Annotated in this window: 49 protein-coding genes; 23 read left to right on the top strand and 26 right to left on the bottom strand. The window is 52.4% G+C overall.

Annotated elements, in window-relative coordinates:
• Positions 1-226 precede the first annotated feature (226 nt).
• The 7 genes from CAG65_RS13565 to CAG65_RS22090 all read left to right on the top strand — a co-directional run bounded on the left by CAG65_RS13565 (position 227) and on the right by CAG65_RS22090 (position 7,652).
• The gene (locus tag CAG65_RS13565; RefSeq protein WP_161453983.1) at positions 227-1,534 is read left to right on the top strand and encodes an isochorismate synthase; all 1,308 of its coding nucleotides are present in this window, start codon (positions 227-229) and stop codon (positions 1,532-1,534) included.
• On the top strand, positions 1,531-3,243 hold the full coding sequence (gene menD, locus CAG65_RS13560; RefSeq protein ID WP_161453982.1) for a 2-succinyl-5-enolpyruvyl-6-hydroxy-3-cyclohexene-1-carboxylic-acid synthase: 1,713 nt from the start codon (positions 1,531-1,533) through the stop codon (positions 3,241-3,243). Before CAG65_RS13565 ends, menD begins: the two co-directional genes overlap by 4 nt.
• Positions 3,233-4,018 (top strand): 2-succinyl-6-hydroxy-2,4-cyclohexadiene-1-carboxylate synthase, encoded by a 786-nt coding sequence (gene menH / locus CAG65_RS13555; protein ID WP_161453981.1) that lies wholly within the window; start codon positions 3,233-3,235, stop codon positions 4,016-4,018. Before menD ends, menH begins: the two co-directional genes overlap by 11 nt.
• A 31-nt stretch (positions 4,019-4,049) precedes the next feature.
• Positions 4,050-4,916: a 1,4-dihydroxy-2-naphthoyl-CoA synthase gene (gene menB, locus CAG65_RS13550; protein WP_021704256.1), complete on the top strand. Its 867-nt coding sequence runs from the start codon at positions 4,050-4,052 to the stop codon at positions 4,914-4,916.
• 103 nt (positions 4,917-5,019) lie between these two features.
• Positions 5,020-6,006, top strand: a complete 987-nt coding sequence (menC, locus tag CAG65_RS13545) for an o-succinylbenzoate synthase (protein WP_161453980.1) — start codon at positions 5,020-5,022, stop codon at positions 6,004-6,006.
• Positions 6,003-7,415, top strand: coding sequence for an o-succinylbenzoate--CoA ligase (menE, locus tag CAG65_RS13540; protein WP_161453979.1), 1,413 nt, complete (start codon positions 6,003-6,005; stop codon positions 7,413-7,415). The genes menC and menE overlap by 4 nt, the downstream gene beginning before the upstream one ends.
• 78 nt (positions 7,416-7,493) lie before the next feature.
• Positions 7,494-7,652: a hypothetical protein gene (locus CAG65_RS22090; protein WP_202599388.1), complete on the top strand. Its 159-nt coding sequence runs from the start codon at positions 7,494-7,496 to the stop codon at positions 7,650-7,652.
• Here CAG65_RS22090 and CAG65_RS13535 read toward each other — a convergent pair.
• From CAG65_RS13535 to CAG65_RS13525, 3 genes are all read right to left on the bottom strand, one after another.
• Positions 7,649-8,572, bottom strand: coding sequence for a YeiH family protein (locus CAG65_RS13535; protein WP_161453978.1), 924 nt, complete (start codon positions 8,570-8,572; stop codon positions 7,649-7,651). The genes CAG65_RS22090 and CAG65_RS13535 overlap by 4 nt on opposite strands.
• A gap of 111 nt (positions 8,573-8,683) precedes the next feature.
• Complete coding sequence (locus tag CAG65_RS13530) at positions 8,684-10,558, bottom strand: MFS transporter (RefSeq protein WP_021704251.1); 1,875 nt, start codon at positions 10,556-10,558, stop codon at positions 8,684-8,686.
• A gap of 15 nt (positions 10,559-10,573) precedes the next feature.
• Complete coding sequence (locus CAG65_RS13525) at positions 10,574-11,164, bottom strand: TetR/AcrR family transcriptional regulator (RefSeq protein ID WP_021704250.1); 591 nt, start codon at positions 11,162-11,164, stop codon at positions 10,574-10,576.
• Positions 11,165-11,340: 176 nt separating this feature from the next.
• On the opposite strand from CAG65_RS13525, the gene CAG65_RS13520 reads away from it, so the two are divergent.
• Positions 11,341-12,213: a Tim44 domain-containing protein gene (locus CAG65_RS13520; protein WP_161453977.1), complete on the top strand. Its 873-nt coding sequence runs from the start codon at positions 11,341-11,343 to the stop codon at positions 12,211-12,213.
• A gap of 116 nt (positions 12,214-12,329) precedes the next feature.
• Entirely contained in the window at positions 12,330-12,650 is a 321-nt protein-coding gene (locus CAG65_RS13515) for a DUF1244 domain-containing protein (RefSeq protein WP_021704248.1), read from the top strand.
• A 40-nt stretch (positions 12,651-12,690) separates the two neighbouring features.
• Here CAG65_RS13515 and CAG65_RS13510 read toward each other — a convergent pair whose 3' ends face one another.
• From CAG65_RS13510 to flgA, 4 genes are all read right to left on the bottom strand, one after another.
• Positions 12,691-13,341: a lytic transglycosylase domain-containing protein gene (locus CAG65_RS13510; protein WP_161453984.1), complete on the bottom strand. Its 651-nt coding sequence runs from the start codon at positions 13,339-13,341 to the stop codon at positions 12,691-12,693.
• Positions 13,342-13,418: 77 nt separating this feature from the next.
• The gene (gene flgN / locus CAG65_RS13505; protein WP_021704246.1) at positions 13,419-13,865 is read right to left on the bottom strand and encodes a flagellar protein FlgN; all 447 of its coding nucleotides are present in this window, start codon (positions 13,863-13,865) and stop codon (positions 13,419-13,421) included.
• Between the two features lie 35 nt (positions 13,866-13,900).
• Positions 13,901-14,182 carry a flagellar biosynthesis anti-sigma factor FlgM gene (gene flgM, locus CAG65_RS13500; protein WP_021704245.1) on the bottom strand — a complete coding sequence of 94 codons (282 nt, stop codon included), beginning with the start codon at positions 14,180-14,182 and terminating at the stop codon, positions 13,901-13,903.
• A 173-nt stretch (positions 14,183-14,355) separates the two neighbouring features.
• On the bottom strand, positions 14,356-15,147 hold the full coding sequence (gene flgA, locus CAG65_RS13495; RefSeq protein ID WP_161453976.1) for a flagellar basal body P-ring formation chaperone FlgA: 792 nt from the start codon (positions 15,145-15,147) through the stop codon (positions 14,356-14,358).
• A gap of 78 nt (positions 15,148-15,225) precedes the next feature.
• Here flgA and flgB point away from each other — a divergent pair, with 78 nt between their 5' ends.
• From flgB to CAG65_RS13435, 12 genes are read left to right on the top strand one after another with little or no spacing between them, the layout of a single operon-like run.
• Positions 15,226-15,588 carry a flagellar basal body rod protein FlgB gene (gene flgB / locus CAG65_RS13490; RefSeq protein WP_021704243.1) on the top strand — a complete coding sequence of 121 codons (363 nt, stop codon included), beginning with the start codon at positions 15,226-15,228 and terminating at the stop codon, positions 15,586-15,588.
• Between the two features lie 2 nt (positions 15,589-15,590).
• Positions 15,591-16,025: a flagellar basal body rod protein FlgC gene (gene flgC / locus CAG65_RS13485; protein ID WP_021704242.1), complete on the top strand. Its 435-nt coding sequence runs from the start codon at positions 15,591-15,593 to the stop codon at positions 16,023-16,025.
• Positions 16,025-16,705 (top strand): flagellar hook assembly protein FlgD, encoded by a 681-nt coding sequence (gene flgD / locus CAG65_RS13480; protein WP_021704241.1) that lies wholly within the window; start codon positions 16,025-16,027, stop codon positions 16,703-16,705. Before flgC ends, flgD begins: the two co-directional genes overlap by 1 nt.
• A gap of 27 nt (positions 16,706-16,732) precedes the next feature.
• Positions 16,733-17,929, top strand: coding sequence for a flagellar hook protein FlgE (gene flgE / locus CAG65_RS13475; protein ID WP_161453975.1), 1,197 nt, complete (start codon positions 16,733-16,735; stop codon positions 17,927-17,929).
• 11 nt (positions 17,930-17,940) lie between these two features.
• Positions 17,941-18,672 (top strand): flagellar basal body rod protein FlgF, encoded by a 732-nt coding sequence (locus CAG65_RS13470; protein ID WP_021704239.1) that lies wholly within the window; start codon positions 17,941-17,943, stop codon positions 18,670-18,672.
• Positions 18,673-18,699: 27 nt separating this feature from the next.
• Complete coding sequence (flgG, locus tag CAG65_RS13465; RefSeq protein WP_021704238.1) at positions 18,700-19,485, top strand: flagellar basal-body rod protein FlgG; 786 nt, start codon at positions 18,700-18,702, stop codon at positions 19,483-19,485.
• Between the two features lie 29 nt (positions 19,486-19,514).
• Positions 19,515-20,186, top strand: a complete 672-nt coding sequence (gene flgH, locus CAG65_RS13460) for a flagellar basal body L-ring protein FlgH (protein ID WP_021704237.1) — start codon at positions 19,515-19,517, stop codon at positions 20,184-20,186.
• The gene (locus CAG65_RS13455) at positions 20,186-21,307 is read left to right on the top strand and encodes a flagellar basal body P-ring protein FlgI (protein WP_021704236.1); all 1,122 of its coding nucleotides are present in this window, start codon (positions 20,186-20,188) and stop codon (positions 21,305-21,307) included. The genes flgH and CAG65_RS13455 overlap by 1 nt, the downstream gene beginning before the upstream one ends.
• 9 nt (positions 21,308-21,316) lie before the next feature.
• The gene (locus tag CAG65_RS13450; RefSeq protein WP_161453974.1) at positions 21,317-21,865 is read left to right on the top strand and encodes a rod-binding protein; all 549 of its coding nucleotides are present in this window, start codon (positions 21,317-21,319) and stop codon (positions 21,863-21,865) included.
• Complete coding sequence (flgK, locus tag CAG65_RS13445; protein ID WP_021704234.1) at positions 21,866-23,239, top strand: flagellar hook-associated protein FlgK; 1,374 nt, start codon at positions 21,866-21,868, stop codon at positions 23,237-23,239. It begins immediately after the preceding gene.
• A gap of 16 nt (positions 23,240-23,255) precedes the next feature.
• Positions 23,256-24,155: a flagellar hook-associated protein FlgL gene (gene flgL, locus CAG65_RS13440; protein WP_021704233.1), complete on the top strand. Its 900-nt coding sequence runs from the start codon at positions 23,256-23,258 to the stop codon at positions 24,153-24,155.
• A 17-nt stretch (positions 24,156-24,172) separates the two neighbouring features.
• Positions 24,173-25,216: a flagellin gene (locus tag CAG65_RS13435; protein ID WP_161453973.1), complete on the top strand. Its 1,044-nt coding sequence runs from the start codon at positions 24,173-24,175 to the stop codon at positions 25,214-25,216.
• Positions 25,217-25,303: 87 nt separating this feature from the next.
• Here CAG65_RS13435 and CAG65_RS13430 read toward each other — a convergent pair whose 3' ends face one another.
• Positions 25,304-26,209, bottom strand: coding sequence for a LysR family transcriptional regulator (locus CAG65_RS13430; RefSeq protein ID WP_161453972.1), 906 nt, complete (start codon positions 26,207-26,209; stop codon positions 25,304-25,306).
• A gap of 367 nt (positions 26,210-26,576) precedes the next feature.
• On the opposite strand from CAG65_RS13430, the gene ycaC reads away from it, so the two are divergent.
• Both ycaC and CAG65_RS13420 read left to right on the top strand, forming a co-directional pair.
• Complete coding sequence (gene ycaC, locus CAG65_RS13425) at positions 26,577-27,200, top strand: isochorismate family cysteine hydrolase YcaC (protein WP_021704230.1); 624 nt, start codon at positions 26,577-26,579, stop codon at positions 27,198-27,200.
• Between the two features lie 66 nt (positions 27,201-27,266).
• A complete protein-coding gene (locus CAG65_RS13420) occupies positions 27,267-28,184 on the top strand; it encodes a pirin family protein (RefSeq protein WP_021704229.1) in 918 nt (305 codons plus the stop codon).
• Between the two features lie 244 nt (positions 28,185-28,428).
• Here the strand turns inward: CAG65_RS13420 and CAG65_RS13415 are convergent, their stop codons facing one another.
• The 18 genes from CAG65_RS13415 to CAG65_RS13330 all read right to left on the bottom strand — a co-directional run bounded on the left by CAG65_RS13415 (position 28,429) and on the right by CAG65_RS13330 (position 43,434).
• Positions 28,429-28,716, bottom strand: a complete 288-nt coding sequence (locus CAG65_RS13415) for a hypothetical protein (protein WP_021704228.1) — start codon at positions 28,714-28,716, stop codon at positions 28,429-28,431.
• A gap of 90 nt (positions 28,717-28,806) precedes the next feature.
• Entirely contained in the window at positions 28,807-29,799 is a 993-nt protein-coding gene (locus CAG65_RS13410; protein WP_161453971.1) for a flagellar motor protein MotB, read from the bottom strand.
• On the bottom strand, positions 29,799-30,656 hold the full coding sequence (motA, locus tag CAG65_RS13405; protein ID WP_021704226.1) for a flagellar motor stator protein MotA: 858 nt from the start codon (positions 30,654-30,656) through the stop codon (positions 29,799-29,801). The genes CAG65_RS13410 and motA overlap by 1 nt, the downstream gene beginning before the upstream one ends.
• A gap of 9 nt (positions 30,657-30,665) precedes the next feature.
• The gene (locus tag CAG65_RS13400) at positions 30,666-31,394 is read right to left on the bottom strand and encodes a FliA/WhiG family RNA polymerase sigma factor (RefSeq protein WP_161453970.1); all 729 of its coding nucleotides are present in this window, start codon (positions 31,392-31,394) and stop codon (positions 30,666-30,668) included.
• A gap of 12 nt (positions 31,395-31,406) precedes the next feature.
• Entirely contained in the window at positions 31,407-31,901 is a 495-nt protein-coding gene (locus CAG65_RS13395) for a flagellar basal body-associated FliL family protein (protein WP_161453969.1), read from the bottom strand.
• Positions 31,902-31,921: 20 nt separating this feature from the next.
• Complete coding sequence (locus tag CAG65_RS13390; protein WP_161453968.1) at positions 31,922-32,941, bottom strand: flagellar hook-length control protein FliK; 1,020 nt, start codon at positions 32,939-32,941, stop codon at positions 31,922-31,924.
• 4 nt (positions 32,942-32,945) lie between these two features.
• Positions 32,946-33,257 (bottom strand): hypothetical protein, encoded by a 312-nt coding sequence (locus CAG65_RS13385; RefSeq protein ID WP_021704222.1) that lies wholly within the window; start codon positions 33,255-33,257, stop codon positions 32,946-32,948.
• Positions 33,241-33,627, bottom strand: coding sequence for a flagellar export chaperone FliS (gene fliS, locus CAG65_RS13380; RefSeq protein WP_161453967.1), 387 nt, complete (start codon positions 33,625-33,627; stop codon positions 33,241-33,243). The genes CAG65_RS13385 and fliS overlap by 17 nt, the downstream gene beginning before the upstream one ends.
• A gap of 21 nt (positions 33,628-33,648) precedes the next feature.
• On the bottom strand, positions 33,649-34,986 hold the full coding sequence (gene fliD / locus CAG65_RS13375; protein WP_021704220.1) for a flagellar filament capping protein FliD: 1,338 nt from the start codon (positions 34,984-34,986) through the stop codon (positions 33,649-33,651).
• A gap of 338 nt (positions 34,987-35,324) precedes the next feature.
• Positions 35,325-36,191, bottom strand: coding sequence for a lateral flagellin LafA (gene lafA, locus CAG65_RS13370; protein ID WP_161453966.1), 867 nt, complete (start codon positions 36,189-36,191; stop codon positions 35,325-35,327).
• 176 nt (positions 36,192-36,367) lie between these two features.
• A complete protein-coding gene (locus tag CAG65_RS13365) occupies positions 36,368-37,183 on the bottom strand; it encodes a diguanylate phosphodiesterase (protein ID WP_161453965.1) in 816 nt (271 codons plus the stop codon).
• Positions 37,176-39,266: a flagellar biosynthesis protein FlhA gene (flhA, locus tag CAG65_RS13360; protein ID WP_021704217.1), complete on the bottom strand. Its 2,091-nt coding sequence runs from the start codon at positions 39,264-39,266 to the stop codon at positions 37,176-37,178. The genes CAG65_RS13365 and flhA overlap by 8 nt, the downstream gene beginning before the upstream one ends.
• Before the next feature lie 31 nt (positions 39,267-39,297).
• Positions 39,298-40,425 carry a flagellar biosynthesis protein FlhB gene (gene flhB / locus CAG65_RS13355; protein WP_161453964.1) on the bottom strand — a complete coding sequence of 376 codons (1,128 nt, stop codon included), beginning with the start codon at positions 40,423-40,425 and terminating at the stop codon, positions 39,298-39,300.
• Positions 40,422-41,198, bottom strand: a complete 777-nt coding sequence (gene fliR, locus CAG65_RS13350; protein ID WP_021704215.1) for a flagellar biosynthetic protein FliR — start codon at positions 41,196-41,198, stop codon at positions 40,422-40,424. The genes flhB and fliR overlap by 4 nt, the downstream gene beginning before the upstream one ends.
• Positions 41,198-41,467 carry a flagellar biosynthesis protein FliQ gene (gene fliQ / locus CAG65_RS13345; RefSeq protein WP_021704214.1) on the bottom strand — a complete coding sequence of 90 codons (270 nt, stop codon included), beginning with the start codon at positions 41,465-41,467 and terminating at the stop codon, positions 41,198-41,200. Before fliQ ends, fliR begins: the two co-directional genes overlap by 1 nt.
• Positions 41,468-41,479: 12 nt before the next feature.
• Positions 41,480-42,238: a flagellar type III secretion system pore protein FliP gene (gene fliP, locus CAG65_RS13340; protein ID WP_161453963.1), complete on the bottom strand. Its 759-nt coding sequence runs from the start codon at positions 42,236-42,238 to the stop codon at positions 41,480-41,482.
• A 12-nt stretch (positions 42,239-42,250) separates the two neighbouring features.
• On the bottom strand, positions 42,251-42,619 hold the full coding sequence (gene fliN, locus CAG65_RS13335; RefSeq protein ID WP_021704212.1) for a flagellar motor switch protein FliN: 369 nt from the start codon (positions 42,617-42,619) through the stop codon (positions 42,251-42,253).
• The gene (locus CAG65_RS13330) at positions 42,616-43,434 is read right to left on the bottom strand and encodes a FliM/FliN family flagellar motor switch protein (RefSeq protein WP_161453962.1); all 819 of its coding nucleotides are present in this window, start codon (positions 43,432-43,434) and stop codon (positions 42,616-42,618) included. Before CAG65_RS13330 ends, fliN begins: the two co-directional genes overlap by 4 nt.
• Positions 43,435-43,605 lie beyond the last annotated feature (171 nt).

Genomic DNA, 43,605 nt, shown 5'->3' with positions numbered 1-43,605 from the left:
ATTTTGCATTGTATAATTCCTGAAAATTGTTAATTTACTTTATTAAACTACATCAAAATGATTTTTTTTAGAATATAAATCTGAAATAAGTGGTGGTTTTAGAGAGCGTTACAGAGGGACCTATCACAGGATTCTGCAAAAGATAGGGTATACCCTTGATCTCTATAAGGTCAGCCAATAGAGTAGCTTTCTAGTAATCCCCAAGCTTTCTGGCGTCGAGGTCGATTTGTCACATTTTCATCAAGCCTTAACTGAACTCATTGAACGCGTAAAGGATGCGAAAGACGGCCAGAACCGTCTCGTTCAAGTTTTGCAGGAGAAACCCAACTTCGCGTTTATTGACTGGCTTGACGCTCAGCCGATTTTTCCTAAATTTTTCTGGCAATCCCGAGATACCCGGGAAGAAGTGGTGGCGCTGGGGCAATTGCACACGTTTTCTGATCCGGCACCTGCTTATTCGATTTTGGGGCAAGATCAGCGTGTTTGGGGTGGACGTTCGTTTGACGGCCAGACCCCCAAAAACCGGCGTTGCATGTCATCGTTTTTCTTTCTGCCTCAGATAGAGTTGATTCGCTTTGATGAACAGTGGTCGTTGGCGGTCAATCTGTCTCATGAACCACACCGTACTTTGGCCAGCCTGCGTAAACTTCAGCTTGATGTCGCGCCTTTGCCACCTATTTCTACTCATATCGACTCGATCACGCACACGCCTGATCAATCCGGCTGGACCACACTGGTGGAGAAAGTGTTACAGGGGATTGAGGAAGACGCGTTCAAAAAAGTCGTGTTGGCACGCCAGACGTGCGTGGCTCTCGATACTCCGATACACGCAGCTCAACTGTTGAAAGCCAGCCAAGCCGAAAATCATCACAGTTTCCACTTCATGCTGGCACTGGATGCCCAGCACTGCTTTATCGGCTCGACGCCCGAGCGGCTTTACGCCCGTACGGGGCAGGAGTTACAGACCGAAGCATTAGCGGGCACGATTGGCCGGGGTATCAATGCGGCTCAGGATATGGAGCTGGCGAACTGGTTGACTCAAGACGCTAAAAACATCAACGAAAACCAGTACGTGGTGGATGACATCATTGAACGCCTGGCTCCTCACTCGCAAGACGTCCACGTTGAGCAGGAAGCGCGTCTGGTGCGTTTGCGTAAGGTGCAACATCTTAAGCGCAGCATCCACGCGCACCTGAATCCTGGGGTTAATGGCGTGCAATTGCTGGCGGCGCTGCAACCGACGGCCGCCGTCGCCGGGTTACCACGTAAGCAGGCTATGGATTTTATTCAGCAGCATGAGCCGTTTGCCCGTGGTTGGTATGCCGGATCTATGGGCTATATCAGTCATCAGCAAGCGGAATTTTGCGTGGCGATTCGCAGTGCGCTGGTGCTGAAAAATCACATTCAGCTGTTTGCTGGTGCGGGGATTGTCCCGGGTTCGGTGGCCGAGCATGAATGGCAGGAGCTGGATAAGAAAATGTCGACGTTGTTGTCTCTGCTATCGGACAACCCACCGCTGGGAGTCGCGTCATGAGTATCGATCAGGCGGTCATCAACCGCATTTGGTGTGAGACGCTATTAGAAGAGTTGGTGCGTTTTGGGGTACAGGACGTTTGTGTCGCGCCGGGTTCACGCTCAACCCCTCTCACTCTTGAAGCGCAAGCGCATCCACAGCTGCGCTTGCATACCCACTTTGACGAACGCGGGCTGGGTTTTCTTGCACTCGGGCTGGCGAAAGCCAGTGACCAGCCAGTGGCCGTGATCGTCACCTCAGGTACGGCGGTGGCAAACCTGCTGCCGGCGATCGCTGAGTCCGGACTGACCGGTGAGAAGCTGGTACTGCTGACGGCGGATCGCCCGCAGGAGCTGGTCGGTTGCGGGGCGAATCAGGCGATAGAGCAGCCGGGGATTTATTCTTCTCATGTCACGGCAGCCCTGAATTTACCCAGTCCAACTCTCAATACCTCGCTCAACTGGCTGCTGAGTTCCGTGGATCAGGTCATGCATCAGCAAGCTGGCAGTGAAGGGGCGGTTCACATTAACTGCCCGTTTCCTGAGCCGCTCTATTCGCAAGGGGATAAACGCGACTATCAGGCGTATTGCGCATCCGTCTCTAGTTGGCGCGTCAGTCAGCAAACCTATACGCAGCAACATCGATATTTACCAGAGTCGGTAGCGGTGTCTGATCTGCCACAGCGTAAAGGTGTGGTGGTGGTGGGCAAGCTGACGGCAGCGCAAGCAGAAAAAGCGGCACAGTTTGCCCATCAGTTGGGGTGGCCAATACTGTGTGACCCACAGTCGGGGATCAGCAGCGCTTGGGCGCATTATGACTTGTGGTTACAAAATGATAAGTTTGCAGCGAAAATCAGTGAATGTGACACTATTGTCCAGTTTGGGGCAAGAATTATATCAAAACGCCTGAATCACTGGATTCGCCATCAGGTGACGAACACTACGTGCTCTTATCTGTATGTTTCTCCCAGTGCGCAGCGCAATAATCAGGACCATTTGCCACAACAACAGTTTGTTTGCCAGATTGACGACTGGATCGACACCCAACTCGCGCAATGCCATCCGCTGAACGCGGCTCACGCGGGGTGGGCAGATGAGTTGCACAGCACTTCGGAGGCGTTGAGCTCGTTAGCTCAGTTACACCTCAGTGGTGAACACAGTTTGAGTGAGATCGCACTGGCACTGGATATCGCTGAACGCAGTTGTTTCCGACAGCTGTTTTTGGGTAACAGTTTATTCGTGCGTTTAGTGGATATGTTTGCCACGCTGGATGGTCGTCAGGTCTGGACCAATCGTGGCGCATCCGGTATCGATGGGCTGGTGGCCACGGCGGCCGGAGTGCAACGTGCGACCCGATCTCCACAGCTGATGTTTATTGGTGATACGTCACTGCTGTACGATCTGAATTCACTGGCATTACTGACCCATAACCCAACCCCGCAAGTGATGGTGGTGACCAACAATGACGGAGGGGCTATCTTTGACTTGTTGCCTGTCCCTGCGGCCCAAAAGCGTGAGCTGTATCAAATGCCACACGGGTATCAGTTTGAATTTGCCGCGAAGCAGTTTGGCCTGAACTATCACCGGGCGCAAACGCTGGCCGATTATCGTCAGGCGGTGGAACAACACTTCGCCAGCGGCGAAGGCACATTGCTTATTGAAGTTCAGACACCGCCTGATCAAGCATCGGCTCAACTAAAACAGTTTGTCCAGCAAGTCCATGCTCTATAGCCAGTTTCATCACCGCGTCGGCCAGCCCCAGGTTCCCGTTCTGGTGTTCCTGCACGGCTTGCTTGGCAGCGGTGAGGACTGGGCAGCCTGTTTGCCACATCTTCATTATTCTTGTTTAACGGTTGACTTACCGGGTCATGGTCAAAGCCGCACGCGTATCTGCGAGGGGTTTGATGACTGCTGCGCGCAGATCGTAGCGACACTCACCGCCACTTTACCGCTAGGTACCCCCATCGTGATGGTTGGGTATTCGCTTGGTGGCCGCGTCGCCATGTACGGCGTTGCAAGTGGTGCTTTTCACGCCCTTAATTTGAAAGGGCTGCTCATTGAAGGCGGAAATTTTGGTCTCCTTAATGACGATGAGCGGCGAGCGCGCTGGGACTGCGATCAACGCTGGGCACGACGATTTGAGCAAGAACCGATTGCGCAGGTATTGGCCGATTGGTACCAACAAGCCGTATTTAGTTCACTAAATTATGAGCAAAGACAAATTTTGATCACTCGACGTAGTGCTAATCTTGGTGGGGCGATAGCGGGAATGTTACGTGCTACTTCGCTGGCTAGGCAGCCATACCTGTTGGATGCATTACGACGATTGACACTCCCCATCCATTACATTTGTGGTGAGAAAGATGAGAAATTCAGCGCGTTAGCGCTCAACAGTCAGCTCTCTTTCTGCCAGATTGCCGGAGTCGGCCATAATGTGCATCAGGAAGCTCCGCACGCCTTTGCGCAGGCGATAAGTGCGCAACTGAATTCAATTGTGCTCACTTGATGTGAGCCATCACAGAACAATGGGAATCACCATGGCTAAAACAGTAGGCATCACCGAAGAAGAACTCTACGCACCGGTTAACTGGCATGATTGCAGCGGTCATTATGAAGACATTCATTATCACAAATCTGAGGATGGCATCGCTAAAATCACCATTGCCCGACCTCAGGTACGCAATGCTTTTCGCCCTCAGACAGTGCAGGAGATGATTCATGCTTTGGCGGACGCGCGCTATGATTCGGGCGTTGGGGTGATCATTCTGACTGGCCTTGGTGAAGACGCGTTTTGCTCGGGAGGCGATCAGAAGATCCGTGGTGACTACGGCGGCTACAAAGACGAGTCGGGCACTCATCACCTCAATGTACTCGATTTCCAGCGTCAGATCCGCACGTGTCCGAAACCTGTGATTGCCGCCGTTGCTGGCTGGGCTGTGGGCGGTGGTCATGTTCTGCATATGATGTGTGACCTGACGATTGCGGCCGACAACGCACAGTTTGGTCAGACCGGTCCGAAGGTCGGCTCGTTCGACGGCGGTTGGGGGGCCTCCTACATGGCGCGCATCGTGGGGCAGAAGAAAGCGCGTGAGATCTGGTTCCTGTGTCGTTTTTACGATGCTCAGGAAGCGCTGGATATGGGCTTGGTGAATACCGTGGTGCCACTAGCAGAACTGGAGCGGGAGACCGTACGCTGGTGCCGTGAAACACTGCAACACAGCCCGATGGCACTGCGCTGTCTGAAAGCAGCCCTGAATGCTGACTGTGATGGTCAGGCAGGTCTGCAGGAGCTGGCGGGCAATGCGACCATGATGTTTTACATGACGGATGAAGGTCAGGAAGGGCGCAATGCCTTCAACGAAAAACGCCGTCCGGATTTCAATAAGTACCCTCGCAATCCTTAATCGTGCTGCATACGTAGCAATAAATGGCTGGAACAAACGGTCATATAACGAAAATGCCCCTCCGGCTGTAGCCGGTGGGCCAACGTAAGGATTGGGAAGGGATATGAGATCAGCCAAACTGTATCGTTATCAACTGCCGATGGATAGCGGGGTTATTCTGCGGGATAACAAATTAACGCAACGCATCGGATACATTGTCGAGTTGACAGAAAATGGCGTCACCGGCCGAGGGGAGGTGGCACCACTGCCAGGCTTTAGCCATGAAACCCTTGAACAGGCGGGTTTAGACGTTCAGGCTATGGCCGAACTTTGGGTGCGCGGTGAATCGTTTGACTGCGATCAGCATTGCCCGTCAGCGGCACTGGGTTTTTCCATGGCAGAGCTCGAGTTAAACGGGGTGTTGCCTCGCGAGGGTAATTATCTGGCGGCACCGTTGTGTACCGGGGACCCGGATGAGCTACTGCCCGTTCTAGAGCGAATGCCGGGTAAGAAAGTCGCCAAAATTAAAGTAGGCCTTTACGAAGCCATTCGTGACGGCATGTTGGTGAATCTGTTTCTGGAATCCATTCCGGATCTCACCCTACGTTTGGATGCCAACCGGGCATGGACACCGGAAAAAGCACACCAGTTTGCCAGCTATATCGCTCCGTCGTTGCGTCAGCGGATTGCGTTTCTGGAAGAGCCTTGCCTGCAACCTGGTGACAGTCTCTCTTTCGCTATCGATACGGGGATTGCTATTGCCTGGGATGAAACACTCCAGCATGCGGTGCAACAAAGTGACTTCCGTTTGGAAGATCTCACCGGTGTGAAAGCGATGGTGATCAAGCCGACTTTGATTGGGTCGGTTCAGCGGTGTATCCGCTTGATTGAACGTGCGCGAGAATTGGGCATTCAGGCTGTTATCAGCTCGAGTATTGAGTCGAGCCTTGGTCTCACCCAACTTGCGCGTCTGGCGAAGTGGCAACTCCCGGATGAAGTACCAGGGCTTGATACTGTTCGTCTGTTTCAGACTCAGTTGGAACAAGGCTGGCCGGGGTGCGATTTGCCGGTGGTGTCATTACACGAACAAGCCTTGTTGTGGCAGTCATGACACTGTCCTCTCTGGTCTCTCAGTGGGCTCAAAAGAGCCCGCTTTCTATTGCATTGCAAACGCCCGAGCGCAATTACACCTGGCAGCAACTGAGTGACACCGTCCAGGGCTATGGCGCCGGTTTGGCGGCGCAGGGTGTGAAGAGCGGTGATGTGGTGACGCTGGTGGGCAAAAATAGTGCCGCCATGCTGCTGTTGTTTCTGGCTTGTCTTGAACGTGGCGCCGTGACAGCGTTTACCATGCCGCAGCCGGTGGACATGCTAAAGGCCAAGCTGGATGTGTTGTACCGCAATCAAGACACATCAGCGTTGTGGCTCAGTCCGGAAGTGGTGGCGGAGTACACCTCTTTTGAGCTCAACCAACTGGAACAGCGTACTCGAAGAGTGAGCCTACAACGTGGTGAGGCCAGTTCTGTGGTACTGGGCGCTGGGCGTGAGCGTCTGGCATCCATTGTGTTTACTTCCGGGTCAACCGGTATGCCGAAAGCGGTCGCGCATACCTCACAGCAGCATCTGGCTTCGGCAGCCGGGCTGCTGGAGGCATTTTCATTTCAGCGCGATGATTGCTGGCTATTGAGTTTACCCATGTACCACGTCTCCGGTCTGGCCATTGTTTATCGCTGGCTGTATCGCGGAGCGTGTCTGAAAATCGGGCAGGGTAACCTGAGCGAGGATATTCAGGGCGCGACGCATGCCTCTTTGGTCGCTACGCAACTGCGCGGTTTACTCGACAGCGAGCAGACACTGGCGCTGACCCATGTGTTACTGGGGGGGAGTCATGTACCGTTTAGCCTCAGCCAGTGCGCAGCGACGATCGGCATCGAAACCTGGCTTGGTTATGGTATGACGGAAGCCGCCTCGACTGTCACGGCCAAACGTATTGATAATATTGTGAGCGCAGGACGGGTGTTACAGCTCCGGCAAGTGATGCTAGATGGGCAGCGTATTTACATTGCCGGAGAGACGTTAGCTAGTGGTTACTATCATCAAGGCGCGCTGACTCCAATTCGACAGCAATCCGGATGGTTTGACAGCCGCGATCTTGGTGAGTGGGTGGGGGATGAATTGCGGATCATCGGCCGCGCCGATAATCTGTTTATCTCCGGCGGAGAAAACATCCATTGTGAGGAGATTGAGGCGGTTTTGGCCAGGCATCCACAGGTGAATCAGGTGATCGTCGTGCCAGTAGAGGATGAGAAGTTTGGTGCTCGCCCGGTGGCGATTGTGCAAAGTGACGCCAATGTGAATGAACTGGATCTCGCCAGTTGGATGTTGGGTAAGACTGAGAAATTCAAGATCCCCGATGCGTTCGTCGCGATGCCGCAGCTGTCGATGAGTGGCATCAAAATCTCGCGTCAAGCGATCAAAAGCTGGCTGTCTCGTCAACCGGGTGGCTATCTGGTTATTTGATAGTCCAAAACAGAATTTAAGCTCGATATAACCCTGATTCATAATAAGTGAAGTTTATTGACTTCAGGGGAATAAGACATGGTGCGTATTATTCTGGTTTTGGCGGTACTGATGCAGCTGTTTGTTGCGACCCAGACGCAAGGCTTGATCCGCTCGGTGGTCGAGCTGTCGGCGTTTTTACTGGTTGTGGTACTAATGCTCAATGCAAAGCGTCGGTCACCGCCAGTCGGACATTAAGCCCACATCAGCCAGCTCAGTGAACTGACTGAAATGGCGATCCACAAGCTCACCCCAAACAGCAGCGGTTTCGGTCCGGCTGATTTCAGGCGGTCGATGGAAATACCACACCCGATAAAAAACAGACACACCACCAACGCCTTTTTAGCCAGCGCGAAAATGCCGCTATACCACACATCAAATTGCGGCCACATATCGCTGACAAAAATAGCGACACAATAAAACACGATAAAGTATGGAATAGTGACTTTCTTCGAGTCGCTGCGAAACAGCCACGCACTGAGTAACGCAACCGGAATGATCCATAACGCACGCGCCAGCTTGAGAGTCGTAGCCGTGGTCAGCGCTTCCTCGCCATACGCGGACGCCGCCCCCACCACCGAAGACGTGTCATGAATGGCGATGGCCGCCCAGGTGCCGAAAGTATGTTGGTCGAGATGCAGCGCATGACCAATCAGTGGAAACAAAAACAGTGCTACTGAATTGAGGACAAACACGGTCGCCAGTGCCAGGCCAATTTGTTCATCATTGGCTTTGATGGCCGGTGCGACAGCCGCAATGGCACTGCCGCCACAAATCGCCGTTCCGGAGGCGATCAGATAACCGGTCTTGCGGTTGAGGCCGATGGCGCGCGCAGCGAACCAGCCGACCACCAGAGTACCGACAATGGTGGCGATGATCAGGCCAATGCCATCAGAAGTGACCGCCAGCGCTTGTTGAAACTGAATCCCGAAACCCAGCCCAACGATTGAGTAGGCGAGCAATTTCTTGGTCACTTTGGCCAGCGCAAATTCTTTCGGTACCAGACCGAGGCTGGAGAGCAGAAAACCGAGCACCAGAGCTGACGGTGACGATACATAAGGGGTCAGGCATACAAGAATAAGCAACCAGAAAGGTAACTGCTGAAGGGCTCGGTTCATGATCGGTAAAGTTAAGGAGTTGAACGTTCTAGTCTAGCGGAAGCGTCCAGATCAATCTGTCTTAATCAATTGAATGAGCGTTCAGAAAAACTGAACGCTCGTGGCCTATTGCTACTTCCAGTCGCCTCGCAGCGCGGCGACCTTGTCGAACATCAGCTGTGTCGTCGCGGCTTTGGGCTCAACCGGTGAGCCGGCTTCAATTTCAATCCTGGCCCGGAAACGACACGGTATTCCTTTGCAGGCTCGACCTTTGTAACGGCTAAAGTAGCTGCCCCACATTCCTTTGAGCGCCAAAGGGATCACGGGAACCGGACTGCGTTTGAGGATCAGATCCATGCCGCGCAGGAATTCATTCATTTCACCATCAGAGGTCAACCGACCTTCTGGGAAAATGCACACAATGTGCCCGTCACGCAGTGCTTGTTCCACGTCATTAAACGCCCGGCGGATGGAATTTCGCCGGCTGGCCGAAATTGGAATCACTCCCGCGCGTTTGAGAAACCGTCGGGCAGGGCGGAAGTTGGCGTAGTCTTCTTCCATGACAAAACGAATCAGTCGCGGACATACGGCACTTAGCAGCAGCGCATCCATATAGCTGACGTGATTGCATACCAGTAGGGCTCCGCCTTCCTCTGGAAGATGATGAAGATTCTTATGTCGAACCCGGTACATGGTGTGGGTCAGCATCCACACTACAAAGCGCACCACGAAAATGGGGACCTGTAAAAACAGATACGCAGTAACGAGGAAGTTGAGCACCGCCAACAGGATAAACAGTTGCAGAATGGACATGCCCAGCACGGTCAGACAAACGATGCCAAGTACTGCGCTGCCCACCATAAGTAATGAGTTGTAGATGTTGAGCGCCGCGATGACCTGAGCACGCTGCTCGGGTTTGGCGCGCTGCTGCATCAGAGCATACAAAGGCACAATGAATATCCCGCCAGAGACGCCAATCAGCAACAAATAAACAAACACCGGCCACAAACTTCGTTCACTGACAAATTCTGAAAAAGAGGTAAATTGCGGTAGGTATTCAGGGACCGCACTGGCCATCAGGTACCCGAAGATGGTGATACCAAGGCTACCAATCGGTACGATGCCGACATCAATGCGGTGATTAGACAGTTTGTCGCAGGCCATTGAACCGGCTGCGATGCCGATGGAAAACAGCGCCAGCAGGAAAGAGACCGCGCTTTCGTTGCCGTTAAGGTGAATTTTGGTGAAGTTGGGAAACTGAGTCAGATAAGCTGCGCCGAGAAACCAGAACCAGCTGATTGCCATCAGTGAAAGAAAAATCACCCGATCTGACCTGGCAATGGCGATGGTCTGGCGGGTTTGTTTGATGGGTTGCCAGCGAAACTTGAGATTTGGATCCGCGGCGGGGGCGTCAGGAATGTAGCAACTGGCCAGATAGCCGAGCACGGCAAACAATACCACGGCGCCTGCAGCGACGTATTTGGCATTATCAGCCGAGGCAATTACGCCAGCTCCGAGTGTGCCAAGCAGTATCGCCAGAAATGTCCCTGTCTCCACCAGGGCATTACCCGGTACCAGCTCCTGCTGTTTTAGCTGCTGTGGCAGCAGCGCATATTTCACAGGGCCGAAAAATGCCGATTGAGTGCCCATTAGGAACAATAGCAGAAGTAAAATACCGTAACTTTCGGTGATAAAACCGATGGCACCGAGACACATGATCAGAATTTCCGCGAGTTTGACTTTGCGGATAAATGCGGACTTCTCGTATTTATCGGCCAGCACCCCGGCGCTGGCGGAGAAGAGAAAGAATGGCAGGATAAACAGGCCCGCCGCCAGGTTGATAAACAGGTTACTGGATACGGGCAGCACGTTAGCACCGGCGAACGCAACGAAGAGTAGCAGAACGTTTTTAAAAATGTTGTCGTTAAACGCGCCGAAAAACTGAGTGACGAAGTAGGGCAGAAAGCGTCGCTGCCCGAGTAGAGACGTCTGATGATATTGTGGCATTGCCTTTCCCTGAGCTTACCAGTTGGCCAGATAATTGGAGAGTAGATTCTCGATTAACTCTTTTCCATCAATGGGTTCTGCGGCAAAAAATTTATCGTCGACACTAAGCAGAGTAATTCCATGTACTCCGGCCCATAAAACCCGGCTGGCCTGCAATACTTCTGAGTCAGTGCGATGTGGTGCCAGCACTTTCAGTAAATCTTCCAGCATTCCAGTCATGTTATCGATGCGTTCCGCCTGCCACTGTGGCAGATCGTCGCCATTCATATTATGTTCGAAAATAAGCTGCCAGCGATGTGGGTAGCGCTGGGCAAAATCGTGATAACAGTAGGCCAGATCGTACAGAGCCGCTTGAGGATCCCGGCTGGCTGACATCACGGTACGGGCTTCGCCCGCCAGCTCATCCAGTGTTTGTGCCACCGCGTGTAACAACAGCAGGTTGTAGTTACCGAAAACGTTAACCAGAGTGCTTGGCACATAACCGATCATATTGGCGATTTTGCGCAGGCTGAGTTCATGATGTGAATGATCATTGAGGAACACCTTAACGGTGTTAAGTGTCAGAGCAACAAGCTCTTCTCTGGTGTGGTCGTTTCGTCGTGCCATTTCAGTTAGTCTTTAAAGAACATTGTTCAATAATTCTATGTTAGCAACAAACCGATCTGCAACTCATACCGTCGTATTTTGCAATATTCTGATACATGTATTCTGTCTGGCATGGTTTCTTCGCATAGTTTCTGCGGCTATTATTAACTTGCCTCTATAAACTTCAAAGGAAGAGCATGAAACGTCTTTTTACCCTGGTCGCATTCTTGATGGTATCGGTAGCGATAACACCAATTGCGGAAGCGAAAAAATTCGGTGGCGGTAAGTCTTTTGGCAAAAGCTACAAGACGGCGCCAGCGCCAAAACAACAACAGCAAAACACCAACACCCTGAGCAAAGATCAGAGCGCAACCAAAAGCGCGAGTAAAAAAGGTCTGATGGGTGGTCTTCTGGGTGGCCTGTTAGCGGGTGGCCTTCTGGCCGCGATGTTTGGTGGCGCATTTGAAGGTATCCAGTTCATGGATATTCTGATTATTGGTCTGGTGGCTTTCCTGTTATTCAAACTGATGCGCGGTATGTTGGGCGCGAAACAGGGTAGCATGAACCAGCATCGTCAACAGCCGGCGTTTGGTGGCAACACCAGTCAGTTCGAGCAACCAAATGTGCACAATTTTGAGCAACAGCCAAACACCAACGCAGGTGGCTTTGGTTTTGGCGGCCAAACGGACATTCCGCACAATTACCCTCCAGGTTTTGATCAGGCAGCCTTCCTGAACGGTTCGCGCGAGCACTATCGAATTTTGCAAGGTGCATGGAACCATAATGAACTGGACAAGATTGAAGAATACGTCTCACCGAGCCTGTTTGAGGATCTCAAAGAAGAGCGTGCCAAACTTTCAGGTGAACAACATACTGATGTGATGTACGTAGACGCAGAAATCGTCCGCGCTGACTACGACGCGAACAAAGCACAATTGAGCTTGCAGTTCAGCGGTCGTTACCGTGACGCAGTGGAAGGTATCGAAGAAGAGATCGAAGATATCTGGCATTTAGAGCGTGATTTGACCGCCCCTAATGCGCCATGGTTGATTGTGGGTATTCAGGGGTAATTTTCTCTTTATCCTGCAGTAAAACGCCCAGCTTCGTACTGGGCGTTTTTGTATCGAAATTCTGCTCTGCTTGACGCATACTAAAGGCATGCACTAATCAAAGAAAGGAAAGTAAAGTGGCTGAATTCAAATATAAAAACTTGTCACAGCAAGAACAGGACAAACTGGACGCGGCGGTATTTCGTCGTTTGTTGTCTCATCTGGATGACAACAAAGATGTCCAGAATATCGATCTGATGATTCTGGCTGGATTCTGTCGCAACTGCTTTAGCAAGTGGTATAAAGCTGAAGCCGATAACCAAGGTATGGATTTGGATATCGATGACGCGCGTGAACGCGTGTATGGCATGACATACGACGAGTGGAAAAAGAACCACCAACCTCCTGCGACACCAGAACAGTTGGCAGCCTTTGACGCGCGCCAGAACAAAAAATAATCTTCGCCCCGGCATCCGTCCGGGGCGTATCGTTTTCAGCTTACAACGAAATCAACGGTGGCAACGGCGTCAGATCTATTAAAGGCCGGGTTGTGTTTGGTTGTTGGCCGCCAAACAGAAACAGTGGGCTGAATGTCTCGCGGCGCAGCTGATTGATGTCAATCAGGTGGCTCAATGCGTAAAAGCGACTGACATAAGTTTGTGTTTCCTGAGGCAAGGTAAGCTCTGGAAAGCTGCGGCTCCCGGCGGCTTTGATGGCTCTGGCTACCCGTCCTTCTCCTGCGTTGTACGCCGCTAAGGTGAGTGCCATATCACCGTCGAATTTCCGGTAAAGAAAGGCCAGGTAGCGAATGGCTGCGCGGGTACTGGCGTCGGTATCAAAGCGCTGATCCTGCTGAGCGGTGACCGTCAGACCAAAACGTTGTGCCGTTGCTGGCATGAGCTGCCACAATCCGGCTGCCTTGGCGTGAGACACGGCTTTCGGATCGTAGGAAGATTCCAGCATTGGCACCAGTGCCAGTGACACAGGTAAGGTTTGTTCTTCCAGTTGATGGAAAATCTGCTGAATCAGCGGACTGAACTGCTCCAGTCGCTGTTGGATATGGCTCTGATAGGGCGTCAGGATGCGCAGTTGCTGTTCAATCGACTGACTGGAGGGCGATGCAAGGCTGGCGACAGGCGCCGCCAGCATAAGGAAGAAAAGTGGATGCAGCCACCTGACTTTGAATGGCCAAAGCAAGAGGAACAACGGCTGCAACCTGAAACGGGTCATGCGGAGGGAAATGTCTGCTCTTGGTATGTGTGTTGTCCCGGAGACACCAGTTGTGACAACATCTCATGAAATGCTGCCGAGCTTTTGCCATTGTTCTGGTTGCACTGCTGACATTCATCCACCAACTGATGCAAACTCTGCCACTGACGAGTTGCCTGGTTACGCAAGGTTGTCGGCAACACTTTGAGCAGAGATTGAACCCCTTGTTCACTGGCTGGCAGGCCAAGGCTTTCCATGCATTGCGCGCGTTGCTGCGCCGATTGGCTCAATTGATTGAGAATCGGCACCTGTTGGCGAATGTTTTCACTCAGCTCCGGGCCATTAAATGCCAGGTATAGGGTCTGTTGTTTTTTCAGCAGGGGTAACAACTGATGATACAGTTTGATGTCATCCCCGACTGAACGGAAAAAGGTCTGAATGCGTTGCGACTTGGTCTGCGCCATTTCTCGCTCCTGACGAAAAGGTGAGGGTTAGTCTGTTATTCGTGGCCTGTATGGAAACGCATGACGGCCTGTGACAGAGCATGCGTATCCAGGCTCAGTTCACCGCGCACTAAGGCGTTTCGAACCTGTTCAACTTTGGCCATGTCAACGTCTGGCAGAGCAGCCAGTTCACTCTGAGCTTTATCCAGCGCGGCGGTATTGGCGTTAAACTGCGCGGCTTCGGGTGAACGTGGCGCAGGCGCTTCCAGTGGTTTTTTACTCGCCTGACTGAAGTCGGTCTGTGGGACGTGACCGCCCGCGACTTTGTCGATTTTCATGCTGGTTATCCTCAATCATCACTAGTTACACATTAGTGGCGACCATGTGTAGGCTGGCATTAAGTGTTTTGCACGTTTTTTTGAAAAAAAAACGCGCGACGCGAAGATATGTACCTGATTTTTGGCGCTACTGACGAGCGCCAAAGCTCAAAAGTGATAACCTGAGTCCAAATTCAGAATTGGGTATGGACCTGATTCAAACCGCTGACCACCGCCCGTACGACCTTACCTGAGCGGCTGTTTTCCACGTCGATTTGCTCACCTTTTCCTCCGTCTTCCAGTGCCACGCCCCGAGTGCTGGCGGTAAATCCGTCTTTGGTGGCGATGATCACCACCTGATTCCCTTTTTCAACCAGTGGGGGCGCATTCAGCAGGCGCGGATTGAGCATCTGTCCAGAGCGTATCCGGCGTTGGGTCTGCAAGCCTGTTGCGTCGGCGATGGCAGTGAAGAAGCGATCATCGCGGCTTAAGGTACGTTGTTCCAGTTTGAGGCTCTGGGCCGTGACGGTTTGGTCGCGGCCGATGGCGGTTTCCGTGACCACTACATCCAGCGTTAAGCTGGCTTTGATGGTGACATTGAGGCGCCAGTTGTTGTCCGTGTCTTCACAACTGACAGAGCGTTTGAGATTGCCGACGGGCACAGATTGATGATCCCGGCCGCTGATCACCAGCTCACTGGCGCACTGCGGTAGGTGGTTGGCTGATCCGGGAACCCAGATTTTGTAGTCACTTTGATAAGGTCCCCAGTCATTGATACTGGCGTACTGTGCCAGTTCTTGTTCATAGGTATGGGCTACCTCCTCACGCAGACTTTGCTCACTCATAGTCTTGCCATGGGCCGGGGCCAACCAGAGTCCGCCTGTGAGAGTCAGCAGCAGCGCTATGGAGGAAGTTTGAGGCTTCCTCCCTGCGAAAGTTGTTTCCGTGAAGCGGAAGTTGCACTTCCTTACTTTTTTGTAAGTCATTGATATTGCTTGTTTTATTTTATGGCACGCATCTTGTTTCAGTGTATGGGTATTCGAGCCGACTGTAAGGAAAGATGCATGGCGATAAGTTTTGAAAATGCGTTAGGTGTACACCCGGAAGCACTGAACTTTCGCGTTCAGCGTACCAAAGTCCTGGCCAGTAACCTAGCAAATGTTGATACCCCGGGGTATCAGGCCAGAGACCTCAGTTTCAATACTGTGATGAGCAGTATGTCACCCGGAAACGTGAATAAACCGGTGCCGAAACTGCAGGTGTCGGCTCAGTATTCGATTCCATATCAGAACAGCAAAGACGGCAACACTGTTGAGCTGGGTGTGGAGCAAGCCAAGTTCACTCAAAACAACATGGACTTTCAGACCAGCCTGACGTTTCTCAACATGAAGTTTAATGGCCTGGCGAAAGCGATCGAGGGACGATAATCATGTCATTCACTGATATCTACTCCATCGCCGGATCGGCGATGACAGCGCAAACCGTGCGTCTGAACACCGTGGCCAGTAACCTGGCTAACGCAGACGCCGTGTCTGCAAATCCGGATGATGCGTATAAAGCACTCAAGCCGGTTTTTGCAACCGTTTACGGCAAAACTCAACTCACGGCTAACGAGAGCGTATATCCCAACGCGGAAGTACGCATCGTCGATGTGGTGAAAAGTTCGGCTGAGGCGGAGAAACGTTTCGAACCGAATAATCCGTTGGCCAACAGCGAAGGTTACGTTTACTACCCGGACATTGATGTGGTGTCGGAAATGGCCGACATGATGTCGGCGACCCGCAGCTTTGAAACTAACGTGGAAGTGTTGTCCAACGTCAGAAGCATGCAGCAGGGTCTGCTCAAGTTAGGGCAGGGCAGCTAATGAGCATCGCACAATACACCGCGCTCAGCGCGGACTCACCAACGAAGAATAATGCGGCGGACACGGCAATTGCCTCGAACCCGCAGGACATGAACAGCGCGGCATCACTGGAAAACGAGTTCATTTCTTTGATGGTGGCGCAGATTCAAAACCAGGATCCGCTTAACCCGTTAGACGGTACCGAGTACGTCAGCCAGTTGGCGCAATTCTCTCAGGTACAGAGCATGGAGAACATGTCTGGTTTGATGCAAAACAGCATGGTGTTGCTCGACAACATGCAAGTGCTGTCGACTGCGGGTCTGGTCGGCCAGACTGTGTACGTCTCATCCAATGAGTTTGACCTCACTGACGGTGTTCAGAGTGGCAAAGTTCAACTGGAGCATGCGTCCAACCAGGTCACGCTGGTACTCAAAGATGAGTACGGGCAAGCCACTAAGGTGCCGCTTGGCGCGCACACTGCCGGTGAAGTGGATTTCTCGGTTAACCCGCAAGAGCTGGGCCTGAAACCGGGCAAATACACGGTCTCGGTTGATGTCCAGGACGGTCAGAGTCGTCCGAATGTGTTGCTGGCCGGCCAGGTCGAGCAAGTTCGTATTCCTAATACAGGCGGTGCAGCGATGGTCAATGTGGCCGGCGTGGGCAGCGTACCTTTCTATCAAATTACACAGTTTGGCGCATAACCAAATAAAGGAAACAAGAGGTTAGTCATGAGTTTCAATATCGCACTAAGTGGCCTGGATGCTACCAATAAAGAATTAAATACCATCAGCCACAACATTGCCAACGCATCAACGTACGGCTTCAAAGGCGCGCGTACAGAGTTTGCTGCGGTTTACAACGGCATGCAGCCAGGCGGGGTAGAAGTTGCTGCCATCTCACAGAACTTCGACAAGAACGGTTCTGTGTCTGGCACGGGTCGTTCTATGGACCTGGCGATCAACGGCAGCGGCTTTTTTGTCACCAAAGACACCATGGGTCAGACACTGTATACCCGTGCTGGCGTCTTCGGTACGGACAAAGACAACTACGTTGTTGGTAACACTGGTGCAAAACTGCAAGGTTACAGCGTGGATGGCAACAACAACCTGCTGACCGGTTCAACCGGTGACATCAAAATTTCTACTTCGTCACTGAACGCCAAAGCGACGGACAAACTCGAGTTTGTGGCCAACTTTGATGCCAGCGCGGATGTTGTCGATCAAACCGCCAACCCGTTCAGCCCGAATGATCCTAGCTCATTCAACTCGTCTTACACCTCAAAAGTGTACGACTCTCTGGGTAACTCGCACACGGTGACACAGTACTTCACCAAGACCGCAGACAACACCTGGGAAGTGAATGTACAGGTGGATGGCAGCGCGACGCCAGTGACCACTCAGGCGATGACCTTTGATGCAGACGGCACTCTGTCTTCACCAACGGGTACCTTTAACGTCAGCTTCCCGGCAGCGGGTGCCAATCCGGTCAGCGTTGATCTCAGCCTAGCGGGCAGCACTCAGTTTGGCGCGGCATTTGGCGTCAGCACCAATAACCCGAACGGGTACACCTCAGGAGAACTGGCGGGCGTGCGTGTTGAAGGCAACGGTATGGTGTATGCGACGTACACCAATGGTCAGTCACAACTGCAAGGCCAGGTGATTCTGGCGAACTTTGCCAACCCTCAGGGCTTGTCGAAGGTCAGCGGCACTGCATGGACACAGAGCTACAGCTCAGGTGCGCCAGTGATGGGCGTTCCGGGCAGCGGTACGTTAGGCGATTTGACGCCGGGAGCGCTGGAAGGTTCTAACGTTGATCTCACCAGTGAGCTGGTCAGTCTGATGACCGCGCAACGCAACTACCAGGCGAATGCGAAAACCATCTCCACCAACGACAAACTGACCCAGGCGTTATTTAACGCAGTTTAACGAGGCTTCACATGGATAGTTTGTTATTTACCGCCACCTCGGGCGCCAGCCGGGTTCTCAAAGCCCAGCATGTTCGCTCCAACAACTTGTCCAATGCGGACACGGCCGGTTTCCGTGCCGATATGGAGCGAGTTCGCAGCGTACCACTGCACGGTTCTGGTTTTGATGGCCGCACTATGGTGGCGACCAATTCGGCCATGACCCGATTTGATGCTGGCGACATCGTGAAAACAGGTCGCCCGCTGGACGTCGCCATCATGGGTGACGGTTACCTCACCGTACAGACACCGGAAGGGCAGGAAGCGTATACCCGTGCCGGTAACATCGAAGTGGATACGTTCGGTGCCTTGTATGTCAATGGATTCCCGCTGATGGGCGACAACGGCCCGCTGATATTGCCGGATTACCAGAAAGTGGAAATCAGCGAGCGCGGCCAGGTATCGGTGATTCCACCGGGCGGTGGTGCGGAATTGGAAGTGGGCCGGTTGAAATTGGTCAAGCCGCCGATGGAAGAGCTGCAAAAAGAGAGTGACAGCTTACTGCACAACGTAGCGGGCGTGCCGTTTGAAGCCGATGAGACGGTGCAACTGGCGCCGGAGCACATTGAAGGCAGTAACGTGTCTGCCATTGATGAGCTGCTCACCGTGATGTCACTGACACGGAACTTCGAAATGCAAATTCGCATGATGAAGACCGCAGAAACACTGGCTCAGGCCGGAAACAAATTGATGAGCGCGCGTTAATTCGCGCGTCCGTAAGGAGAACAAACGATGCATTCAGCATTATGGGTAAGCAAAACCGGGATGGCGGCTCAGGACACGAAGATGACCGCTATTTCCAACAACCTGGCGAACGTAAACACGGTTGGTTTCAAACGTGACCGCGTGGTGTTTGAAGATCTGTTTTACAGCATTCAGCGTCAGCCTGGTGCACAGGTCGATGAAATCAACCAACTGCCAACAGGGGTACAACTGGGTAGTGGTGTACGTGTGGTCGGCACGCAGAAAGTGTTCACGCAGGGCAATACCCAAAACACCAGCCAAGAGCTGGATCTGGCCGTCATGGGCCAGGGCTTTTTCCAGATCGAAAACTCAGACGGTCAGATCATGTACACCCGTAACGGCCAGTTCCACGTGAACTCGGAAGGTCTGATGGTGAACAGTCAGGGCCTGCCGCTGGAACCGCAAATTCAGATCCCGGACAACGCGATTTCAGTGTCGGTTGGGGTAGATGGCACGGTCACAGCGACCACTGCTGACGACCCGGCGCCACAGGAACTGGGTCAGATCACGCTGGCAAAATTCATTAACCCGGCCGGTTTGGAAGCACTTGGTGGCAACCTGTTCCGTGAAACAGAAGCCAGTGGTCAGGCGGATGAGCTGATCGCCGGTGAAGATGGCGTCGGTGCCATTAAACAGGGAGCTCTGGAAGGTTCGAACGTACAGGTCGTAGAAGAAATGGTGGACATGATCACCACTCAGCGTGCCTACGAAATGAACGCCAAAGTAGTATCAGCAGCGGACGACATGCTTAAGTTCGTCGCTCAGTCAGTGTAAGTAAAGTGGTGATGATGAAGGATAATGCAATGAAATGGCTTTCTAAAAGTTGGACAGTCGCGGTCATACTGCTGGCCGGCTGTGCCGGACGTCAGGAATTTTTACCGCCGGAGCCGGATACGCAAGAGTACGCGCCACCCACGCTGGATTACTCTTTGCCCGAAGCCCAACATGGCAGCCTTTATCGTCATCAGTACACCATGACTCTGTTTCAGGATCGTCGTGCCTACCGGGTCGGCGATATCCTGACGGTGGTGTTATCAGAAGAGACGCAATCGAGCAAAAAAGCCGGCACCAAATACGGCAAATCGTCCAACGTGAATTTTACCGCGCCGGTATTTGGTGCCAAAACCATTGATGATCTGGGTGTGAGTGTTGATGCTGATCGTGGTTTCGATGGCAGTGCCTCGAGCTCGCAAGGCAATAAGCTCAAAGGTGCCATCACGGTGACCGTGCACGAAGTGCTGCCTAACGGTGTATTGCGGATTCGTGGCGAAAAATGGATTCGCCTCAACCAAGGGGATGAATTTATTCGCCTCAACGGGATTGTGCGAGTGGATGACATCAGCCGTAATAACCAAGTCTCTTCACAGCGTATCGGTGATGCGCGCATTACGTATTCCGGCCGTGGCGCACTTGCAGACAGCAATGCCTCCGGTTGGCTGACTCAATTCTTTAACAGTCCATGGGTGCCATTCTAATGCAACGAATTCACGTATTTTTCGCCACTTTTCTCATGGTGTTGAGTCTGGGAACACCGGCGACGGCTCAGGCTGAGGTCGAAATTCCAATCATGGATTTGGTGGATGTTCAGGGCATCCGCGAAAACCAACTGGTGGGTTATGGTCTGGTGGTTGGCCTGGACGGTCAGGGTGACCGCAACCAGGTTAAATTTACCGCTCAGTCGGTCACCAATATGTTGCGCCAGTTCGGCGTGCAGATTGATGACAGTATGAACCCGAAACTGCGCAATGTGGCGTCGGTCAGTGTGACGGCAACGGTGGATCCGATGGCCGGCCCCGGTCAGACACTCAATGTGGTGGTGTCATCGATTGGTGATGCCAAAAGCCTGCGTGGCGGTACGCTGCTGTTGACGCCTCTGCGGGGTATTGACGGCGAAGTTTATGCTGTGGCGCAAGGTAACGTCGTGGTGGGTGGATTGTCCGCTGAAGGCCGTAGTGGCTCTAAAGTGGCCGTGAACACGCCGACGTCTGGCCGTATTCCTAATGGCGCGACACTGGAGCGTGAGATCTCCAGTGATTTCAACCAGCGAGAGCAGATCACACTGAACCTGCGCAAATCCAGCTTTACCACGGCCAAGAACATCGCGCGCAAAATTAACCAGACGTTCGGTCCTAATGTGGCGGTCGCGGTGAATAACGCTCGGATTGACATGCGTGCCCCGCAAGACTCACAACAGCGCGTCACCATGATGTCGATGCTCGAAGAGATGAGCGTCACAGAAGGGCGGAAACCAGCGCGTATCGTGTTCAACTCTCGTACCGGCACAGTCGTGATCGGTAAGAGCGTCAAAGTCAGCGAAGCGGCGGTCAGTCACGGGAATCTGACTGTGAGCATTTCCGAGTCGCAGCAGGTCAGCCAGCCGAATGCGTTTGCTGGTGGTGACACGACCGTGGTTGATCAGTCCAAAATCGACATCAGTGAAGATCAGGCGCAAATGGTGGTGTGGCCACCGGGCACGGAACTGAACACGATCGTCAGCGCGGTGAACAGCCTGGGTGCGACGCCGACCGACTTGATGTCGATCTTACAAGCGTTGCATGAGGCCGGAGCGCTGAATGCCGAGCTGGTTGTGATTTAAGGAGGAGCAATGAAACTGGATGCGATGAAAGATCAGGCGCAGATGAACGCCGTGCTCTATCACGATAACAACGCACTAACCAATATCAAACACAGTCGCGACCACAAAGCGGCTCTGGAAACGGTGGCAGGTCAGTTTGAAGCCATGTTTTTACAGATGGTGCTGCGCCAGATGCGCAGTTCCAGCGATGTGCTGGCGGACAAAGACAGCCCGTTCTCCAGCCAACAGCACGGGGTGTTCCGCGACATGTACGATGGCCAGCTGGCCATCGAAATGGCGAAAAAACAACAGTCTGGCATTGCTGACATGTTGGTGAAGCAACTGAGTCCATCGATGGCAGAAGCGCAGTTCGACACTCGTGTTGCAGCACCGGCGAACGATGAACCACCACGTAATGAAGTGGAAGCAAGCTCACGTTTGGATGAGCATGAACAGAGTGAGCTGACTCAACTGATTAACTCCAGCGCTGAAGCGGTCGCCTCTGTTAAGCAACTGCTGCAACAAGTGAGCGTGACCAGCGCGTTTACCCAGCCGCTGATCCGAAAAATGGAGTTGTAAATGAACATCGTCAATATCGCCTTATCAGGCCTTAACGCCAACCGTGTCGCGCTGGATGTGACGGCACAAAACGTAGCCAACATCAATACTCCGGGATACAGCCGTCAGCAAGCACTGATGGCCTCGGTTACCGGCGCACGTTTCGATAAGCTGGATGCCGGTATGGGGGTCGAGGTCACCAGCATCCGTCGGGTCACCGATGAGTTTCTGATCAAGCAGACCTGGGCAACCGGCAGCGCGTCGTCTTACGCGTCCCGTTACACTTCCAACTTCAGCCAGTTGGAGAACACTCTGGGGGCGGACGGTTTTAGTCTGTCTGCGGGTCTGGATACTCTGTACGCGGCGTTGCATGACGCCACGGTGAAACCTGAGTCGATTCCCTTTCGTCAGCAGATCATCAATGAAGCAGAAGCGCTGGCGCGCCGTTTCAATACGCTGACCGAATCGATGCACAATCAGCATCGGGATCTGAGTGAACAGCGCGTGGCTGCGCTGTCGCACGCCAACAGCCTGATGGCCAACATTGCTGATGCGAACAAGCAAATCGTTGAACTCAAAGGCACAGGCGGTAACCCTGCTCAGTTGCTGGACACCCGAGATTTGTTGATTGGTCAGTTGTCGCAAGTGCTGGAAGTCAAAACCACCGCTCAGGCGGACGGTAGCCTGCAAGTTTCGCTGTCCTCTGGTCAGCCGCTGGTCATGGGCGGGGAATACGGGCAACTGACCGCGCAGCCTGACCCCAGCGACGCTTACATGGCGGATCTGCAGGTGGCCTTTGGCAATCAGACTTTCGCCATCAATGGCTCGGTCGGTGGTGAGCTGGGCGCAATGAACGATTACCAAAAAGAAGTGCTCAAGCCTTACCAGGTCTCCATTGATGAAATGGCCGCTGCGTTGGCAGATGAATTCAACGCGGTGCTGGCCACAGGTACGGATCTCAACGGCAACGTCGGTGCGCCGCTATTCAGCTATGACCCGGCTCATCCGGCGACCAGCCTCAACATCACCGAACTGGAGCCCGAGCAACTGGCTTTGTCAGGTGATGGCGCTCCGGGGAACAGTGACGTGTTGACGGCGCTGATTGCGCTTAGCAATAAGCCAGTCGCGATCAGTGGCTTTGGCTCGCTGACATTGAACGATGCATTCACCTCCATGGTTGGTGAAACGGCGATCAAAGCGCGTCAGGCCAGTTCTGATTACCAGGCCAAAAATGCTATGAATCAACAGGCGATAGCAGCACGCAACAACGTCAGTGCGGTGAACAGCGACGAAGAGGCGGCCAACCTGATGACCTTTGCCAATGCTCACAACGCCAACATGAAAGTGATCAGCACCGCGAACCAACTGTTCGACTCTGTGCTGCAACTGTTCTGATAAGCAGGAAAAACCTATGAGAATCAGTGATACTCAATTCAGTCAAATGATGCTGCAGAGTCTGCAGATCAACAATGCCGGTCTGGGGCAGGTACTCCAGCAAATGTCGACCGGTGATCGCCTGACCAAGTTGTCGGATGATCCGATGTCATCGATCAAACTGCTCAACCTTGACCGGGAAAACAGTGCGATTGGCCAATATAAAGATAACATCGCCAACGTAAAAACAACGCTGTCGAGCCAGGAAGTGTATCTGGATTCCGTCAGCGAAAGCTTGAAAAGTATGCGTGAACTGGTGTTGTGGGGAGCGAACGGCACGCTCACCGAAGAAGACCGTTCGGGTATGATTATTGAGCTGCAAAGTCTGCGTGACTCGGTGATGTCCTCTTTCAATGCTCAGGACGAAGAAGGCCACTTTTTGTTTTCGGGCACAAAATCCGATATACCCGCAGTATCTAACGGTGGCGGCAGCTATGTGATCGATGGGAATGCCGACAAGCGTGTGGTGACAGTCGCCAAAGGCGTCACGATGGAATCCAATATGACGGCCAAGGAAATCCTTGAACTGGGCGGTGGCGCCAACGTACTCAACCAGATTGATGTACTGGTAGCCGAATTTCAGGCACCGAGTCCAAATTTCCAGACCGAAGTTGCAAACACTCTGGATGCGATTGATGGTACGTTGGCGAATACGTTGACTGCGATGACAGAAATCGGCGGCCGCCACAACAACCTCGATCTGATGGATGGGGCGCATGCTGAAAATAAGCTGTTTGTCGATAAAGTCACCAGCGATTTATCGGCGTTGGATTACGCCGAAGCGTCGGTTCGTCTGAGCAATTACATGGCCGCTTTGCAGGCGACGCAGGCGAGCTACGTAAAAATCAACGATCTCAATCTATTTGACCGCATTTAAGGGCAAGGAACACAGATATGGCAATGAGTACCGTCGAGGTCCGTCCGCATAGTATCAGACTCACCGGACAGGAGCAGGCTTCAATTGCGCCGTCGCGCTCTGCGGACGACAGTACAGCGATTACCCAGCGCTATATAAAACCACAGACGGTGACCACGGCACCGTCGTATTCGATGTCGGGCGTGCTGGTGACTAAAGGCCAGCAGAGCGCAACAGCGGTGCAGATTGCCAGCCGCTCACTGCAGTACGTTGGTAAAGAGCTGACGACCATCAAACGCAGTCTGACGCAAGCGATGAACCAGGGCGCTCACAACACGCCGAACCTGAAAGAGAACCTCAGTCGTGCCAAGCACAATATTGAGCAGGTGTTGGACCAGTCTCGTTTTGATGGCAAACGCGTGGTGGACAATGAGCTGAAGCTTAAGCTGGATCAGGCGGATCTACGCCGCTTCTCTATCCCTGGCCTGAATGTGCATCGCCTGAGTGATCGCAGCGAGCAGATTCGTCTCGATTTTCCGCAGGGCAAGTCGGTGATGATTCAGTTTGATGGCCAGGCGGACAGTCAGCGGACTATCAAAATGCTTGACCGCAGCCTGATCCCAATGGGCATGCGCGCGTCACTGGCGCAAGATGGCACCATCGTATTTGAAGCGTCGGAAAAATCGTATCAGCAGATGCAGAAAAAAGTGCTGGTCACGGGGCAAGGGCACCGTTTTCCTGCCGGGCAGGCCAACGCGCTGAATCTGAAATCCGAGCCGGATGGCATCGCTGAATTGAGCTTTGATCTGAGTACTCGCGAAGGCGTTAAGCAGGGCATCGCCAAAGTTAATCAGCATTTACGCCAGGTGCAGACCGGGCTGGAACAGGCCAGAGATTTCCACTCAGAACTCACGGCTAATATGCAGACGCTGCGTCAGCAGACGCCTGTGATTTCCAACCGCGAAGTCAATCAGAAACTGGACGAACTGCACGCTTCAGCGGGTCAGTTCACTGCCACCTTCAAGGCATTGAATGCGCAGGCCAATGTCAAGCGTCACACCGTTGTTGCGTTGTTGAAATAGTACAATGTAGGCCAGTGTTCGTCGGACTGAATGACGGCTTAGCGCACCAACAAAAAGCACCCATTGTGACTGACAATGGGTGCTTTTTTATTGCTCCTCAAAACTCTTGTAACGCTCCACTAAGTAATCAATTAGAGCTCTGACCACGGGCAACTGTCCTCTGCGGGAAGGGTAAACGGCATGGATGATTTCTGCAGGCGCCGTCCAGTCGGGAAGTAACGAGATCAAAATATTGTCGCGCAGTTGTTCGGTCACCATCAGCGTTGGTAGCTGTACCACACCAACGCTCGCTAGCGCCGCATTTCTCAATGCCACCATATCCGTGGTGATCAAGCGGGGCTTATAGGCGATTTCCATGTTGCGGCCTTCGGGAGATTGCCAGTGCCATACGAACTGATGTTGAGCTTGGCCAACGCCCAAGCTGGGCCAGTTGGCCAAGTCACTCAATTGGTCTGGCGCGCCGTATTGACGGACTAAGGCTGGGCTGGCAACGAGGCGCAAGCTGCGCCTGGCCAATACCCTCATCACCAGTTCACTGTTCTCAATGGGCTCTGGCCGGACTCGAATGGCGACATCAATGCCTTCTGAGATCACATCCACACGGCGATTGGCTGCTTCCAGTACGATATTAACCTCTGGGTATTTCATCATGAAGTCGGCCAGCATGCAGCCAACATGGGCATGTAATAACGCAATAGGGCAAGTTAGCCGGATTGTCCCTCTTGGCTCAGATTTGAGTGAGTCGATGGCATTTTGAGCCGATTCGGCTTCGATCAACATCGCTTTACAGTGCTGGAAATATGTTTGTCCCACTTCCGTGAGGTGAAAGCTGCGGGTAGAGCGATAAATCAATTTGGTCTCTAAGCGTTCCTCCAGTCCGGCGACTCGTCGGCTTAGTTTGGATTTTGGGATTCCCAATGCCCGGCTTGCCGGGGCAAAGCCACCGTATTCACAAGCCTGAACAAAGTAATACAGATCGTTGAGGTCTTGCATTTTATTGTCCTATATATGGAACACTGATTCGCATTTTAGCAGTCTACCGGATTATTGTGCCAAATGTATTATCTGTATAGGCGTTGTACATGGAATAGGCCATCAACGCTGTTGTGAGTATCGTCAACCGAACAGCATCGCAGCGGATAGGAAATGGCTTTCTTACTGAGAGGCAGAAATCCTGTCTATTGTATATAAGGCAAACTATCACGCAGCGATGCCATCGGCGAAGACGGTATGTTTGCTGTGCAATCGATGAGGCAGGAACTGACATTATCCAGGTGATTGCAGACCTTAAATATGGTCGTTTAGGTGCGTGTCAATTCTGGCCCAAAATAGCGAAAACTTTATAGTTAAGGAGTCGAATATGGGCTTTAAATACAACCGTTTGGATAAAAACAATGCAGCGGTATTGTTAGTTGATCATCAGGCCGGTTTGTTATCGCTGGTACGGGATATTGAGCCTGATAAGTTTAAAAATAATGTATTGGCTCTGGCCGATATGGCTAAGTACTTCAATCTGCCCACCATTTTAACGACCAGTTTTGAGACTGGTCCAAACGGACCATTGGTTCCCGAACTGAAAGAGATGTTTCCTGATGCGCCTTATATTGCTCGTCCGGGACAAATCAATGCGTGGGACAACGAGGAGTTTGTTTCTGCTGTCAAAGCAACCGGTAAGAAGCAGCTGATTGTTGCCGGTGTGGTCACCGAGGTATGTGTCGCGTTCCCTGTGCTATCGGCTTTGGAAGAAGGGTATGAAGTCTTTGTGATCGCAGATGCGTCTGGCACATTCAATCCGATGACTCGTGACGCGTCTTGGGAGCGCATGTCTCAGGCGGGGGCTCAGATGATGACTTGGTTTGGCGCCGCTTGTGAGCTTCACAGAGACTGGCGCAACGATATTGAAGGCTTGGGCACGTTGTTCTCAAACCATATCCCGGATTATCGCAATCTTATTACAAGCTACACAACACTGGCTGGTAACTAAACACAGTGCTGGAAAGTCAGCTATTTTTAGGGGGAGTGATCCCCCTTTTTGCGTTAACGGAAAACGATGATGAGTAACCTGAATCAAGAGCTTGAACTGCCTTGCGGCGTGTCTGATGGTTGTGATGCGGTAAAAAAAATATTAACGCCCAAAGACAAAGATCTGGGTGGATTTTGCGTTCGCAGAACGATTCCGACCAAAGGATGCAGAAGCATTGGACCTTGGGTTTTCTTTGATCACATGGGGCCTGCAACCTTTGCGCCCGGACAGGGCGTTGATGTCAGACCTCACCCTCATATCGGTTTAGCCACGGTCACTTATTTGTTTGAAGGGGAGATGCTCCACCGTGACTCGCTGGGCACTGAAGCTCGGGTTCTTCCCGGTGACATTAATCTGATGGTGGCCGGTGATGGCATTGTGCACTCGGAGCGGCAACGACCGGAAATCAAAACCGCCAATAACACCTTGAACGGACTTCAGCTTTGGCTGGCTTTACCCAAAGAACAAGAGCAAACGACGCCGGCGTTTTATCACTATGATCAGGCACAGCTTCCCTTCATCCTGAATGACGGTGTGTCCATCAGGATCCTGATTGGTTCGGCTTATGGACGCACTTCGCCCGTCATGACGTACTCGCCAACACTCTATATCGAAGCGAGCATTGAGGCGGGAAGAACACTGGTGCTACCCGATGTGCCAGAACGAGGGGTGTACGTGGTTAGTGGTCATGTTCGTTTCAAGGATACGGAGCTGGAGGCGCACTCGATGGCCATTTTGGATGGCTCCTCTGGCGTGGAAGTCATGGCAACCCAAGACAGTGTGATTGCACTGGTTGGCGGCGAGGCCATAGGACCCCGTTACATGGAGTGGAATTTTGTTGCTACAGATAAGGCGCTGATTGACAGAGCAAAAGAGAATTGGAAAGCCGGTCATTTTGCCACGGTGCCTGGTGATGAAGATGAGTTTATTCCGTTTCCAGACTAGACGGTTTTGTCGGCCATCAGCCATCAATAATATGTGGCTACAGGTACTTATCTGAATGGTTGTGTTCGACAACCAAAAGCTTTGCCACCCGGTTCAAGCCTGTCACTTGAAGACCGGGTTTTGGCGTGTCCGTCTGGTGAATTAAAGGGAGAGAAAAAAGTGTGTTAAAACCAGAACGAAAAGATGACAGGGCGTATTGAGGCGCATTCTTTGTCTGCTAAACAGACGGTGTGAATGCCTGTCACTAAATCAGAAAGAAAAAGTACAGGAAGAAGGTAAACGCCAACAAGGTGGCTGAAAGGGTTGGGTAGATAATGTAGGAGTCCCGCTTACTGGTGCGTTGAAAGCACAGCGAGGACAGCAGCACGTTGTACAGAACCAGTAAGGTGCTGATACCAGTGCCGGCTCTGAGGGTCAGGTTTGCTAACTGGCTGAGAAACAGCGTCAGCAGGCAGTAATCAATCACGATTAGCCAGAGTAAGGCTTTCTGTAACCCATCTTTTTTTGGTGCGTCGCCAGAGTGTTGATACATAACTTGCTCGGATCTTCCATTAGTAACGAACAGGGTTGGGAGATTCACCGCCCTGTAGACAGGGCGGTAAAGGAAAGTCAGAGTCTCTGCTTAGAGATTCTGCAGGGTTTCCTCTGATTGCTTAGAGAGTATAGGATAGTTGATCGTCTCTTGACGAATAACTGGTTGATTAAACTGCGCCTTTTCCCTGGCTTTGAGTAACTCGCTGTCAGACTGCTGGCCAAACAAGGTTTCCAGAACCTCGGCTGCAGGCGTGGTCAGCACAAACAGTTCAATCCGGCGGTTTTCGCTCGCATCCGGCTCAGTTTCGTTGATCAGAGCACGGTCAGACATCCCAGCAACCTGCAAAACACGTTCTTCCGGCATGCCGCCTGAGACCAGCGTCTGCCGGGCAGCATTTGCACGGGAGGCGGAGAGTTCCCAGTTGGAGCGATTGCTGAAATGTTTTTTGAAGCGCGTGGAGTCGGTATGGCCACTGATGATCAGTGGGTTACTGACTCGCTTGAACACTGGCGCCAGCGCCAGCAACAGGTCTTCAAAAAACGGGGTCAGCTCAGCGCCGCCACGACGAAACATGTTCTGTTTGTAGTCGTCCTGAAGCACAATGCGCAGGCCTTGCGGTGTCACAGTGACGTTGACATTACCCTGAGCATTGATCTGACGCACCATCTCTTCCACAACTTTCGCCAGTACCGCCAGGCGTTCCTGTGTATCGAAGTTGCCCGGGATCAGCGAGTCCGACTCCGGTCCGTCACCATCACCACGGAAAAACGAGGTGACGGTGTGGTTTGAATCATGACGGCTGGGTACAGAAGACTCAGCCGCCAGATCAATCGGAGAGATACTTTGCGAGGTATCAAAGGGATTGCCATAGCTCTTGTCGAACACGCTGGAGCTGTGCAGGTGAGCGACGATCGCTTTACGCTCTTCTTTGTCCACCACCTGCATGACCCACAGCACAAGAAACAAGGCCATCAGCGCAATCATAAAATCGGCAAATGCGACTTTCCATGCGCCACCGTGAAGTTCATCGTGCGACTCTGATTTGCTGCGTTTGAACACCACATGTTCTTGTTTTTGCATTATCCCTCCTGTTCAGCCAGCCATTTCTCCATTTGGTTAAAGGTGGGTTTGATGTCTAGCTGAATATGTTTACGGCCCGCGTCAATTGCCAGCAGCGTTGGTTTTTTCGCGACGTAGGCAACCAGGGTTGCACGCACGCATTCAAACGCTGTCATGTTGCGCTTAACGCGCTGGGCCATAGCGTTACTTGCCGGATCCAGACAGCAGTAACACCCAAAAATCCCGATAAAGGTTCCCACGAGAGCAGCGGCAACGTGATAGCCAATCATGGCAATCGACCCATCAATCGCCTGCATGGTGATGATGATGCCACCCACTGCGGCCAGAATACCGAAGCCAGGCAGAGCCTCTGCTGTGCGCTGCATCGAGCGTGATGGCAGCAGCAGATCGGTCTGAATGGCGTCGATTTCCTGTTCCAGCAGTCCCTCTAATTCATGAGGCGACATTTGGCCCATAGCCATTAAACGCAAATTATCGGTAATAAAAGAGATCAGGCGGTGATCCGAGGCGATGTTCGGGTAAGCGAGGAAAATCGAGCTCTGTTCCGGTGTCTCAATGTGGCTGTCGAGTGATTTGAAGCCCTGGTTGCGTGCGGTTTCCAAGAGAATCTTCAGCACGGCCATCAGCTCCATGTAATACTCCTGTTCATCTTTCGGCTGAGTGATGATCATTTTCACCTGACGGCGCATCTCCTTGAGCACCTGAGGTGGGTTACCAATGATCAATGAACCGAGCGCGGCACCGCCGATGATCAGCAGTTCCGCGGGCTGCCAGATCGCGGCCAGGCTGCCGCCTGCCCAGACGTAGCCGCCAAAGACACATATCAAGACTGTAATTGCACCAAAAAACTTTTGCATCAGTGACTCCTAACTGGACAAGTATTGGTTAAGTTGTTTCAGCGCCTGCTTGTGCAACTGACAGATGCGCGGTGGCGTCAGCTCCAGAACCAGGGCGATTTCATGTAGGTTAAGTTCGTGCTGGTAAAACAGCGTCAGCAGCAGTTGGTCGCGCTTTGGTAGCCTGGTCAGCGCCTGATCGAGACTGCGACGGATTTGCTCGTGAGCCATACCGTCATAGTGGCTGTCAATATGGCTTTCGACGCCATTCTCAATCAATTGATCCAGGCTTTGCATTTCACCAGCCAGCGACGCATTCAGACGCGAGTAGTAGTCTCGGACGTCAGTACCGAGTGCTTTTATGATCTCCGCATCGGTGGGTTGACGTCCGAGCTTACGGGTCAGATCCCGGGTCACGTCGTTGAGTTCGTGGGCCTGCTGACGGGTTTTGCGAGAACGCCAGTCTAGGCGACGCAACTCATCCAGAATGGCGCCACGAATACGGCATACCGCAAACGCAGGGAAGTTGGCGTCGTCAATGTTGCCATACCGGCGTCCCGCTTCGAGCAGACCAATCAGCCCGATTTGCTGCATGTCTTCCACGCCGCAATGCGTGTTGGCGTGGGCGCGCAGTTGATTCACCACGCGCTTAACCAGGATCTGATGCTTTTGTAACAGGCGATTTTCATCGATAGGCACCGACGGTGAAACGATCTCCTCCGTGGCGTTGTAGCCTTCCTGTAAGTTCATATCCAACATAGAGGTGCTCCTTTACTGCACCACGTATTTGGTGAGCAGCACGTCATCGATGTCGCGAACAATGTCTGTTTTGGCGAAGGCCATCAGCAGAGTCTGTTTCACTTCATTTTGCAAATCGTCGATCGCGCCTTCACGCTGCAGATCGTCGAAGGATTTATCAGCAAACAGCTTGAGCAGCGAGTTGCGGACGACCGGCATGTAGTCATCAATGTCCTTGATGCGTTCCGGACGACGGGTTTCAACCGCCACTTCCAACATCACGAAGTGCGATTGTTTCTTGCCTTTGACACTCAGGACAATTTTATCCAGTGCGTGAAAGCTTGGCGTGTTGACGGGCTTAGGTTCTTCCGTCAGGAACGACAGGGAGGAGCCTTCAAAAAAGTCAGCGGAATCGTCCTGGCTGGCTTTTTTCAGATACCAGACACCACCCACGAGGGTAATGGCCGATACGAGGGCGCTGGTGACGATCATTGCGATGAAAGCGGCAATCAATTGTTGTTTGGTCATGACCTTATCCTCGTTATCAATCAGGCTTGGGTGTTCAGCCAGTGGTCAGAAGTAAATGTGTGAGAGTTGTCTTCACGCAGATCGCGCGCGGCAAATATGGTGGCCTGCTCGTCTGTTGGTGAATAGGGACTGGCTTGATCGTCTTGATCCGAACCGACATTAACGTCGACATGGACAAAGTTCTGATCCTGCAATTCGGCGCGCAGACGCTCGGAAACCTGCATCAGCGCTTCGCGGGTAGCACTGGCATTCGCGTTAATGTGAACACTGAGGCGATCGCCTTCCACCCGCACCAGCAGATCGAGTTTGCCCAGCTCTGGCGGATCCAGGCGGATTTTGGCTTCTTGCAGGTTCTGTTGCGCTTGCAAAGAGACTCTGTCGTGCAACACCTGCATCATCTGCTCGCCCCAGCGTCCGGCCTGAGTATCAATACGCACGCTGGCCCATTCTGCGGTCTGAGGGGCACTGGTTGCTGAGGCTGCGGTTGTGGCCGCGCTTTGCAGGGTGTGAGACTGAGCCGATGCGGCACCGGCCATTAGTGGTTGCGCCAATGGCTGAGACGAACCAGACGACAACACATCATTGCTCAGTGACGTCAGTTTGACTTGACTGGGCAGCTCGCTCACGGAAGCCGCTGCCTGGCTCTGGCGCAGCTCACTTGTTTGCGCTGTGACCGCCGTGTCTGCACGATGTTGATTCACCGCCGCGTGCTCGCCGTGGATCTTCATCTGGCCGAGACGTTCGTTGGCTGGTGCACTGGCGTGAAGCGGATTCCGTTCTGGAGTCGCAGCACTGGTCAGCCCGCTGAGCAGCAGAGTCAGAATGTCCTGTTGCGTGTCATCTTGCTGCGATTCGCCTGTTGAGTGCTCACCGTTTTGCGTGAACGACAATGCGGGATCCATCGCTGTCGATGGTTGGCCGAGACGAAATGCGCCGCTTGCTGGTGTCGATTCGCCGAACACTCGCGCTTCATGCACTTTGCCCGTTTCACCGCCCGCTGATTTCACCGCAGATGAGGCTAGGGTAGAGGTAGTGATCATGCGGTTACTCCATCGTCATCGCCAGTTGATATGCCATGGCACGCTCTTGCTGAGCGTTAACCTTGTTCATCTCCTGACGCAGTTCGCCGGTGGCCTTTTCCAAGGCGTCGAACGCCTCCTGATGAATGGCCTTAGCACGGGCAATTTCCGGTGCCAGTTGAGGATCGCTCAAATACGCTTTATGACTGGTCAGCAATTCGCGCAACTGTAAGTCGTAGCGCTTCAGGGCATGCCAGTCCTCGGTTTTGGTCGCAATTTGCATCAGCTTTGACAGATGACGAAATCGCTCGGGAGAGACTTTATGCGTGCTTGCCAAAACTTACCCATCCTTCTCGAATATTCGCCATTACTTTTTCGACATTGGCCAGTTTGTCGACGTCGTTCTGGACGCTGGCCTGGTAGAGCTCAATCTGGCAAAAGTCATACAACTGATGCAGATTCTGTGCGATTTCACCGCCGTTCTCTTCGTCCAGCGCACTGTCGAGACCGATCAGTATGTTCATGCATTTATTGATGCTGGTGCCTTTCTCGGCCAGACGAGTCGCGGCGATATGGCCGCGGGTTCGTTCGATTTCGTCAAGCAGGCCATCAATCAGCATCACCACTAACTGGTGAGGGTTAGCGGCGGCGGCCTGGGCATCCAGATCCACCTGCTGATATGAGTCGTAGCCGGAATCCATTAGCATAAGTACTTCTCCTGAATAGACTTACCCAAACATCGACATGGTTTGGTTCATCTGGGTCATTAGGGTGTTCATTTGAGTGAATTGTTTGAGATAGCGGTCGTACGCCATGTCGTATTTGCGTTCCAGGTTAGCTTGCTTGTCGTCGATGCGGCTGATGTTTTGTTTCAGGGCATCTTTGCGAGAAGAGAACAGGCCAGATGAAAACTTAAGGAACGGCTCCACCATGTCGTCAATGGAATCAAGCAGGTTACCGTCGCCGTTAAACATCGCCTCCAGCGCGGCGCCATTGTTGGATTGCGCTGCCTCAAACTTCTTCGCGTCCAGTTTCATTTTGCCGTTACGATCGATGCTGATGCCGGCTTCGCTCAGACGCATGCCGTTGTATTCACCACGTACCAAACTGGTCAGTTGGCTTTCGATCGAACGCAAAGTCGGGTCGCTCGCTAGAACGCCACGCGCTTTGTCTTCGCCACCGATGGAGGTGTACTCATCGATGGTCGACATCAGCGTGTTATAGGCGTCGACGAATTTGTTGACCTGCTCTTTGGTCGCTTCGTTATCGGCACCAATGGTCATGCCGATTGGGCTCTCGCCAGCCGTTTGCGCTTTGTTGACCGTGACATCCACCCCGTCAATCACACCCTTGAACGTGTTACTGGCGTTAGTCAGTTTCAGACCCGTGTCTTTCGCGCCCAGCCAGATGACAGCATCCTGAGGTGCGCTGATTTCATTGAGGTTGGTGAAGGCATCTTCAAACCAAGTGGCTCCCGTTCCTGAGGCAGACACGTTGATTTGGTTCTCGACACCGGTTTCTGTGCTGGACAACATGAAGTGGGTTTGGCCATTTGAGCGCACCAGCGTGGCGTTTACACCCGGGTTGTTGCTGTCGTTGTTGATGGTCGAAATCAGATCCGCCATGGTGGCTTTACCATCGCCGTCGCTATCGACCGTGGACAGATCCAGCGTCATGCTCTCACCGTTGATGGTGAACTCCAGCGTTCCTGTGGTCGGGATTTCGGTTGTGGCATCCAAGTCAGCCGGCATACTGGTTGAGACCTGGTGCGCGGTCGCGATCTGCTCTACGAAGATCTGGTAGTTGCCGACCAGAGCTTTCGCGTCAACGTTCGCCGACAAATACCCATCCTGAGACAAGGTGGCGGTATTTTTGATGATGCTGCTGGTACTGCTGTTCATTGCATCGACAGCAGAGCGGAAGTCGCGCAGTGCGCTTTCCACTTTACCCAGCGCGGTCAACTGCGACTGGTATTTGTCCGCCTGCATCTGGTAACGCTTCTGGAATGGTTGAACGTCATACGTGGCCAGTTGGGTGGCCATGTTAATTGGATCGAATGAACTCATCGGGTTGCTCCCTGTAACTCAGACTGATGACCCATCATCAGGCCGATTCATCAATCGTTAGTAATTGAATTGCTAAATCGCAAGATGTGTGCCAGTAATTAAAGTCTTTAAATTCAATGTATTAAGTTGTTTTTGTGTCAAAAGCGGAAGTGCTGCTTCCTAATGGGCAATTCCGCTTTTTCCTGAAAGGGCTGAACAACTTTCCTCTATAAGTAGGGCGACCGGAATGGACATAGAATTAAGCTGGGCCGCCGGGGCTGAGAGGGAAGCACAGGTATAAAAAAAGCCTCCCGAAGGAGGCTTTGCGTAACTGGAGTAGATAAGAATCAGGAGGCGTCTTAGCGAAGCAGAGACATTGCCATGCCTGGCAGCTGGTTAGTCTGAGACAGAACTGTAGTACCGGCTTGCATCAGCATCTGGTTCTTAGTCATGTTGGAAGATTCAACAGCGAAGTCTGCATCAGTGATACGGCCTTTCGCAGCAGATGTGTTCTCAACCATGTTGCCTAGGTTAACGATAGTGTGCTCTAGACGGTTGATGTTCGCACCAAAGCTTGAACGTACTGTACCGATTTGAGCCAGAACGCCTGCGTCACCATTTGCACCAGTCAACGTGTCCAGTGCAGTTTGTGCGCCCGCTTCAGTTGAAATGTCACCTAGAGCAAAAGCACCTGCAGCACCTACAGCTGTGTCCAGATTACCGATTTCAGTCGATACGTCGATAGCCAGTTGTTCACCTGAGTTAGTACCGATTTGGATGTTCACTGCGCCAGCCGCAAAACCTGTGGTCTGGAACATTTTCTGACCGCCGAAGTTGGTTGAACTCATGATGTTCGCCAGTTCTTCGTTCAGCTGTTGGTATTCGCTGTTCAGTGCAGTTTTATCTGCAGCAGAGGCTGAACCGTTTGATGCTTGAGTTGCCAGATCGTTCATACGGTAAACGATGTTAGTCATCTCATCCATCGCGCCTTCAGCGGTTTGCATCATAGAGATGCCGTCTTGTGCGTTACGCATTGCTACGCTCATGCCGCGAGTTTGAGACTCAAGACGGGTAGAGATTTGTAGACCCGCTGCGTCATCCGCTGCTGAGTTAATACGGTAACCAGTACTCAAACGCTCCATTGCAGTGTTCAGTAGGTTGTTTGTATTGCTTAGCGTGTTTTGAGTTACTAGTGAAGCGTAGTTAGTGTGCATAGATAAAGCCATCTTAGTCTCCTTGGTTTGCTAACTGTCTTTCAGGCTCTGGGAATTTCCCTGGTCACTAACTAGAGGCGGTTACTTGTTTGGCAGGATTTAATCGGGGTTGAAAAAAAATAGCGAATTAATGAAATTAGGTGGTTTTTGGTGATCTCAATTCCATTAATTCGCGTTTTTATTGGGGGTTAGCGACATTCCTCGTTGTCGGCTTCATCGAAAGAGCGGAAAGACACAGAGGTCGGAATATCACTGAAGTAACCAAAATAGTGGCTTGCACCCAGCAGCTTGCACTGGTTCAGCTCTATCTGACTGGCAACGCGTCCGGCGGTCCAGCTCAAACGGTGTTTACGCAGAAAACGTATAATGGGCAGAAAGCTACTGCGATCTTCTTTACTTTCCAGCGTAAAGGAGAGTTTGATCATGTCCGGTTTAAAGTCGGCGTAGGGCTCGAAGTGTTCGCCGGGCGCGCACAATTCGAACCACAACGCATAGGCGTTAGTACGAATTTGCTCTACCAGCTCGGTGCTGTCTGCCCGGGTAAAGTTTTCCGGTGTCATCTGCAGGGATGGAATCACATGGGCAAACGCATCCTGATGATGACGGAAAATCTGATGGAGAAATTCCAGCCCCGGCTCCCACAGCAAAGCACTCATCCGGATCGGCACAACCACGTTACTGATCAGATCCGGATGAAACGTTTCCATTTGAAAGCGTGTCTGGCGCAGCGCCAGATAGAGACTGTACAGATCCAGGCAGTACTGCATGGTCTGTGACAGGTCAAACTGATACACACTCTGCTCACTGCGGTTGCCAAAGCGCAGAGTGAGGTGTTGATACTCCACTTCACCGCTGTACGCATCACGAATCGCCTGACAGGCGTGTCGGACATCATTTTGCAGAAAAGCTTCAAAGATAATTTTGTCGTCATCCGTGACGACATATTGTTCAATCAGTTCGCGCAAGTAATGATACATTGCCTGATTTGATATAAGACTAGCCAAGGTTTCCTACCACGTTGATTTGTTTGTTTTCTGGGATTTCATTGTAAGACAAGACCGCCAGACCCTGTGTGAAACTGCGGGCATAACGGGCAATTAAAGGTCTGAGTTGCGGCATAACCAACAAAATCGGCGCCAGACCCTGTTGTTTGAGTTGTTGGCGGATCAACGGCAGGTTCTGTTGGAACTGACTCAGAATATTCGGTTCAATAGGGAAGCTGTCCAGCATCACTGCGCCGCTGGCCTGAGCCTGCTGCAGTGAGGTCATCAGCATTTGCTCAAGCTCATCCGACAATGCATAGACACTGATTTCGTTTTTCTGGCCGGCAATCAGGTTGACCAAAGTGCGGCGCAGCGCGCAGCGGACATCGGCGGCGAGCAGAATGGGGTCTTTGGTGTTTTCCGATGACTCCAACATGGTGTTGGCAATGGTACGGATGTCTTTCAGTGGTACCTGATCCAGCAGCAGCTGACGGTAAACTTTGAGCTGCTGCGCCGGATTCAGCGCGGCGCCCAAGGCTTCGGCCAGTTTCGGAGCCTGTTGAGTAAGGCGCTGATTCATGGCTTCTACGTCATCGTGATTAAACAATTCTGCTAGGTGCGACTTCATGACTTTGCTGATATGCGTTGCGATCACTGTGGCGTCGTCCACCACTTGATAACCCATATTGAGCGCTTTCGCTTTGTCGTTGTGCTCAATCCAGACTGCCGGCAACTGATAAGCGGGATCGCTGCCGAGAATGCCGTCGACTTCGCCGTAGGTGTCACCGACCGCAATTGCCATCAGACGTTCAGGTTCAATAAAGCCCTGCTCAATCACTTCACCGTTAAGCGACAGTGTGTACTGGTTCGGTTTGAGGCTCAGATTATCGCGAATACGCACTTCCGGTAGCAGGAAGCCGACCTGTTCCGATAAGTTACGTCGGACACCGCGGATACGTTGGGTCAGCGGGGCACCTTGCTCTTTGTTCACCAGGTGAACCAATCGGTAGCCCAAAGCCAGCGATAGCGTATGCACGTGGGGAATGTCTTCCCAGGTCAGCGGGGCATCGTCGTCCTGCATCGCCTGTGACAGGGCTTCCACTTCTTCGATTTGCGGATCGTGAACCGGCTTTTTGCTCTGACGCCAGCCCGCAAAGGCGAGCGCCGCTGCAAAGGTGAAGAATGCCAAGTGAGGCATACCCGGAACCAGGCCGATTACCAGCATAATGGTTGCAACGGTGAACAGTGTGGTCGGGGTGGCCAGCAGTTGCTTGTGCATGGTCTCCGACATGCCATTATCGCTGTCGTTAATGCGGGTAACGATGATAGCAGCAGCTGTCGCCAGCAGCAGGGACGGAATCTGAGCAACCAGACCGTCACCGATGGTCAGCAAAGCATAAGTTTTAAACGCTTCAGACGCGGGCAGGCCGTGCTCAAACACACCAATGCTGATACCGCCGATGATGTTGATGAACAGGATCATCAAGCCGGCAACGGCATCGCCGCGCACAAATTTGGACGCACCATCCATTGAACCGTGGAAGTCTGCTTCATTGGCCACTTCACGGCGGCGTTGGCGGGCCGTCTCCTGATCGATAAGACCAGCGTTGAGGTCGGCATCGATGGCCATCTGCTTACCCGGTAAGGCATCCAGGGTAAAACGTGCCGATACTTCGGAAATCCGTTCGCCACCTTTGGTGATCACCACAAAGTTAATGATCATCAGGATGACGAAAATGACCATACCAACCACATAGTTACCGCCGATCACCACTTCACCGAACGCCTGAATGACTTTACCGGCGGAATCGCCGCCGTTGTGGCCTTCCAGCAGAACAATACGGGTCGACGCGACGTTGAGCGTCAAGCGGAGCAGGGTTGCAACCAACAGAATGGTCGGGAATATCGAGAAATCCAGCGGGCGTTTAGCTGTGGTACTGACCAGCAGAACCAGAATGGCCAGGACGATGTTAAAAGTAAACAGCGCATCCAGCAGCAAGGGTGGCAATGGCAGGATGACCATGGCCAGAACCATCAACAACACAATCGGTATCCCGATGTAGCCTTTGGTCGACGACTGAATTTGTTTCAAGCGATTAAGCATGCTTTCTTATCCTTGGGTTAATGCTGGTTAATCAGTGCTGCAGGTGCTTAGGAATCGAAAAGTGTGGCAAGGGCAGTGGTTGCTCACCTTCGCCTTTGCGAAACGATTTAAGCTGCAGGACGTAAGTCAGAATGTGGGCCACGGCGATGTACAACTGGCTCGGAACGGCCTGTTCAATCGCGGTGGTGTGATAAATGGAACGCGTCAGCGGCGGCGAGTTGATGATTTCCACCTGATTTTCACGCGCGATACGCTGAATGTGCATCGCGGTTTCATCCACGCCTTTGGCGACCACAAACGGCGCATCCGACAGGGATGGGTCGTACTTAAGTGCCACTGCGTAATGCGTCGGGTTGGTGATCACTACGTCAGCGGTGGGCACCATTTTGTCGATACGCCGGCGGGCAAACTGCTGTTGGATCTGGCGAATGCGTTGTTTTACTTCCGGACGGCCTTCGTTGTTTTTGTATTCCTCTTTGAGCTCTTGTTTGGTCATCTTGAGCTCTTTGAGGTGCTCCCAGCGCTGATAAGGAATATCTATTACCCCGAAAATCAGCAGAGCCACGCCCATCAACAGCAGACCTTCGAACAGAATGGTCATGATCAGGCTGACTCCCTGACTGAGTGGCAGGCGTTGCATGCCGAGCAGTGGCTGGAGGTGATTGTCCAGGTAGCCGTACAGCACCGCAAAAATCACACTCACTTTGAGGGTAGATTTCAGAAGCTCAACCAGAGAGCGGGTTGAGAACATCCGCTTGAGGCCATTGAGCGGGTTGAGCTTACTCAGCTTAGGTTGCACGTTGGCCGGACGGAACATCCAGCCGCCGAGAATCAGCGAACTGGCGACCGCCACCACGATGATGACCACAAACATCGGCAATAGCATTTCGAGAACGATGCCGAGGCTGTGGCCGAGCTGTTCAACCATTTTTTCCGGTGTCGCCAGATCTTGTTTAGTCAGCGCCATATTGAAACGGAATACCCCGGAGATACTCTGCCAAATGGTGGCTAACTGGCTGTAGAAGTAGATCGCCACCGCGAGGAAAATGACCGCAGCGGTAAACTCTTTGGCTCGGGGAATCTGGCCCTGTTCGCGGGCTTTTTTGACCTTCTGGGGGGAAGCCTTTTCGGTTTTGTCCTGAGACGATTGTTCGCTCATGCGCCCCCCAGCATAAAGGTATTCAGATAGTTGAGTGTATCGTGCACCAGTGCCGTGTACCGGCTTGGCACTCCGGACACAGAGATCAGCACACTAAAGAGGCCGAGCAGCATGGTCATCGGAAAGCCGAGTGCGTAGACGTTGAGTGCCGGTGCTGCGCGGTTCATGACGCCAAAACTGATGTTAGCCAGCAGCATGGAAACAATCGCCGGCAGGGCCAGTGCCAGTGAGGAAGCAAACATCCAGCCGAAGATCGACACAACGCCTTGCAGTGAAAGCATGGTGATCCCGGATCCGACCGGCCAGATGGTGAAGCTTTGAATCAGAATATCAATGACCAGCAGGTGCCCCTCCAGTGCCAGAAACAGCAGCGTGCTGAAAATCAGGAAAATCCGGCCAAGAATCGCCACCGACATGCCATTGACCGGGTCGTTCATCATTGCCATACCGAGGCCCATCTGTAACGAAACAATCTGCCCCAGCGTGGTGAAAATGCTGAACAGCATATGCAGGATAAGCCCGAACATTAGGCCCCAAACCGCTTGTTCAAAGGCCAGGTATAGGGAAGTCATTGAAAACAGGTCAACGGCGGGCATGGCGGGCATCAGCGGCGCGGTGATCACCACCAGAGATAAGGCGAGCAGGCTACGAACCCAAAGTGGGATCAGCGCGTCACCAAAAAATGGCATCGAAAGAAACACCGCACCAACGCGAAAAAACGGCCACCAAAGTTGGCCCAACCAAGCAGAGAGCTCGGCAAAGGTCAGTGCCATCAGCCGATCATCCCCGGAATGTTATGGAACAGGTAGTCGAACAGGTCCATGATTTTTTGCAGCATCCAATGGCCGGCGAAAATCACCATGAGCAAGGTAACCATCAGACGCGGCAAGAAGCTGAGTGTCTGTTCGTTGATTTGTGTGGCAGCCTGGAAGATAGCAATGCCCAGACCGACAATCAGTCCGGGCACCACCAGGACGCCAACCATGGTAATGATCAGCCACACGGCATTGGAAAACAGAGTTACGGTTAACTCAGGGGTCATGAGGTCCTCCGTTTAGCCGAAACTGGCGCTTAAAGTGCCGACAGTCATGGCCCAACCGTCCACCAGGACGAAGATCACCAACTTAAACGGCAGCGAAATGATCAGCGGGGAAAGCATCATCATCCCCATTGCCATCAGCACACTGGCGACCACCAGATCAATGATCAGAAAAGGAATGAAGAGCATAAAACCAATCTGGAATGCGGTTTTCAACTCGCTGATGACAAATGCAGGCAGTACCACCGCAAACGAGATGTCCTCAACATTCTGATCAAGCGGTCCGTTGGCAATTCGCAACATCTGCTCCAGTGAACTCTGTTGCGTTTGTGCCAGCATGAAATGGCGAATGGGTTTTTCCGCCACCGAAAACGCCTGGATCAGCGTGATTTCTCCGTTGTCGTAAGGCTGGAACGCATTTTGATAAATGTCGCTCCAAACCGGGCGCATGATCAGCAGCGTCAGCGTCAGTGCAATGCCAACCAGAACCCGGTTGGGCGGGCTCTGTTGTAAGCCAAGTGCCTGGCGCAATATCGCCAGTACGACGATAATCCGGGTAAAACTGGTCGCCATGAGAATGAATGCGGGCAGGAAACTCAGCGCGGTCATCAGCAGCAAAATCTGCAACTTGACGCTGTATTCCTGTTCGCTCTGGCCGTCGGTGACGGAGAGTATGGTCAGTCCGTTATCGGCTGCCAGCGTCGGCATGGCAACCAGCGTCAACGCCAACAGCAGGGCAGGCATCCATGCCCATGGGGAACGCAGTTTTTCCATCTGAATTGAACCTTACTGACCAACCGACGTCAGTGCTGAATCCAGCACATCGATCAGGCGCAGACCGTATTTTTCATTGACCACAACGACTTCAGCATGCCCCATCAGTGAACCATTGACTTTGACGTCCAGCGGCTCACCGTTGAGTTTGTCGAGTTCAATGACACTGCCTTCGCCCGCTTTCATCAAATCGCCCAGTGCAATCTCTTTGCTGGCTACTTCGAGAGTAACCGTCACTGGAATATTTTTGAAAAAGCTCAGGTCGCGTTCCGGGCGCTCAGCCGCTTCAGTCGCGACGTCGCCGGAGAAGTCTTCCAGTTGAAAATCATCAAAGTTCAGCTCTTCACCATCAAAGGTGTTGTTTTCAGGTGATTCACTCATCGTAGCGATTCCTTATCGTCGTTCAAAATTAATACAAGTTGTCCTTCCTGTTCGGCCACGCGGCCGGTAAACAGGCGTTCATTGCCAATGCTGACTGGCACCGTGCTCAGCAGCTCAATTGGCATAATGTCGTTGGGAGCCAGATTCAACACATCACTGAGTGGCAGGGTTTTCTTGCTCAGCAGAACATTCAGTTTTACCGGTGCCGACTCCAGTGCGTGACAGAACGGATCGTGCAGATCGTCCTGTTGATGCAGATCGAGCTGGTCAATCAGGGTCTGAATTAACTGGCTGTCAAAAACCATCGTCAGCGTGCCGCTGTGTTCACCAAAATGAATATCCAGTGTGGTTTTCAGGCCAATCCCGTAGCTGAGCTCGAAATCGCTGTTACGCCACATATCGCCTGGAGCAATCCAGTCAATGATGTGACGAGTCATGCGTTCTTGCAGGCGCAGGTCACTGCTGGTCAGTGTGCCTTTGCTGCGCTCAAGGTCAGCGTTGTAAAAGCGATCAGCCAGTTTAATCAGCAGCGGAGTGTCGCAATAGACGTACACGAGACCGCCTTGTTGGTGCCGACATACCGACGTCAGTGACTTATCCATCTCTAGCGGAGCGAGAGTGTGTAAGCTCACCTGATTAAAAACGACTTCGATTTGATTCGTATTTAGCCAGTGTTGTAACTCGTTCACTAAACAGTGACTGGAGTCCTGAATAATGTTTTCTAGTTTATCTCTGACAATATGAATCGGTTTTCCGAGCAACTCAACGCTAAGTGGTTTTGGCTCAGAAATAGATTTATGGATCTGTGGTTCCATGTGTATTTTACCGTTTCTTAACAATTACGAACTATTTCGTTTTAATGCGGCTAGTCTACACAGACTTTTTTATTGTTTTTTAGTTTCTAATTTTAAGTTTGTGACTTTAGTTCACATGTTGATTTGAACTTCAAGAATTGGTCTTCAAATAAATATCGAAAGGAGTTAGCT

The organism is Vibrio sp. V39_P1S14PM300 (assembly GCF_009904765.1).
GTDB classification, from domain to species: Bacteria; Pseudomonadota; Gammaproteobacteria; order Enterobacterales; family Vibrionaceae; genus Vibrio; species Vibrio proteolyticus.
The sequence above is the reverse complement of the archived record's forward strand: the minus strand, read 5'-3'. Positions and strand labels throughout refer to the sequence as shown.

Excerpts from the sequence above, each read along its gene's own strand:
- CAG65_RS13410 (WP_161453971.1), bottom strand. The coding sequence starts at position 29,799 with ATGCAAAAACAAGAACATGTGGTGTTCAAACGCAGCAAATCAGAGTCG.
- CAG65_RS13450 (WP_161453974.1), top strand. The coding sequence starts at position 21,317 with ATGAAACTGGATGCGATGAAAGATCAGGCGCAGATGAACGCCGTGCTC.
- CAG65_RS13520 (WP_161453977.1), top strand. The coding sequence starts at position 11,341 with ATGAAACGTCTTTTTACCCTGGTCGCATTCTTGATGGTATCGGTAGCG.
- CAG65_RS22090 (WP_202599388.1), top strand. The coding sequence starts at position 7,494 with ATGGTGCGTATTATTCTGGTTTTGGCGGTACTGATGCAGCTGTTTGTT.
- flgD (WP_021704241.1), top strand. The coding sequence starts at position 16,025 with ATGAGCATCGCACAATACACCGCGCTCAGCGCGGACTCACCAACGAAG.
- flhB (WP_161453964.1), bottom strand. The coding sequence starts at position 40,425 with ATGAGCGAACAATCGTCTCAGGACAAAACCGAAAAGGCTTCCCCCCAG.
- CAG65_RS13430 (WP_161453972.1), bottom strand. The coding sequence starts at position 26,209 with ATGCAAGACCTCAACGATCTGTATTACTTTGTTCAGGCTTGTGAATAC.
- flgA (WP_161453976.1), bottom strand. The coding sequence starts at position 15,147 with ATGACTTACAAAAAAGTAAGGAAGTGCAACTTCCGCTTCACGGAAACA.
- fliS (WP_161453967.1), bottom strand. The coding sequence starts at position 33,627 with ATGCTAATGGATTCCGGCTACGACTCATATCAGCAGGTGGATCTGGAT.
- CAG65_RS13435 (WP_161453973.1), top strand. The coding sequence starts at position 24,173 with ATGGCAATGAGTACCGTCGAGGTCCGTCCGCATAGTATCAGACTCACC.
- flgC (WP_021704242.1), top strand. The coding sequence starts at position 15,591 with ATGTCATTCACTGATATCTACTCCATCGCCGGATCGGCGATGACAGCG.
- menD (WP_161453982.1), top strand. The coding sequence starts at position 1,531 with ATGAGTATCGATCAGGCGGTCATCAACCGCATTTGGTGTGAGACGCTA.
- menH (WP_161453981.1), top strand. The coding sequence starts at position 3,233 with ATGCTCTATAGCCAGTTTCATCACCGCGTCGGCCAGCCCCAGGTTCCC.
- CAG65_RS13535 (WP_161453978.1), bottom strand. The coding sequence starts at position 8,572 with ATGAACCGAGCCCTTCAGCAGTTACCTTTCTGGTTGCTTATTCTTGTA.
- CAG65_RS13390 (WP_161453968.1), bottom strand. The coding sequence starts at position 32,941 with ATGATCACTACCTCTACCCTAGCCTCATCTGCGGTGAAATCAGCGGGC.
- menE (WP_161453979.1), top strand. The coding sequence starts at position 6,003 with ATGACACTGTCCTCTCTGGTCTCTCAGTGGGCTCAAAAGAGCCCGCTT.
- flgH (WP_021704237.1), top strand. The coding sequence starts at position 19,515 with ATGAAATGGCTTTCTAAAAGTTGGACAGTCGCGGTCATACTGCTGGCC.
- flgM (WP_021704245.1), bottom strand. The coding sequence starts at position 14,182 with ATGAAAATCGACAAAGTCGCGGGCGGTCACGTCCCACAGACCGACTTC.
- CAG65_RS13395 (WP_161453969.1), bottom strand. The coding sequence starts at position 31,901 with ATGACCAAACAACAATTGATTGCCGCTTTCATCGCAATGATCGTCACC.
- CAG65_RS13470 (WP_021704239.1), top strand. The coding sequence starts at position 17,941 with ATGGATAGTTTGTTATTTACCGCCACCTCGGGCGCCAGCCGGGTTCTC.
- CAG65_RS13510 (WP_161453984.1), bottom strand. The coding sequence starts at position 13,341 with ATGCTGGCGGCGCCTGTCGCCAGCCTTGCATCGCCCTCCAGTCAGTCG.
- CAG65_RS13415 (WP_021704228.1), bottom strand. The coding sequence starts at position 28,716 with ATGTATCAACACTCTGGCGACGCACCAAAAAAAGATGGGTTACAGAAA.
- lafA (WP_161453966.1), bottom strand. The coding sequence starts at position 36,191 with ATGGCTTTATCTATGCACACTAACTACGCTTCACTAGTAACTCAAAAC.
- menB (WP_021704256.1), top strand. The coding sequence starts at position 4,050 with ATGGCTAAAACAGTAGGCATCACCGAAGAAGAACTCTACGCACCGGTT.
- flgG (WP_021704238.1), top strand. The coding sequence starts at position 18,700 with ATGCATTCAGCATTATGGGTAAGCAAAACCGGGATGGCGGCTCAGGAC.
- fliP (WP_161453963.1), bottom strand. The coding sequence starts at position 42,238 with ATGGAAAAACTGCGTTCCCCATGGGCATGGATGCCTGCCCTGCTGTTG.
- flgK (WP_021704234.1), top strand. The coding sequence starts at position 21,866 with ATGAACATCGTCAATATCGCCTTATCAGGCCTTAACGCCAACCGTGTC.
- CAG65_RS13420 (WP_021704229.1), top strand. The coding sequence starts at position 27,267 with ATGATGAGTAACCTGAATCAAGAGCTTGAACTGCCTTGCGGCGTGTCT.
- ycaC (WP_021704230.1), top strand. The coding sequence starts at position 26,577 with ATGGGCTTTAAATACAACCGTTTGGATAAAAACAATGCAGCGGTATTG.
- flgB (WP_021704243.1), top strand. The coding sequence starts at position 15,226 with ATGGCGATAAGTTTTGAAAATGCGTTAGGTGTACACCCGGAAGCACTG.
- CAG65_RS13455 (WP_021704236.1), top strand. The coding sequence starts at position 20,186 with ATGCAACGAATTCACGTATTTTTCGCCACTTTTCTCATGGTGTTGAGT.
- flhA (WP_021704217.1), bottom strand. The coding sequence starts at position 39,266 with ATGCTTAATCGCTTGAAACAAATTCAGTCGTCGACCAAAGGCTACATC.
- menC (WP_161453980.1), top strand. The coding sequence starts at position 5,020 with ATGAGATCAGCCAAACTGTATCGTTATCAACTGCCGATGGATAGCGGG.
- fliR (WP_021704215.1), bottom strand. The coding sequence starts at position 41,198 with ATGGCACTGACCTTTGCCGAGCTCTCTGCTTGGTTGGGCCAACTTTGG.
- motA (WP_021704226.1), bottom strand. The coding sequence starts at position 30,656 with ATGCAAAAGTTTTTTGGTGCAATTACAGTCTTGATATGTGTCTTTGGC.
- fliD (WP_021704220.1), bottom strand. The coding sequence starts at position 34,986 with ATGAGTTCATTCGATCCAATTAACATGGCCACCCAACTGGCCACGTAT.
- fliN (WP_021704212.1), bottom strand. The coding sequence starts at position 42,619 with ATGAGTGAATCACCTGAAAACAACACCTTTGATGGTGAAGAGCTGAAC.
- fliQ (WP_021704214.1), bottom strand. The coding sequence starts at position 41,467 with ATGACCCCTGAGTTAACCGTAACTCTGTTTTCCAATGCCGTGTGGCTG.
- flgN (WP_021704246.1), bottom strand. The coding sequence starts at position 13,865 with ATGGCGCAGACCAAGTCGCAACGCATTCAGACCTTTTTCCGTTCAGTC.
- CAG65_RS13400 (WP_161453970.1), bottom strand. The coding sequence starts at position 31,394 with ATGTTGGATATGAACTTACAGGAAGGCTACAACGCCACGGAGGAGATC.
- CAG65_RS13525 (WP_021704250.1), bottom strand. The coding sequence starts at position 11,164 with ATGGCACGACGAAACGACCACACCAGAGAAGAGCTTGTTGCTCTGACA.
- flgE (WP_161453975.1), top strand. The coding sequence starts at position 16,733 with ATGAGTTTCAATATCGCACTAAGTGGCCTGGATGCTACCAATAAAGAA.
- CAG65_RS13330 (WP_161453962.1), bottom strand. The coding sequence starts at position 43,434 with ATGGAACCACAGATCCATAAATCTATTTCTGAGCCAAAACCACTTAGC.
- CAG65_RS13530 (WP_021704251.1), bottom strand. The coding sequence starts at position 10,558 with ATGCCACAATATCATCAGACGTCTCTACTCGGGCAGCGACGCTTTCTG.
- flgL (WP_021704233.1), top strand. The coding sequence starts at position 23,256 with ATGAGAATCAGTGATACTCAATTCAGTCAAATGATGCTGCAGAGTCTG.